Consider the following 57671-nt stretch of genomic DNA (forward strand, 5'->3'; position numbering starts at 1 on the left):
GCCGTCAAGATAGTCGGCCCATTCCTGAAGCATACGGCGGCGTTCGGGCAGGTATTCGGCCCGGTTTTAATCCTGTGTATCTGATCCGTGGGAGCATGGGCAAGCTGGCGTTCAATCCAGTCCCGGTTGTAGCTGAGTTCATTCAGCGGAGTGGAGGCCATAGCGCGAAAACCATGCGGGCACATTTCATCCTCTTCAAAATCCATGCGGCGTGTGGCCCTGCTGAGAGCGGTTTTTCCAAAGGGAATGTTTTGGAGTGGTAGCTGGGAAAGACGTACTGATTGCCGCCGGAATACGCCCGCAGTTTTTCCAGAACAGCCAATGCCTGCCTGCTGGGAGGGATAAGATGGTCGCGCCGCATTTTCGTGCGTTCCGCCTTGCCGGTAATGGCGTCCGTTCTTGCCGAAGTCAGTCTGGCCGTGGCGGGCGGTTTTTCCGGGGCAAACAGGAAAAAGGACGCAAGGAGTATGGGGACGGCAAGGGCAACTCCCAGAAGGCTGAACAGGATGAGGCGCCGCTTTTTTTCCGTGCTTGTCATATCGCTCATAGCGTGCCCTCATTGGGAAACTTGCAGGCGAATCGTCTGAATTTACCCGTTTCTGGAAAGCATCAACCGCGACGTAACCGGCACCTCATAACATTTGGTGTTGCCCGCCCCGTTGACCACGGCTGTCCAGGCTGGCCACATCAGCGTATGAGTCGTTCTCAGGTAGTGCTTGCCGTTGTGGTTCCAGCAAGCACGTCATCGGAACCCGGCTCCACGCGGACACGCACGGCTTTTTCCGGCGGAACGCGGTCAAGAAAGGCCAGCATGGAGGAATCCGCCGTTTCCTTGATGTCCCTGATGATGGGGAGGGCGGCTTTCGGGCCGTGATGGGCAAGCTGGAAAAGGACAAGCGCGTCCGCCTTGCGCCTGGGGGCGCGGACGGAATCCGATTCCAGTCGGATGACCAGAGGGATGTCCCGGTCTTGCAGCGTGACTACAAGGGTGGACGTGGCGTAACCCTGCGTGGGCATGACGTTGAGCAGGTTTCCGTCCGGCAGTTCCGGGTGCAATACCTGAAAGAAGGACGGCCCGCCGTTGGTCACAGAAGTGACAGGCCAGGGTTGGCCGGTCGAATCATGAAAAACCAGAGATGTGGCGATATTGGCCGTAGTGTGGACAGGCACGGGAGAGCGGCCCGGCTCCAGCGTCACGCGCACCGTGCGCGTGTTCAATGTCGGAGACACGGGCAGCAGGGCGCGGTCGCGCTCATCCGAACGCGAGCGATACCTGTATCTGGCCCTGATCCAGCGGCATCATCTGCCGCAGACTCTCTTCAAACAGGGCTTGCGCGTCCCGCGCTTTTTTGTCCGCCGTGTCCTGGGCGGCTTTCTTTTCCGTCTGTCCGAGAACTGTATTTTGTTTTTCGGGCGGCGTGGCAGGCGTTTCATCCGCAAACGCCGGTCGCCCGGCGAGGATGGTCAACGCCAGAAGGCAGCATATTTTCTTCACGATGAATCCCTTATGTGTAAGCGGTTATGGAAAAATCAGGCGCACTGAAGACGCTTTCCCTACGGAACGTCGCGCCCATGCCTTTCAGGATTTCTCCCACTGAACGACACGGATTTCCGGCTTCCTTTCGGTCATTCAGCGGCGTTTCCCGCATGTGCGTAATAACTTAGTTCTGCAAGAAGCCGTTGAGTTGCCGTTCGACGGCTTTTTTGTTTTTGGCTCTGTCATAGTGTGTAGTTGTTTATCTCCACAGCAGGTTGAAAAGACAGTCTTTTTCTCCAGTTTTCCCTTTGGCTGAATCCATAGCTGAGGCGTTTTTCTGGTTATTCCTTTGGAATTTCAAGAAATAAAGCATCAACCATTTTCTAGGGCACAGCCTTGTTTTTTGGGGCTTGGCGTTATTTCCTCAATGGAATGTCCTCTTGAGGCGAGTTGACGAATTGGCATCACGCATAACTGCAAGGGCAGCACCGGGGGAGGCTTCCGGAGTCTGTCCGGAGTACGGCGCGGCCAGTGGAGGCGCATGTATGCGTGGGAGGACGTCTGGAACCGGAGAAAGAAGGACGTGGCTGCATATGAAAAAAGCTCCTGCCGACCATGTGGGGCACATGGCTAGAGGAAGTTCTGTACGGAGAACAAAAAGGAACACATCAGAAAAAAGTGAAATTTTTTCGGAAAAATTTTTGTTCTCGATAGCTACTGTATATTTTTGGGGAAATGAAAGGCGACTGGAGAAAAATGGATAAAAAAACGGATAATGAACTGAAGTGAAAAGCCAGTAAACCCTGTCGGAGTTGGGTTCAGGAATTTTTCTATAATTATAATAAATTAAATAAAAATTGTTCGTATTAGTCGTATTGGTTGAATACGTGAGAGAGACACACACTCTCTCATTTTTCCGTTGATGGGCTTGATGGTTGGGGCATTTTATTGGTCATTCCTTTGGCATTTTTGAGAAATAAGGCGTCAACCATTTTCTATGGCACAGCCTTATTTTTAAAGGAATAGATAACGAACTGCTTGGATAAGGAGCGGATTGGCATTTGCGGGGGAATGGAAAATAACCCTTGCCGTCCCCTGAATAAGGAATGCGGCAAGGGGTTTGAAAAGGCCGCTCCCGTACCCCATGAAACGGAAAGCCTGCTTCGCATACTTGAGTTTGAACGCCGTGTACCTGCGAACCCACGCAAACGGAAGGCTTTTCGCTCGCCTTGTGGACGGCGGGATTGAAGGCATGTGTGCCCAGCACAAACCGGAAGCCTCCATCTGGGGAAAACACCAACCGTTTCCTATGAGATAGCCAAAAGAAAAGTAAACGCCCGCTTTCGTGGCAGCGGTTTTTTCCATGCCTCAGGCATGGGCAGTACAGGGCCGCCGTTTGCGCCGCCGTGTTACGATGCGCCTTCGGATTTCCCTCCGTTCGCCTTTGCCCGTAGTTTCTTCGCCTTGATGATCAATTCAGGGCGGTACTCGAAGTGCATGAGGTCGAAATGCTCCCACTTTCCGCCCCAGATGAACCCATTGTCCTCAAAGAGCGAAATGATGGCGGAGGGATAGGCCTTTTGCAGGGGGTGCGGGCGGAGTTTGCTCCATTGCCAATACGGGCCCTTGTCGGGATTGAGATCCACCGCGATCCCGAAACTGTGCGGGCTTAAACGGTTCGTTTTGGCGATGGCGCGCCAGAAGTAGCCGTAGATGGGCGAAAAATAGCTGTCCAGATCGGGATCGGTCGGCCGGAGTCTCCACGCCGCGTCGATGCGCCGGAACGCTTCGGCGGCGGGGGCGGCAAGGCACACCTTGATCTTGCCGCCGAACAGGGTACGGACGATCCCCCGTTCCACGGAGCGCTGATCCGCCCCGTACAAAGCCTTGAGCAGCGGATAACAGCGGATGCGCCCCGGCTCCTCATCGGGCGCAAGATCCGGGCGCTCAGGCTCCAGCGGGTAAGGCTGGCGCATGGCATCCTCAATGTCCGCGTTTTCCAGCAGTTCCGCGTGGCTTTTCCTTTTCCCGTCATCATAGAGGAGGCGTCCGCCGCTCTTGGTGAGGAACCACACCAGCCCATTACCGTCGGTTTCCGTGCCCGTGATGAATCCGGGGTAGGCTTCTTGGAGGCATTCGAGATCCAATTCGAGATCGTCGGCACGGGCAGGGATGGCCCAGAGCAGGCAGCAGAGGCAGAAGATCAGTTTGCGCATCGGTCGTTCCTTGGCGAGGTTGGGTTCTGGCAGGGGCCGCTCCATACGGATGATGCAGGCCCTGAATTGCGAAGTCATGGCCCTGTATTCTTGGGGGCCTTCTATTTGGGTGATGCTGGCCTTCCTTGTCGGGACTTCCCTGTTCAGTCACTAGGGTGTATCATTATTTTTCATGTAACTATTTGAAATTATTAAGAACAATTTTTTTGTAACTTGAAAAGCAGTTAAATAATTTCAATAGATTATATCTGATTGAAGGCACGGCCTAGGGCCGTTCCATATAGGGGATGCGGGCCCCCTGCCGCCACGGAGGGCGCTGTTCCAGACTGGCAGTGGGAACGGCATGGCTGCGGGCCCCCGCCCGTGCAGGACTGCCGCACTGAAATTCAAAACAACTCAGGATCCTTGAGGGTGGGTGCCCGATCAGGGTCTAAACTCCCCACCGGGGGCAACGGAAAATAGCCCACGTATCTGATTTGCGCCCGGCCAGAGGGTTCCTCTTTGGCTTTGGGAGTGCCGCCGGGAGCGGTTCTACTGCGGAATGCCGGAAATGTCGAAACCCGGCTCTCTTTTGGTCAAGGTTCTGCCATAGCAAAATGTTGATCCTCCATCTGATGGATGCTGAAGAAAGCGTTTTCCGGCGTTGGGCCCGCCGCAACTGCCTTCAAAGACAACGAAATCAATACGCCTAGGTCGTGTCGTCAATCAGATATAATCTGTTGAAACTATTTAACTGCTTTTTAAGTCGTAAAAATATTTTTAATAATTAAAAATAGTTACGTATAAAATGACGACACGGCCTAAAATGGCATCAATCAAATGCCATGACAGGGCCTTTGTCAAAAGTGCTGGCTGTCCGGCATGTGGGGCGGTACTGGCTGTCGGAAGCATTGGGCTGCTTGCCCGTTCCGCTTTCCGGCATATGCGGGACGGTGCTGGCCGGATGGCCCCCCCTTTTCTTGCAGCATACCGTATTCCGGCATGTGAGGGACGGCACAGATGCTTCCCCTCTGCCGCAGAGAGGGAGTCCCCAACGTCCGGTACGTATGGGATAGTGTCAGGGCGTTTGTAAAGACCTGCCCCGTTCCCACAGTCGTCCGGCACGTATGGGAGTGCGGCCCATCCTGCGCGGCTATGCCTCGCGGCCTATGCCGCCGTCAGGCATGTACGGGGCGGTGCGGCGGAACATCTTTTGATGCCCGGAGCGTGCCGTTGCCCTTGGGGGGGCTCGAATGCGCTCCGGCGCGCCCGGCAAGGCCGCTTTCGGACGCGCGCTTTCTGTTGACACCCGTGGTTATTCTTTCTAGAGCGTTGGAAAATGCTGTTCGGAGGTCATTATGAAAACACGCAGAGCTTTTATCCAGGCGGGCGCAGCGGCCCTGTGCGGCCTTGCGGCGGCTCCGGCCCTCGCCAAGCCCCGGAAAATCAAGGAGGCCGGCTGGACAGAGACCTTCGACGTCATCGTCATCGGCAGCGGCCTTGCCGCGTTCGTGGCGGGCCTGTCGGCGCTTGAGAGCGGGGCCAAGCGCGTGGTTCTGCTCGAAAAAATGGGCATGATCGGCGGTTCCACGGCCATCAGCAACGGAACCATCTCCGTGCCCGGCAGCCCGCTCCAAAAGGCGAAAGGCATTGAAGATTCCCCTGATGCCATGCTCAAGGATCTGCTCAAGGCCGGGAAAGGCTTCTGCCATGCCGAGCTGACGAAAACCCTTGTGGACAACGGTGTCGAGGCATTCGATTTTATCGTCAAGCACGGTGCGAAATTCAAGGATACCGTGATGATGCCCGGCGGTATGACCGCCAGGCGCCTGCTTCAGCCCGACTACAACGGCGCGACGGGCCTGCTGGCCCCCCTGCGCGAAAGCTACCTCAAGATGGGCGGCCGGATCATCCTGTGCTGCAAGGCCGACCGGCTGCTGTTCAGTCGCGGCGGACGGGTAGAAGGTGTTGCGGCGCGTACGGATTACCATTTTAATACGCAGCTCGAATCGGACGATCTTGAGAACAAGGGTGGAAAGCCCGTGCGTTACCGGGCGAAACGGGGCGTAATCTGCTGTACGGGCGGCTTTGAGGCGGATCGCGCCTTCCGGTCGCAGGAACTGCCGCAGTTCGAGGGCGCGTTCACGACCGAGCATCCCGGCGCGACGGCCTCCGGGTATCGTATGCTAGCCGCGGCCGGGGCCCGCATGATCAACGGCACGCTGTACCGCCCGGCCTTCCCGTGTACGGATGAGCAGCCACTGGGCATGATGATCGATCCCGCCACGGGCAGGCGGTTCGTGAGCGAAAGCGCGGATCGTGTGGCTGTCTTCCACGCCGCGAGCGAGGTATTGGCCTCCAACGGGCGGCGGATGCCCTTGTCCATCCTTGACGGCGATGCCTATGAACTGGTGGAGAACAAGCACCGCATGGAAAAGAACGCCGGTGCGGGCTATGTGACCAAGCATGACAGCCTTGAAGCTTTGGCGGAACATTACAAGATCCCGCTGGACGCGCTCAAGGCGACCGTTGAGGAATACAACGCGATGGCGGAGAAGGGCGAAGATACGGTTTTCAGGGCTGACTTCTCCAAGACCAAGAACAACAGGGTGGACAAGCCGCCGTATTATGCGGTGATGGTGAAGCCGAACCTGACCTACAGCCTTGCGGGGGCGCTCATCACGCCCAAGGCTGAAGTGGTGGGGGTGCTCGACGACGAGCCCATTCCCGGCCTTTACGCGGCGGGCGAGGCTGCCTCTGGCGTCCACGGGGCCATGCGTCTCGGCGGCTGCGCCATTCTCGACTGCTGCGTGTTCGGCATGATCGCCGGGCGCAACGTCATGGCGAAAAAGGCGTAGCGGGCTGGGGAAGGCGGCAGAAAGCATGGGGAGGGCTTCTCTGATGAAAGATTCCTCCCACCCCTCTCTCCAAAGGTTTTTGAACGTATTGAACCCTGTCCGTGGCTTTGGGGCATCTTTCAAGGATAGGGTATGGAGCGGGAGAAGGCGGGGGGGCTCCTCGCCTTTCCGCATTGTGGGCTGGAAAAAGTGGCCCTGTCATGGGGATGTGGCTGTTTTATCTCCACAATATGCTGGGAATACGGCCTTTTTCTCCAATTTTCTGTTTTCTCCAGTCTTTTCGCTGGCGGGTTTCATGGCTGAGGCTTTTTCTTGTGCATTCCGTTGGGACTTCAAGAAACAAGAACCGGTTCCTATGGCACAGCCTTAAAACAAGGCATCAGCCATTTCCTATGACACAGCCCAAAAAGTTCGAGCCAAGGCGTGAAGTGCGTTGGCGAGGTTTGGGCACATGCGGGATTTCGAGGGACAGGGTTCTCCGGGAAGGGGAGGGACGGGGGAAATCCTTGAGGCGTATTTCAACCTTGCGCCTTACGGCGGGAACATTGAAGGTGTGGGCGCGGCGGCGCGTATTTATTTCCGCACCACCCCCGGACGCCTTACCCGGACTGAAAGCCTTGCCCTTGCCGTCGTGCCGCAGAATCCGGTCAGGCGTTCTCCGCTGAACGGCCCGGATTTCGAGGCCGCCCGCGCCCGGATGCGGATGATTGCCGATGCCGAAGACGATCCGGGCGGTGGGCTGGGATTGGCTTCTTCTTCTTTTGGCGCGTCGGGTTCCGGCTTAGGGAGGGCGCTGCCGCCGCTCAGGGTATATGGCCCGGCCCGGCTGCCGTTCGGGGCACCGCACGTTTCGAGCGAGACGCTTCCGTTGTCGCGGGGCGGGGAGCCTGTGCGCACCTGTATCGACAGCGGGTTGCAGCGGCTTATGGAGAGGGCCGTTGCCGGATTCGCGGCACGGGGGAGGCGATACGGCCTGAACAATGCGGCGGCGCTGCTCATCCATTGGCCGAGCATGGAGATCCGGGGGCTCGTGGGGTCGGCCGGTTTTTCTGACGCCGCCATATCCGGGCAGGTGGACGGAACTTGCGCCCGGCGTTCGCCCGGCTCGACGCTCAAGCCCTTCATTTACGGCATGGCGCTGGATCAGGGGCTGATCCATCCGCAAACGCTGCTTCCCGATTCGCCGCGCAGTTTTGGCGGCTATGACCCGGAGAATTTCGACCGGGTGTTCCGCGGCCCCTTGCCAGCCCATGAAGCTCTGCGCGCCAGCCGCAACCTGCCCGCGATCCTGTTGGCCTCGCAGCTCCGCCCGGATTTTTACGGTTTTCTGCTGCGCGTCGGGGTGGAGCTTCCGTTCAACGCGGATCATTACGGCCTCAGCCTCGTGCTTGGCGGCGCGGAGGTTTCCATGCGTGAGCTTGGCGGCCTGTATGCCATGCTGGCGAACAAGGGCGTGTGGCGGCGCCCCCGTCTCTATGAAGGGGAACCGGCCGGTTCCGCCGTGCCTTTGCTGTCGCCCGAAGCCGCCATCGTGACCCTGCGCATGTTGGAGGATGACGCCCATTTCGTCAGGTCGAAACAAGGGCCCGTCCCGCTGCGCTTCAAGACCGGAACTTCCAACGGGTTCCGCGACGCATGGACGGCGGGCGTGGCCGGCCCCTACGTGCTGGTGGTCTGGGTGGGGAATTTTGACAATACGCCGAATCCGCTGCTTGTGGGCGGCGATGTGGCGGCTCCTTTGTTTGCGGACATCGCGCAGGCGTTGGCTTCCGACGCGGGGCCGTTCAGCGATCTTGTTCCCGCCCAACAGGAAGGCTTGAACATTACCCGCGAAACCGTATGTACGGCGACCGGGGATCTCGATGTCTCCCTGTGCGGGGACACCACCGAAACGTGGTATATTCCCGGACGTTCCCCCACGCGCTCATCTGGCGTATTCCGCACCATCCTCATTGATGCGGAAACCGGGCTGCGCGCCTGCCGTCCGGTTCCGGGACGTACGGAAGAACATGTATGGGAATTCTGGTCTTCCGATTTGCAGGCGCTGTTCCTGCGGGCGGGCGTGGTGAAGCCGCCGCCACCGCCTTTCAGCCCGGAGTGCGGCCCGGAAACCGGCGTACAGGCCGGGCGCCCTCCCCGGATCATCACCCCAAAGGACGGAGTCATATATCAGCGGCGGCTGTCCGATCCGGAGCGGAGCGGCATCGCGCTCGTTGCGGGCACGGATGCGGACGCCAGCGCCGTGTTTTGGTTCGTGAAGGATCGGTTCATCGGGCGCGGCGTGCCCGGCGAGCCGCTGGTCTGGCATCCCGGCGACGGGGTGCAGATGCTGCGTGTTGTGGACAACCTCGGACGGGCGGCTATGCAGAAGGTCGTGGTCAGGACGCTGCCGTAGGGAAAACCCATAAGGGCCTTGCCGCAGGATGTGGTCGTTTCATTCTGATAACTTATTGAATACACATATTTTTTAATCCCCCCCTTCTCCAAGACTGTACCATAGAAAATGGCTGATGCTTTTTTTCTTGAAATTCCAAAAGGATATCCAGCCAAGTGTCTTAGCCATGAAGCCCGCCAAGGGGGAAAACTGGAAAGAAGGCCGTATTTTCACCACACTGTGGAGATGAAACAGCCACCTACTTATAACAGCGCCTTCTTCAATCGTTGGCGGATTCTATGCCTGAAGCATATCCTGACTCTTTTTTTGGGGGTTCAAGAAAGAAAACATCAATCATTTCCTATGATGCTGCCTTGTTGAAAGGCTGTGTTTAAGTTTACGGTTGCTGATTTTTTCAATGAAAATCAATAGATAAAAGCTCGTTCCACGTCTGGTGATGTGGGCCTCCTCATTTTTTGTTCATTACATGAAATCCAGTCTTGAAGAATTGTTGCGAGACCTCCAGATAATCTCCAAAGAGCTCTTCTTTTTCAGTTGGAATCTTGTATCAACCACAAACTTAAACACAGCCTTTTGAAATGGCTGTGTCATAGAAAATGGTTGATGCCTTTTTCCTTGAAGTAGCAAGGGAATAACCAACAAAATGCCTCAGCCATGGACTCCACCAAGGGGAAAGCTGGAGAAAAGGCCATATGTTCACCGTGCTGTGGAGATGAAACAACTACATACTATAACAGAGCCTTTGAAATTTTTAAAACATACTGTAACAATGTATTTTTTAATAAAATTGGCTGTGTCATAGAAAACGGTTGATGCTTTATCTCTTGAAATTCAAAAGGGATAACCAATAAAATCCCCCAGTCATGGAGCCCGCCAGCGGAAAATTGGAGAAAAAGCATATATTTTTCAGTATATTGCCGAGATAAAACAACCATGTGCCATGACAGAGCCTTTTCTTTTATACTTGACGCCCTCTCTTAAGTTATGGAGCGGACTCCCCCAGAATCAGGGGAGATACGCTCTTCTGTGGAGATTCACCATAAAGCCCGCTTTGCCCTCGCCAAAGGTATCTGTCTGCCCTGCGTCATTTTTGCGGCCCAAGCGAAGCGAGCCGTCTGCTGAAGCGGCGGAACGAAGCCCCTTGGCCCCACAGAAGCAGGGTGAACACCACTATTTTCGGCCCTGTGCCCTTGCATATCCTTACCAGAAAAATGGATAAGGATCTGTAGTCAACCTATTGCCAACATTGAATTAGATAGGCTCTGTTAGAGTATGTGGTTGTTTTATCTCCACAGTGCGGTGAAAAATACAACCTTTTTCCAGTTTTCCCCTTAGCGGGATCCACTGCCAAGGCATTTTTTCGGTTACCCCTTTAGAGTTTCAAGGAAAAAGCATCAACTATTTTCTATAACACAACAATAAAATTACACAAAAAGGGCGTCTGATCTGAGCGTCCGCCCTTGCCATCGTGAGGAACCATATCTTCGGCGCGGCCTTTCACGCCGTCAACAGGGGTTCAAATCCGCTTGGGGACGCCAAATTTAGGTACAAAGAAGAATGCCAAGGTCCAAAAGACCTTGGCATTCTTTGTTTTTTCTTTCCAGTATGGTTTCCCGAAGTCCAGCCTCGTCCGCTTGCATCCAAACATTTTATGGGTATATCCGTAGGTAGAAATGTGGTACGACATTTCTGATACCTACATGAATAACCGCGCGGAATCAAAAATATTTTTATCCATGGGGGTATCTCTTCGTCCAACGACAGCCAAGGAGTGCCCATGCCTCTTACCGATACCCACATCCGCAGTCTGAAACCCGACGTGAAGCCCCGCAAGTATTTTGACGGCGGCGGTCTGTTTCTTTTCGTTCCCGCCAACGGAAGCAAGCTCTGGAGAATGGCCTACCGTTTTGACGGCAAGAGCAAGCTGCTCAGTTTCGGGGAATATCCCACCGTATCACTCAAGGACGCCAGAGAACGCCGCGAAGAGGCGAAGCGTATGTTGTCCAGGGGAATCGACCCCTCAGACCATAAACGGCAGATACGACAGGCCAGAGCCATCGCGGAACGCGACAGCTTCCAGAATATCGCCAGAGAATGGCATGAAACCCGTATGGCGGAGTTTTCCGAAAAGCATCAGGGAACTGTCATGTACCGGCTGGAGACCTACATTTTTCCGGCCATCGGCAAGACGCATATCGCCAAACTTGAGACACGGGACGTTATGGAGGTCGTCAAGCCTCTGGAACAGAGGGGAAACTACGAGACTTCCCGGAGAGTATTGCAAATCATCAGTCAGGTGTTCCGCTATGCGGTCATCACGGGCCGGGCGAAACACAATGTCGCAGCCGATCTGCGGGGAGCCTTACGACCGCGAAAAACTGTTCACCGGGCGGCAGTGCTGGAACCGGAGAAAGTCGGTCAGCTTCTGCGGGATATCGACGCCTACGAGGGTTATTTTCCTCTGATCTGCGCTTTGAAGCTGGCTCCGCTGGTCTTCACCCGTCCCACGGAATTGCGGGCCGCTCAATGGAAAGAGTTTGACCTTGAGGCCGGGGAATGGCGTATCCCTGCGGAACGCATGAAAATGCGCCGCCAGCATCTTGTGCCCCTGTCCCGACAGGCAATATCCATTCTTCGGGAACTTAAGAAATACTCCGGGGAGGGAAAATTCCTCTTTCCCTCCATCCGCACGGAGGTGCGGCCCATTTCTGATGCGACCATGCTCAATGCGCTCCGGCGCATGGGCTACCAGAAACACGAAATGAGCGTGCACGGCTTTCGCTCCATCGCTTCCACATTGCTCAATGAACTCGGCTATAACCGGGACTGGATAGAGCGGCAGCTTGCCCACGGGGAACAAGACGAAGTGCGGGCGGCATACAATTATGCGGAATATCTGCCTGAGCGTCGAAAGATGATGCAGGATTGGGCTGACTATCTGGACGGATTACGCAACACACAACATAAAAAAAGCAGGGAGGAGGCATGAAAGAGGACACCATGAGCGACCGTGATGCTCGTATCTCCATCGGAAAAATAGAAGGCGAGACACAGGTGACGAGCAACGAAACAGGCTGGAGCGAAGAAGAAAAGGACCGTATGAGACAATACGGCTATGACGACATGGATATCATTCGGGCGTGGTATAGCTGATAACGCCTGTTTTCGATAAACAGCGGTACGGAAGGTAGATGACAATTCCTGCCGCTGTTTTTTGTTGTCCATCTTTTGGCGACAGGGTATCCTTTCCTCCATGACAGACCGACAGAACATGACCATAGGCAGAGTGCGGCAGGCGTATGGACTGACCGCCAGAGAAGGCGAAATGCTTGTTCAGGCACTCTGGCCTGACGCCGTTCAGCCTCTGGGGCTATGGCACACGACCTATGAAAATTGCTGGCAGGCATTTGTTGCGGGCAGCCATGTCGCATATGGAACGCAGATGCCGGAATTTCCTTCAGTGCCAGACCCGGATGCGGGCATTCAGACATATTTGCTTGGCTTTGATGTGATGGAATTTTTCAGAAGGATATCGACAGTTGTTCCTCTTGACTCCCTGCGATATGGACTGGATGTTATTCTTGAGGAATCCTTTGAAGATACGGCGTCTGTCTTTCCCAAGGAACGAGAATTTCTGTTCAGCAGTCTAGAGAGACTGAAAACAGAAGACATCTTCGAGCAGTATTCACCGGACTCGCCTCTCTTTGAGAAGCCGATATTCTCCATTCCCGCCTCAAGTTATCACTTCATTGCGCATATCTTTACCGATACCATAATGGTGGACAGGGACGCCGCCATCAGGCAGCTCCGCCATTATCCCCTGCGCCGGGAAGTAAAAGGCATCACCCGCGCCCTTGTGGAATCCCTTTTACGGGCAGCTCCGCCGGAATCGTCCGTTGCCGACAAAGCGGCGGCAGTTCCCCTGTGTGAAAGGTCGCCACAGGATGGAAAACTCGTTTTTCGTATTCCCGGAGCCGTTTGGGAAGGAAGGCCGGATGCGGCTGTCCGTGACGCCATGAAAGAAAAGTATCCTCTTTCGGTCATCGCTTATGTTCTTCTGTACTGGTGTGGTCCTCAAAAATCCGAGACCAGTCACAAAACCCCGCAGGGCAGAAAGACACATGTGGGGCGCTTGCTTGCGGGCAAAGAGTACAGGGACGACAAATCCTATCGCAATTTGATGGATATGCTCCTCAAGGAAGCGGAGACATACACCATAATCAAGGCGTGACCAGCCTGTCGCTTTCCCATCTTTTTTAGATTTTCCCGTCATTTTCCCGTCCGATTCCCTCACGGGAATTGTTTGACGTGTGCCAGATTCTCCTGAAATCCAACCAGATTCAGGAGATTTTTTTTATGAAACAGCATCAAGCTCCCATCCCCGTCCACGGCCTTCTGCGTCTGCCTCAGGTTCTCAGCATGATTCCCATAAGCAAGAGCGCATGGTGGGAGGGGTGTCGCACCGGACGTTATCCCAAACCCGTGAAACTCGGTCCCAGAACTACGGTCTGGAGAGCAGAGGATATTGCCGCTTTCATCGAACGTCTTGGCAGGCAGGGGGAAGAGCATGAGTAATCCCCTGCAAACCTTTCGGGACATCCTGACCGACAAGGGATTGATTCCGGCCGAAATCATGGCGGACGGAAAACTGCATCGCTGTCCCACCCAGACCAAACCGCACAAACAGAACGGCGCATATATCGCGCATGTCGATATCCCTGCGACACTTTGGTGGTGCAACTGGGAAAACGGTGAACAGGGCACGTTCTGCACAGAAGAAAAGCAAACGCTTTCCGTGTCCGAACTTTCCGCATGGCGGGAACGTCAACACTCCATACAGCGGCAACGCGAAGCGGAATATGCCGAACGCCATGCTGAAGCAGCTCAACTGGCCAGACAGGAATGGAACTCGGCACGAAGGTGCGACGCCAACCATCCCTATCTGCACCGCAAGGGCATTACAGCTTTGGAAAGCATACGGCAGGCACGGGACGGCTCTCTGCTTATTCCTGTTATGGATGCCGCAAACAATCTGCAAAGTCTGCAACGCATCTATCCTGATGGAACAAAGCGTTTTCTCGTGGGCGGCAAGGTATCTGGAGGACAATTCATCATTCAGGGGCAGTCGGAAAAGCCCGTTGCCGTTTGTGAGGGGTTTGCCACCGGTACAAGTATCCATCTTGCCACAGGCTGGACGGTTTATGTGGCCTTTTCCGCAAACAATCTCGCGAGAGTGGCCAAGACCGTGAAAGAACGCTTTCCGGACAAGACCATCATCATTTGCGGCGACAATGACGAAGCCGGACTCAGGAAGGGGGAGGATGCAGCCGGCCTCGCAAACGCTCAACTTCTGTTTCCCCACTTCACCGACGACAACGGTACGGATTTTAATGACCTTCACCAGATTGAAGGCATTGAGGCCGTCCGCTCGCAACTGGAAACGGCGCTGACCAAACAGCAAGGTCTTATCGCTCTGGACATGGGCGAATTTCTTTCCATGTCCATACCTGAACGGGGGTATCTTTTATCGCCCGTTCTTCCGGTACAGGGCATAGGCATCCTGTACGCCCCGCGCGGCATAGGCAAGACATTCGCCGCGTTGAGCATCGCCGTTGCGGTGGCTTCCGGCGGAGCCGTGTTCAACTGGCGTGCGCCGATGCCCAAACGGACGCTGTATGTGGATGGGGAAATGCCCGCCACATCCATGCAGAACCGCCTTTCCGCTCTTGTCAACGGCATGTCCATTCCCCCTCATACGTTGAAAAACATGGCGCTCATCACACCGGATTTGCAGCCCTGTCCCATGCCGGATTTGTCCACCGCCGGTGGGCAGGCCATGATTGAGCCGTTTCTGAAAGACGTGGACATGGTTGTGCTGGACAACATCGCAACCCTGTGCCGCACCGGAAAGGAAAACGAGTCTCAGTCCTGGCAGACCATGCAGGCGTGGCTGCTGGAATTACGCCGCAGAGGGATGACCGTCCTGCTTATCCATCATGCCGGAAAATCCGGCGACCAGCGCGGCACCAGCGCCAGAGAAGACATTATGGACACGGTGATCAGTCTGCGCAGGCCCAGGGAATACAGCATGGCCGAAGGCGCACGGTTTGAAGTTCACCTGACCAAGGCGCGGGGCATATTGGGCGATGACGCCAAACCCTTTGAGGCCAACCTGATTACCGAAGGCAATGCCCTGCATTGGCGGGTTCGGGACATTGAAGATGTGGAACTGGAGGAATTGAAAAGGCTGCTCGGCGAGGGATACAGCATTCGTGACTGCGCCGAGGAAATGGGAAAATCAAAATCGTCTGTCCACAGATTGAAAAGAAAACTGGAAGGTCTCGCTTGACCATTTTCCAGGTGTCCCGCTGTACCGCTGCCTAAGCACCGGTACAGCGGGACACCTGCAATATTCATCGTATCTGTCATCCCATGAAGTCCAGCCAAATCCGAACAGATTTTCAATTCTTGTCCCGCGTAAACTGAAAAAGTGTCCCGCATTCCTGTCACAGAAAGAACGGGACATCCATTGATACAAGGAAGTATTGCCATGTCCTATCTCGTACTCCACATGGACAAATTCAAGAAGGAGGCCATACGCGGCATCCAGAGCCACAACCGACGGGAGCGGGAGAGCCACAGCAACCCCGATATTGACTACGACAGAAGCGCGGCGAACTACGAGCTGCACGAAGCCGCCTCGTCGAACTATGCCGAGGCCATTCAGAATCGCATTGACGACCTCCTGCTGGTCAAGGCTGTAAGAAAGGACGCCGTGCGCATGTGCGGGCTTATCGTCACCTCGGACAAGGCGTTTTTTGATGGCCTCACGCCGGAGGAAACAAGGCGTTTCTTTGAGGAGAGCAAAGCCTTTCTCACGGAGTTTGTGGGCGCGGAGAATGTCATTTCCGCAATGGTTCACATGGATGAAAAGACGCCGCACATGCACTTCCTTCATGTGCCGGTGACGCCGGACGTGAGGCTCAACGCCAATAAAATCTATACCCGTCAGAGTCTGCGGAAACTGCAATCCGGGCTTCCCGCCCATCTGCAAAGCCGGGGCTTCGCCATTGAGCGCGGCGTGGAACAGATGCCTGGTTCCGTGAAAAAGCATCTGGCTACCCGCGAGTTCAAGCAGCAACAGGAAGCATTGGAGAAACTGATTCAGGAATCCGAAGAGACCGCACGGAATTCCCGGCAGCTTATCAACGCATTGGAACAGCGTGAAGAAGAGTTGAGAAAGAGCATTGAAGAGTATGAGCGGCAGTCCGAGGAGGCGGAAAAAGTTCTTCGTGAAGATTCCTCTCTGCCGAAAGCCTCTCTTTTCAATTATCCGTCCGTGCTGAAAAAAGCCTCTTCCCTCATTGAAGAACTGAAAAAGGCGCTTGCCGTCAAACACCTTGTCCAGACAGAGAAGGAAATTCTGCAACGGGAAGTGGATACCCTTCGCGGAAAGCTGACGCGGCTTGAAGCGGGATACACGGCCCACAGAAAACAAAGCCATGAGGAAAAAGAGGAGCTGGAGAAGCAGTTGAAGAAAATGAAAAGGCTCATGGCAGGTTATCGGGAATTTCTGCTTCTGCCGGAAATCCGGCCGCTGCATATCGAGTTCGTGGAACGCAAGCGTGCCGAACAGCTTCAGCGGCAGCAGGAAGATGAGCGGCAGCGGCAGGAGCAGGCAACGCGGGACAGGGAGCGTCGGCAGGCGATGACCGCTCGCGGCATGAGGATGAGGTAAGGCGTCGGGGAGAAATCTTCGCACAGGCCGAAGATATAGCCCACTATGCTTCACTTGCGTGAAGCGTGGGCGACCGTCCCGCTCGACCGGAAAAACAAAACACCAATCCGGGGCATGGCCCCGGCGAACCACAGGAAAAGCACCATGACCATTACCGCGACTCAGTTGAAGGAAATCAGACAGGAATTCGCCACTCTCAAACCCGCTTCCGTCACACTGGAGGGGAACAGAGCCATGTCCGTCAAAGAAGCCGTCTTTGCTCTGGCCCCGACACTGGAACGGATGAGAAAGCGCGGCTTCGATACACAGGAGATTGTCGAACGCCTGCACGAAAAAGGCATTGATGTGAAGTCCCAAACTCTGACCAAGTATCTGACCGAAGCCAGACGGCAACGGGAAGGGCGAAAGTCAAAGAAGCAAGACACACCCCCGCATCCTCCGAAACGCGAACAACGCTCTAGCTTCATTGCTCCTGATATACCCGATGATGAACTATGAACATAAATCCACTGAGAGGAGAAAATCTTATGGCAGAAACTTACGGATATATTCGCGTATCCAGTACAGATCAGAACGAGAGCCGTCAACGCATCGCCCTTGAGCGGCAAGCCATCCCGTCAGACCGCATTTTCATGGATAAACTGTCGGGCAAGGATTTTCAGCGTCCACAATATCAGGCTATGCTAAAAAAGTTCAGGCAGGGTGACCAGCTATGTATTACAAGCATTGACAGGCTTGGCAGAAATTACGAGGAGATTCTGGAACAGTGGCGGGTAATTACCAAGGAAAAGCGCGTAGACATCTTTGTGCTGGATATGCCACTGCTGGACACACGGCGCGACAAAAACCTGCTCGGCACCTTCATTGCCGACCTTGTTTTGCAAGTACTTTCCTTTGTGGCTCAGAACGAACGGGAGAATATTCGCAGCAGACAGGCTCAGGGGATTGCGGCAGCCAAGCAAAGCGGCGTGCGGTTCGGGCACGCGCCACGACCGCTTCCCCCAAATTTTCCGGAAACATATACCTTATGGACAGAGGGTGCCATCTCGACATCGGAAGCGGCAAAACGTTCCGGCATGGCTCGTTCCACATTCCGCATTCGTGCGGAGTTATTCAAAAAAAATTGTCCATAATATGTCGATAAAGTGTACTTGGCCGCCACCCGTTTTTTTTACTTCTAGCACTCTTTTTTAGACGGTAAAAACAGCTTAGTCAACGTTATTGGACTGTCGCAGACAGCAGAAGTTCCCTTGGCGGCCAAGTACACTTAACTGCCACCTCCTCCGGGGTGGCAGGAAGTGGTGCGACTCGAAGATATTACAAGCGGAAGTCTTGTTCTTGGCATTGATCCACATGAGGCAGTCACCATTGTGGCAGTCCAGTGGTACGGCAACGCCGTTCTGAATCTTACCTACAAAAACAGCCGGGGCGATCTTGGCAATCGTATCCTCTATCGTGAAGATGAAGGGCAACTAGCGCTTCAGGACGCCTCCCTGCCGTGGAGTTTTGACGCCGACGGAGCAAAGCTCCGCCTCGCTTCGGAAGCATGGCGTATACACTACGCCCATCTCTTCGACCCGTATCTCGCCGTCCATACATCAGATGTGGAGCCTCTTCCGCATCAGATTTCCGCCGTTTATCAGGAAATGCTGGGCCGACTGCCCCTGCGTTACGTTCTTGCGGACGACCCAGGCGCGGGCAAAACCATCATGACCGGCCTCTTTGTCAAGGAACTCCTTGCACGCGGCGACCTCAGGCGCTGTCTTATCGTCAGCCCCGGCAGTCTTGCGGAACAGTGGCAGGACGAACTCTTCCAGAAATTCCATCTGCGCTTCGAGATCCTCACCAATGACCGTTTTGAATCCGCCGTTACGGGGAACGCCTTTAACGAAACGCCGCTGGCCATCGCCCGGCTCGACAAACTGGCCCGTAACGAAGCCATTCAGGAAAAACTGAAGGCTACGGACTGGGATCTTATCGTCTGCGACGAAGCCCACAAAATGTCAGCCACGGTCTGGGGCGGCGAAGTCAAAATGACGCGCCGCTTCCAGCTTGGCCGCCTGCTTTCCGGCATCACGCGACATATGCTTCTACTTACGGCAACCCCGCACAACGGCAAGGAAGAAGATTTTCAGCTCTTCCTCTCGCTGGTGGATCAGGATCGCTTCGGCGGCGTGGCCCGTACCGGCTCGCAGGCTATCGACATCTCCGATGTCATGCGCCGCCTTGTCAAAGAAGAACTGCTCAAGTTCGACGGTTCGCCCCTCTTCCCTGAACGCCACGCCGTCACGGTGAACTACAGCCTTTCCCCCGAAGAAGCCGAACTCTACGAGGCTGTGACCGCCTACGTTCAGAACGAATTCAATCGCGCCGACAATCTGAACAACGAACGCCGCACCACCGTGGGCTTCGCGCTCACCGTGCTCCAACGGCGTCTCGCGTCTTCTCCCGAGGCCATCTATCAGTCTCTGCACCGCCGCCGCGAAAGACTGGAAAACCGTCTCAGTGAAGAGCGGCTCGGCCAGCGTGCCCGCGACTGGAACGAACTGCGTAATCTGAACCTTACGGACGAATTCGACGATGACGACCTGACTTCCGCCGAGCTGGAAGACGCCGAAGAACGCGTAGCTGTCAAGGCAAGTGCCGCGACTACCATCACGGAACTGGAAGCGGAAATTGCCACGCTCAAAACGCTGGAAGCCAAGGCCAACGCCGTCCGCACCAGCGGCAGAGACCGCAAATGGGAAGAGCTTTCCTGCCTGCTGCAAGACGAAAAAGGAATGTTCGATGCAGAGGGATTCCGAGAAAAGCTGATCATTTTTACCGAACACCGCGACACGCTCCGTTACCTCACGGACAAGATACGCTCTCTGCTCGGCAATGACGACGCCGTGGTGGTCATCTATGGTGGAATGCTGCGCGACGAGCGCCGCAAAGTGGAAGAACGCTTCAAGCAAGATAAGGAAGTTCGTATTCTTATCGCTACGGATGCTGCAGGCGAAGGCCTCAACCTTCAGCGTGCCCATCTCATGGTGAACTACGACCTGCCGTGGAACCCCAACCGTCTTGAACAACGTTTCGGCCGTATCCACCGTATCGGCCAGACGAAAACCTGCTGGCTCTGGAACCTAGTGGCTTCCGAAACACGCGAAGGCGCGGTGTTTCAGCGGCTTTTTGAAAAGCTGGAGCAGGAAAAAGAGGCACTGGGTGGCAAGGTCTTCGACATTCTCGGTAAAGTCTCGTTCAACAACCGTCCCCTACGCGAACTGCTTATTGAAGCCGTGCGCCACGGCAGTGACCCCGACGTGCAAGCCCGACTCAATCACGACATGGATATTGCCTTCGACCCGCAAGCACTGCTTCAGCTGCTGAAGGAACGCGCCCTTACCGAAGACGTGATGAACATCCGCACGGTCAGTGTCATCCGCGAGGAAATGGAGCGCATGGAGGCCCGCCGCCTCCAGCCGTATTTCATCGAGGCATTCTTTAAAGAAGCGTTCCGCGAACTGGGCGGCCGCATGTCGGCCCGCGAGAAAGGTCGTTGGGAGATACTCTCCGTTCCCTTCGCCATCCGCAATCGAGACCGGCAGATAGGTCATATCGAGCCGGTGCTCAACCGCTACGAGCGCATTTGCTTCGACAAGGCCTATCGCAATCTGCCCGGCTCTGTACCTGCAGCACTCATCTGTCCCGGGCATCCTCTGCTTGAAGCCATGATCGACATCATCCGCGAACGATCTGGCGATCTGCTTAAACGCGGCGCCGTCCTTATCGACGACAGCGATCCCGGAGATTCCATGCGCCTCCTCTTCTACATTGAGCACGCTATTCAGGACGGCACTGCCCTGCCCGATGGTAGCCGCCGCGTCATCTCGCGCAATATCCATTTTGTGGAGATGGACGAACACGGCACAGCCGCAAACGCAGGCTATGCGCCGTACCTCGACTACCGCCCAGCCACACCTAAAGAGCTGGACGCCGTTCTTGCCCACGCCCACAAGCAGCCATGGCTGACGCGCGGCGTGGAAGATGCGGCCATCGGCTATGCCCTGGGCCATCTTATCCCCAAACATCTGAAAGACGTGCGCGAACGCCGCGAAATCATGATCGACAAGACGGAAAAGGCCGTGCGCGAACGTCTTACCGCCGAGATTCGCTACTGGGACTACCGCGCCGGAGAGCTGAAACAGCAGGAACAGGCCGGGAAAATCAGCAACAACCTGAACTCCCAAAAGGCCGCCCGCCGCGCCGAAGAACTGGCCGCCCGCCTGAAGCAGCGTACGGACGAGTTAGCGGCAGAACGCCTGATTTCGGCTCAGCCGCCCGTGGTCATCGGCGGCGCGCTGGTCATTCCTGCCGGACTGCTGGCTAAACTCACGGGTCGTCCGCTTCTTGATGCATGTTCTGGCCCCTGTGCGGATGCGCTTGCCCGCAAGGCTGTAGAGAAGGCTGCCATGCAGGCTGTGATGGACATCGAAAAAAGCCTCGGATTCGCCCCACGCGACGTGAGCGCCGACAAGTGCGGCTACGACATCGAATCCGCTGTGCCGGATGCCCTCGGTAAAGGAGAATCCAGCCTGCGCTTTATCGAGGTGAAAGGTCGCACCGCCGGAGCCACCAGCATCAACATGACCTTCAACGAGATACGCACAGCTTTGAACCAGCCGGAGCAGTTCATTCTGGCTATCGTTGCAGTGGACGGCCCGCACACCCGCACGATCTACCTGAAAAAGCCTTTCCACAATCCCCCGGATTTTTCGGTGGAAAGCTCGAAGTTCAACATTGCCGCTCTTATCGAGAATGCGGAAAAGATATACGAGGGATAGTAAGTAGTATGGCTCAGATAAAAAAACTCATTGAAGTCGCGCTTCCGCTGGACGCCATCAACGCCGAATCTGCTCGGGAAAAATCCATCCGCCACGGGCACCCTTCTACACTGCATCTGTGGTGGTCGCGTAAGCCTACGGCAACAGCCCGAGCAGTGCTTTGGGCTTCATTGGTAGATGACCCGTCTTCGCACCCGGAACTTTTTCCCACAGAAGAAGCGCAGGATGCAGAGCGTCAGCGCCTGCATGCCTTACTTGCCCGCCTGGTGAAATGGGAGAATTCCAACGACGAAGACCTGCTGAACGAAGCCCGCGCCGAAATAAGGAAATATATGGGCGAAAAACCGTTGACTTTCCTTGACCCCTTTGCGGGCGGAGGGTCCATTCCGCTTGAGGCGCAGAGGCTGGGGTTGGAAGCCCATGCCCACGACCTGAACCCCGTGGCAGTGATGATAAATAAGGCCATGATAGAGATTCCCCCGCGTTTTGCCGGGCAGTCTCCGGTGAATCCTGATGCCCGAACCAAGCTGGGTAGTGACCGTTCGTGGAGCGGAGCTAAGGGGCTTGCCGAAGACGTGCGTTATTACGGCGAATGGATGAAGCAGGAAGCTTTCCGTCGCATCGGTCATCTATACCCGAAAGTTCATATACCACCAGAACAAGGCGGCGGGGAGGCTACCGTTATCGCCTGGAAATGGGCCAGAACCGTAAAGTGCCCGAATCCGGCCTGCGGTTGCGAAATGCCGCTGGCAAGCTCCTTTGTACTATCGAAAAAGAAAGGAAAAGAAGCGTGGGTGGAGCCGCAATTTGAAGACGGAAAAGTAACATATGTCGTACATCTTGAAGGTAAAACGAAAATAGAAGGGACCGTTAACCGCCAAGGAGCGGTGTGTCCATGCTGTGGTACTGCCGTACCTTTCAGCTATATCCGGGAGCAGGGCAAGGCAGGGGCCATGTCAGCCCAGATGATGGCTGTGGTGGCGGAAGGAAAAAACGGGAGAATTTATCTGTCGCCGAATTTGATTCAGGAAGAGGCGGCGGCTGTGCTGAGGCCTAAAACATATCCGGATGGGGAACTTTTTGGAAAGGCCGCTGTCAGTGTTCCTCTGTATGGCATGAAAGGTTTTGCCGACCTTTTCACTCCCCGCCAGCTTACGGCCCTGACTACATTCAGTGATCTGGTGGCCGAAACGCAGGAAAAAGCCACACAGGATGCCCTAGCCTCAGGTATGCTAGACGACGGCAGGGGGCTGGATGAAGGCGGATGCGGCGCAACGGCCTACGGCCAGGCCGTGGGCGTGTACTTGGCGTTTATCGTAGACAAGTTGGCGGATTACCATTCTTCCATTTGTTCATGGAATGTTCCAAGGGATAATATAAGAAATACTTTTGTCCGCCAAGCTATTCCTATGACTTGGGATTATGCTGAGGCAAATCCTTTCTGTAATTCATCGGGTAGCTTTGGAAATATGCTGGAATGGGTCTTCAAAAGCTTATTGGAATTTCTGTCGACTATAACAGGAACGAGTATTCAGCGAGATGCACAGACGGACTGCGGTCTGCGGAACCTCGTCATTTCCTCTGATCCTCCGTATTACGACATTATGAGCTATGCTGACCTGTCCGATTTTTTCTATATCTGGATGCGGCGTTCGTTGAAGAGTACCTATCCTCGTCTTTTCCGCACCATGTTGGTGCCCAAGGGGGAAGAACTGGTGGCCACCCCCTATCGCTTTGAAGGGAGTAAGGAAAAGGCTCGAGATTTTTTTGAGGGCGGTATGGTTCAGGCTTGCCGACAGTTCTACCGCTATGCGAGGGAAGACGTGCCCGTTACCATTTATTATGCCTACAAACAGAGCGAAAGCGACGAAGACGATAATGCTTCGCAGGCTTCTACCGGCTGGGAAACCATGCTTTCCGCCATCATTAAAGCAGGCTTTGCCATTACCGGCACTTGGCCCATGCGTACAGAAAGAAATAATCGTTCCAACGCGCTGGAAACAAACGCTCTTGCTTCATCCATCGTGCTTGTCTGCCGTAAACGGCCGGAAGAGACCCCTTCCTGCTCACGACGTTCCTTTATTGCTGAGCTCAAGCGCGAACTCCGCGCAGCCCTGAAGAAGCTACAAACCAGCAACATCGCCCCAGTGGATATGGCGCAGGCCGCCATCGGTCCGGGTATGGGCGTGTATTCCCGCTACGCCAAGGTGATGGAGGCCGACGGCTCTGCCATGGGCGTCCGTACCGCTCTGCAGGTCATTAACGCCGAGCTCGACGCCTACTTTAGCGAACAGGACGGCGCGCTGGATGCCGAAAGCCGCTTCTGCGTCGATCTCTACACACAGTTCGCCTTCAATCATATGAAGTTCGGCGAGGCCGACGTGCTGGCTCGCGCCAAGAACACTTCTGTGGAGAAGCTGGCGTCCATGGGCCTCGTCTATGCCGAAAAGGGCGTCGTTCATCTGCTGGAACGCACCGAACTACCGGAACTCAAAGTCTCGCGCCTTACGGCGGATCGCTGTCTGTGGATGATCACGCAGTACCTTATTCAAAGCATGGATACTGGAGGCATCGAAGCATGCGCCCGGCTCGTGGTAGAATTTTCCGCCTCTGCCGAGCGTGCCCGCGACCTCGCCTACCGCCTCTTCTCCCTTGCCGAACGCAAAGGCTGGAACGCCGAGGCTTATGCCTATAATTCCTTTGTGGTCGCATGGCCCGACATCCAGCAGAAAGCCGCCGAACTGCGCGCCGCCCGTCGTACAGCCAAGCAGGGTTCTCTTATCTGACAAACGCCTGAGAGTGAGATATGTCTAACAATAACGAACTCGTTTTCAAAGGTTTCCGCCATCTCCTGAAGGCTTTTGCTCCCTATATCTGTGCAATACTCAAAATTGAGTACGGGACAGACTGGTGGCGTGTTGCGGTCATGGGCAAACTCTGGGATGAGCAGAAACGCGACCTCCCCGAAGACGGCCCTGAACAAAAGCTTGTCGACTCGCTGGACATCCAGCGTTGTCTTATCCTGTTTGACCTGTACTGGGGCGAAGTGTTCCGCAAACGCCTCTCCATTGACCACCGTACTTGGGCCAAGGAACTTGTGGGCGTGCGCAACAAGCTGGCCCACATCGGCGCGCAGGACTTCAACGACAGTGATACGTGGCGCGCACTCGATACCATGTCGCGCCTCTGCGAACAGATAGACCCGGAGCTCACGGAAGAGATACGCTCCCTACTCCGCGAGTCCCGCTACGGCTCTTCTGCTGGTTCCACCACGGTCACAGCGCAGGCTGTACAGGCCGCACCCAGCCCTGTCAAAGCAGAGGGGATGCTCACTGTGTCGCCGTCCGGGCTTCCCTGCTGGCGCGACGTTATCGAACCGCATCCCGACGTGGCGCAGGGCCGCTACCGCAATGCAGAGTTCGCCGCCGACCTAGCGCAGGTGTCACGTGGCGAAGGATCCTTTGAATACCGCGACCCAGTGGAATTTTTCGCCCGTACCTACGTTACCGAAGGCATGTCCGGCCTGCTGGTACAGGCTTTAAAGCGTGTTTCCGGCAAGGACGGCGAGCCCGTCATCCAGCTCAAAACGGCCTTCGGCGGAGGCAAGACCCATAGCATGCTCGCGCTGTATCATCTTCTGCGCGGCATGGTCTCGCTGGACAAGATTCCCACAGTGCGGCCCGTGCTGGAGCGGGCCGGACTCGCCAGCCTACCGAAAGTCCACGCCGCCGTACTGGTCGGCACGGCCCTCGACCCCAGCCGCAGTAAGCGTCCTCAGAATCTGCCCGGCATCACCATCAATACGCTGTGGGGCGAAATGGCCGCCCAGCTCGCGCTTTCCGTCGGCGACCCGAAACTGTACGACTTCGTGAAAGAGGCCGACAAGAAGGGCATCTCGCCCGGCTCGGAATCGCTCAAAAATCTTTTCGACGCCTGCGGCCCCTGCCTCATCCTTATGGACGAACTCGTGGCTTACGCCAAGCGCATCTATGGCGTGAACGGCCTGCCAGCCGGATCTTTCGATAATTTCATTACCTTTATTCAGGAAATAACAGAAGCCGCCCGCGCCAGCCGCAACAGTCTGGTGGTGGCCTCCATCCCGGAATCAGATATCGAGGTGGGTGGGGAAGCTGGTAAAACCGCTCTGGAAGCCATTGAGCATACCTTTGGGCGCATGGAAGCCATCTGGAAGCCCGTGGCTGCCAACGAAGGTTTTGAAGTGGTTCGCCGCAGGCTTTTTTTGGATTGCAAAAATCCTTCCGCACGCGAAATGGTATGCAGCCATTTCAGCGCCATGTACCGGGAAAATCCAACTGATTTTCCTCTGGAAGTCAGAGAAGTGGAGTACAGGAACCGCCTGCTGGCCTGTTATCCCATCCACCCGGAAGTATTTGACCGTTTGTATGAAGACTGGGCCACGCTGGAGCGTTTTCAGCGCACACGCGGCGTGCTGCGCCTGATGGCCGCCGTCATTCATGAATTGTGGATGGGCAGCGATGCGGGGCTGTTAATCATGCCCGGTTCCCTGCCTCTGGACGTGTCAGCCGTGCGCGACGAGCTGACGCGTCATCTGCCGGAAGGCTGGAACAGCCTTGTGGACAGAGAAGTAGACGGCAAGCGCTCCATTCCCTGGCAGCAAGATAAAAATGTTCTTCGCTACGGCAAGACTCTGGCCTCACGGCGAGTAGCCAGAACCATCATGTTGGGCAGCGCCCCTACAGTGAGGCAACAGAACGTGCGCGGCATAGAAGCCTCACGCATACGACTCGGTGTGGTGCAGCCCGGCGAGCAGATTGCCGTGTTCAATGATGCGCTCGGTTCTTTGCAAAACAGCCTTGCTTACCTGTACACGAACCCTTCAGGAGATCGGTTTTGGTATGATACCAGGCCGACGCTACGAAAGACGGTAGAGGATCGTGCGACACAGTTCTCGGCTTCTGAAGTGGAATATGAGATAGAACGCCGCATGAAAAAATTGCGACTGGAACCTCCATTTAAAGGTATACATATTTGCCCTGCTTCCTCATTGGACGTGCCTGACGACCAGACTGTCCGCTTGGTGATACTCAGCCCCAGCGAGACAGTGACGACTTCATCTCATGGCTGCACAGCCTTGGATATTGTTGAAAAATTTTGGGAAAGCCGGGGGAATTCTCCTCGAATTTTCCGTAATATGCTGGTCTTTCTTGCTCCTGACCAAACATCCATGTCGGCATTGGAACAGGAAACCCGTCGCTATCTGGCGTGGCAGTCCATTAAAAATGACAGTCAGGACTTAAACCTTGATGCTGCACAAAACAGAGAGACGGAAAACAGCCTCAAACGCAGTGATGAGACTGTTGAGCTACGATTGAACGAAACATGGTGTTGGCTTCTGACTCCGGCCATTACTCGCTCTGACATGAAAAATGTGGAATGGGAAAAAACAAGGCTCAGCGGCTCTTCAGAGGGAATTATAAGCCGGGCCGGCAAAAAGCTGCTGGAAAATGAAACTGTAATAGACAAGTGGGCTCCTGCGCTTTTGCTGATGGAGTTGGACAGCCTACTTTGGAAAGATGCAGACAGCCTGCAAATAAAAAAATTATGGGAGTATCTCTGCATCTACTGCTATCTGCCGCGTCTTTCCGATTACAGCGTACTTGAAAAGGCCATCCATGAAGGTGTGCAGGAAAAAGATTACTTTGCCTATGCAGCTGGCGTAAGTGAAGGGCGGTTTATAGATTTGAAATATGCCCAAAAGGCGTCTATAGATCGCAGTGGCTTCATAGTTCGTAAAAGTGCAGCAAAGAAGCAACTCGAACTGGAACATATACAAAATAATCCATCACCTTCTGGATTTGTTACTGATGCGGGAGTTTCGAATCCTCATCCTTCCGTGCAACGGGAAGGCGGGACACCTTTGACTACGGAGCGGACGGGCACAGAGCCCTCCACCTCTCCATCGCCCCTGTCTACGCCCAAAAGTATGCGATTTTTCCTCTCCGCACCCTTGGACGATACCCGCGTTAATCGAGACGTACAGCGTATCCTTGAAGAAGTTATTTCTCAGCTCGCAGCAGACAATGGGGTTACGTTGAGTCTGCGGCTTGAAGTGGAAGCTGGTGCCTCAAAAGGCTTCTCGCAAGAGACAATACGGGCAGTATCCGAGAATTGTCGGACATTGAAAATCAAGGAATTTGGCTTTGAGGAAGAAGAGTAGCTTTGCTTTTGAAATAATTACCTTCTTGGCCTTATTGTGAATTGTTGTAATCAAGCTAATGCTTTCAGCGTCCAACGGCGTCCCTAGAGGTTTTTTGAACTATTTTTATTTTTGAGGTACTTTTGTAGGTATTATCTTTTTGTATATATAAAAATATTTTTAATTTTAGTATGTTATAATTTAAAATTTATCCCCTTGGGGACGCCAAATGAAATCAAAGGGTTACATGAAAATGTAGCCCTTTTTTCGTATGTGGGGCAAATCTGCCCCACGCTCTGCCCCACAGATTTGGAAAATTTTTTGAAAACTATTATGATAGCCCCAAAAGGGGCGTTGAGGGAAAGAACTATAGAGTATCAGAGGGGAGCATGCTGAAAAAATTTGTCTGCTTAGCAAAATCGGCTCGCGAGGGTGGCTTCTGCATCGCAGGAAAAGAAATTCTTGCTAATGGCGGTATCGGCAACTGGTTTCGTCCAATAGGCAGCAGTGAAGAAGCTTTGCCCATTGCAGATTGCACATTCAATATCGGGAATGTTGTTGCTTGCGAGGTGAGTAATCACGCGCCTAGCCCTACGCAACCAGAAAATTATAAAGTTGCCTTAAGGCCAAACTGGCAAGTACACGGTGTCTTTCCAAAGCAAAATATTAATTTGTTAGTTGATTCCCCATTATCTCTCTGGAGTACCGGATTTAATTGTTCTTCTCGTCATGGGATGAATGATAGAGTATCTCTGAATACTCTTTATAGAGTAAATAATTCACTATATTTTATTAGAATCGCAGGTGGAACAGTTATAAAAAAGGATCAGAGTGATGAAGAACGTCAAAATACTAAAATTAGGCTTGCATTCTCATACAAAAATAAAGATTATTCACTTGTGGTAACAGATCCTGCTTTTACCGATTATTACTGGAACACTTTAAAACTTGGCGAATCAACAGAAATAGGTTCATGTTACCTTACTATTAGTTTAGGCAAGCCATTTAATAATTATTGTTATAAACTGGTTGCAGGTCATGTCTCTATTTAATTTATTCACGATCGGTTATTCAGGGTTTGCGATCGAAGATTTTATCGCTGTATTAAAAAAAAATTCTATTGGCGCACTTGTTGATATAAGGAGTTCCCCCTATAGTTCACATTTTAAAGACTATGATATTACAAATCTAAAATGTTTACTTAATAAAAACATGATATACTACTTATTTTTAGGCAATGAACTTGGAGCGCGACCTAACGACCATTCCTTATATACGAACAGAGTCGCGGATTTTAGTAAGATGGCAGAATCAGAACTTTTCATTGATGGCTGTGCACGAGTTAGAGAAGGTCTTAATAAGTTTTCCATATGCTTGATGTGTGCTGAAAAAGATCCGGCAACCTGTCATAGAGCAATTTTGGTTGCCAATAATTTTCGAAATATATATCCAGAGATCAAGATTTTTCATATTCATTCACAGTCAAAAATTGAGCCACAAGAAAAATTGGATAGACGAATAATGTCTATGTATAAACTGGAACAAGAAAATCTTTTAAAAGATGAGGCAGAAAGACAAAAGGAGGCTTATTTATTGCAGGAAAAAAAAATAGCCTATAACCTTGAAAGCGAATGAGGGAACAAATGTCCGTATTGTATACAGTCGGTTTTTCTGGAAAAGATGCAAAAACATTTTTTGAACTTTTAAAATTAAATAATGTTCAAACATTACTTGATATTCGTTTGAATAATGTATCACAGTTGTCTGGATATACTAAAAAAAATGATCTTGCTTATTTTTTAGACAAAATATGTGATATAAAATATAAACATCTACCAATACTTGCTCCAACTAAAGAAATTTTGGATGCTTATAAAGCGAAAAAAATATCTTGGAATGATTATGAAGCGAAATATATACATCTTATCAATGAAAGAAAAATTGAAAATGAGCTAAAAAATATAGATTTTAATAGGGCTTGTTTGCTATGTAGCGAAAAGTCTGCCGAACAATGTCATAGGCGGCTAGCAGCGAATACAATTAGAGATATGTTTATGGTTGAAAAGGTTATTCATTTATAAAAAAGGAGTAATGTTTATGATCACACAAGAACGTATGGTCCAATTTGAGTATCTTCTTTTACAGATATTGCATTTTGTAAAATTTGAACTATCAGTACGTGATGCTGGAATATGTGCTTTTTTTAGTACTGCAGATCAATACGAAAAAAGAGAACCAACCATTAGAGATATGGTAACGCGTTCTTGTAAGGCAAATATTGATATATTCTATAATTCAGTCAACGCTCTTTTTTCTGGTGACAATACGCTATTTAAAGTTAAATATTATACATATATGCCAATAAATTGGCATAAAAAGATGGATGAAACATGCAATAAATTTATAACATCCGGCATTAATCCACCAGCCGAATCTTCTGAGAAATATGTGCAGCTTATCAAAAGATTTACAAAGAGTTCCCAAGATGAAAAGCGTATGATTATTAGAGCGCTATCCGAAACTCAAAGCAAATCGTAATCGATATTGGCGGCTATGACTGCGGCTTTAGCTTTAGCGCAATGAAGGCGGCGGGGGCGTGTCTTTCTTTTGGTTTTTCTGGCCTTCCCGCTGTCGTCTGGCCTCGGTCAGATATTTGGTCAGGGTTTGAGGTTTCACTTCAATCCCTTTCTCGTGCAGGCGTTCGACGATCTCCTGTGTGTCAAAGCCGCGCTTTTTCATCCGCTCCAGCGTCGGGGCAAGGGTAAAAATGGCCTGCTTCACGGTCATGGCGCGGTTTCCATCCAGTGTGACGGCGGCGGGCTTGAGCTTGGCGAATTCCTGTCGGATTTCTTTAAGTTGGCTGGCTGTGATGGTCATGGTGTTTTCTCCTATGATTGACGGGGAATACCCCAGGATTTGGCTTTTGCCTTTGGCAGTCAAGCGGCACGCTTGCCCACTCCTTGCGCCAGCAAGGTATAGTGGGCTATATCTTGCTGCTGCGCCAAGATTTTCGTCAGATTCCTCAGCGCATCCTCATGCCACGCGGGCGGTTTGGTTTTTCGGCCTCTTGCGGAATTTGCCGTTCACGCTCCGCTGCTAATCTGGCCTGTTCCCGGTTACGGGCATTCATTTTCCTTTCGCCCTCTCGCTGAAGCTGAAATTCCTGAAAACGGATATAATTGCCGGAGAGCTGAATAAACTCTTGCATATCCGTCAGTTTCAGGTTTGCCTTGTCTTTTTCTCGTGCCATGTGCGCTTTGAGATCTTTATTTTCTGATTCCAGGGCCAGAATTCTGGACTGTGCCATCCGCACAGCTTCATGCGCCCTGTCGCGCTCATACAACAGGTTTTGCGCCTGCTGTTTTCGCATGTCCCGTTCTCGGGCTACTTCTTCCTTGTCGGAAAGGGCTTGTTGGTACGCATTCAGTTTTTCCTGGGCATGGACGAGCACTTCTTTAAAATTGAAGAAGTTCACGGCAGGCAGTTTGGGGCCATTTTTTAATTTGGCTTCGGCTTCAGAAATTGCCTTTTTCCTGCTTTCATTTTCTTCCTCAAGAGAGGTTTGTTGCGCTTCGGCAAGTTCAATCTGTTTTTGGAGGTCAAAAAGGATTGCCTCCAATCGGGCTGCATCCTGCCGCATGGCGGCTATCATTTCCTGCTGTTGCTTGAATTCCCTGGTATCCAGATGTTTTTTTGCCGAGCCTTTTTGCTGCTCCACGCCGCGCTCGATCCGGAAACCACATTTTTGCAGATGCTTCGGCAATTCATCCTGCAATTTTCTGAGCGCGGTTTTGGTATAAATATCCTTGGCACAAAGCCTGCCGTCCGACGTCACCGGCACATGGAGGAAGTGCATGTGCGGCGTTTTTTCGTCCATGTGCACCATTGCGGAGATGACGTTTTCCTTGCCGACAAAATCTGTGAGATAGGCTGTGGCTTCCTCGAAAAAGCGTCTGGTTTCATCGGCATTGAGTTTGTCAAAAAATTCTTTGTCCGAACTGACAACCAGGCCGCACATATGAACCGCATCTTTTCTGACAGCCTTAACCATGAGCAGGTCGTCAATGCGATTTTGAATGGTTTCGGCATAACTAGAGGAGCTATTGTCGCATAGGTCGTAGTTTCCCACGCTCCGGCTGTAATCAATGTCGGGGTTGGAATGGCTTTCGCGTTCGCGCCGGTTGTGCGACTGAATGCCGCGAATGGCGTCTTTCTTGAATTTGTCCATATGCAAGACGAGGAGTGACATTGTTTTCTCCGTTTTTTTTGGGGGGGGGCGACGTGGGCACAGGGGCGAGGCAAGGGATAACAAGAAAAAAGCGCGTCCACCTTTTTTTCGTGCCCACCTTTGATTTCTTACAGGTGGGCGTAACAAACAGATGTCGCATGGGCTTTTGCCCACCTGCCCACCATGCCCACGCAATTTTTGGATACGGTTATGACGGTTCATCATCACTGCTGCCTTCATCAGGCAAAACGAGAACGTAGGCCCTGATCCTGCCCATGCCGGGCAATTCGCGCTTTGTGGTATTCTTGCCGTCACTGAGTTGCAGCCATCCGGCCTTGCGAAGCACAGCCGCCGCGCGCCGGGGTGAAAAACCTTTGATAATCTCGGCTCTGAACGATTCCGGCAACACGATATATTCGGTGATGTCCCGGACGTTACGTCTAAAACCAACGCGGTTGGGGCATGTGGACATTTGTGTGTCCAAGTCCTGAAAACGGCTTGCTCCGTGCTGCTCGATGAACAGACGTACAGCGGCCAGAATGGCCGCGTTCTCTGAAGCGCCGATGCCGCCGCGCGCGGCCAGCCAGTCATGAAAACAGTGTTCGGCACAGCCTGGAGCGTCAAAGTCGGCGGGCAGAATCTCCATCTGCACGGCCAGACCTCCGGCCAGTCCGCAAAGCGCGAAGCGTTGGGCCACGCGCCGCACCTGTCCGTCCGCTCCGGCAGGCACAAGACGATTAACCGTGTTGGCAAGAGCCGGTTGCAGCTCGGACAAAACCGTGGTCATGGTGTCGGGTTCGGTCAGTTTGTGCAGAAAGGCGCGGCCCGCGTGGCCGTAATGAAGATCGGTCAACTCCTTGAGGCGGTTGACCACGGCTCCGGCATGAGGAAAACCGTGCAGTTCTGTGAGCATGGACGTATCCACGGGAAGCCCGACAAAGCGGACTTCCTGTCCACCTCTGGACTTCAGCCCGTTTTCGGCCAGCTTGTCGGCCAGGCCGAGTTCACCGCTGGAGAGAAAAAGCAGACGCCAGGAATGGGATTTGCGAAGATGGCCTTCGCGGCTGGAACGTCCCTTGCCCTGACCGTTGGCCAACATGTAGGCGCATTCGGCCAGAATCTTGCCGTTGACCTGTCCGACTTCATCCAGAATCAGCACATTGTCGTTGTGCAGGACTGCAATGTTCTCAAGGCCGTTGTCCGTGGCGCGCCAGCTTCGGACGTGTTCCGGCCCGCCCCAGACGGACGCGGCAATCTGGAGGGCCGTTGTCTTGCCGGAGGATGATCCTCCCTCAAAGCTGAAGCCGCCGCCTTCCAGACCGGCCAGACGCAGCAACGGCCCGGCGAAGGCCGCGCACAGGGCGAAGCTCAAACGGGAATTGCCGATGGAGAGTGTGGCTATCTCCTTCCAGCCATCCAAAGTTCCGGCGGTGCGGTACAGATCGCCGTGATGCGCGGATTGCAGCACCACGCTTTCGCCAGAGGTGTTGCCGTACACGGCATCCGGCAGGATGTAGGCGGCCTTGTCCCAGCCGGTACGGGGAACGCAACGAATGCGCCGGACAGGTCTGACAGCGGCCAGAAAATCCACCAGCTTTTTTCTGGCAACGGGATTACCGAACCAGCCGCCGGAAGCCAGGCTGCTGTACCAGTCCGCGCCCTGCCGAAAGAGCAGCTCAATGGGCATGGGCCAGGTATGCTTCTTGCCGTCCGGGTCAGCCCATTCCAGCATGAGGCCCCACTCGTTGCCCTCGCTGTCGCGGGTCATGCCTCTCACGGAGAGCGGAGGCCCGATGCGGACTTCGTTCATCTCGCCGTCCGGCTTGGTTTCCAGCTTGTACAGTCCGGCGCGTTTGCCATCGGGAACAAGAAAGAAGCCTTCCGGCATGGGACAATCGGTATCCTGCTTGCGGGCGGATGCAATGACAGCGCGGACAGCCTCAAGAGAACGCAGCCGGTGCAGATCGTTGAAATCCGTCGCCCTGCCGTCATGTGCCGGGCAGAGGGCCAGCTTGCCGCCCACAGCCTGCGCCGCGCTGGAAGCCGCTTCCCTGCCGGGATTCCACGGCGAGCCGTCGGGTTTGACGGTTTCGCAGTCGGTGTCCGCGCAAAGCAGGATTTCCCGATCCGGATACCGGGCACGGGCTAGTCGGGCGACGGCTTCCAGATTTCCGGCGTTGAAGGCGATCAGCACGGCGTGTCCGGTAGCCAGATGCAGGCTTGCCCCTGTGGCATAGCCTTCGGCAATGAGCAAGGGTCCGTCTTTGGTTCCGTTTTTGGCAGGAATGGAGAAGAAGCCGCCGGACGTTTTGCCGCCCCTGAGAAAGAACTTGTCCGTACCTTCGGCAGGCTTGTCCGGCAGGATGAATTGCAGGCTCTGGATTTTTCCGGACTGGTTCAGCAGGGGAACAATAAGTCGCCCGTCCTCCGTCTGCCGCAGGCCGATGGCCGGGACTTCCTTTCTTTGCAGGTAAGGATGGTTGTCCCCGACAGGACTGGCATGATTCCAGATACTGATTGCCAGCTTTGCGGCTGCCTGCCAGCGGCGGGCCTGTTCGGCTTCGTTGTGCGCTCTGATGGCCCGGATGCGTTCATGCAGGGCTTTGCGCTGGGCGGCGGTCAATTCCTTTTCCGGCCTGGCCGTCCACGTTCCCTCATCGCCGGTGCGCCAGTTCTTCCACCAGAGGGAGGCCGGAGCGTCCAGAAACGCCTTGTATGCGCCGTCCCTGCGCCGGGGCCTGTCCGTTGTGCCGCAACGGTGCAGGAGGCCGTCGGCCTGAACGGCCTCGACCTCCAGCCCCGCTGAACGCAGACACTCGGCAAAACTGTGCAGAATGTCGGCGTTCATGCCTCATCTCCAAAGTCGGCAGGCATAAACTGCAAGTCATGAAAAAGCTGGGGGATCATCGCTGGTTCCTGTAACGGCGGTCGCGTTTGGTGCTTTCCAGCGTTTCTATGGAGCGGGACGCGAAGAACTCGTCAAGGTCTGCCTTGTCATACAGCACGCGGGTGCCGAGTTTGGCGTAGCGCGGGCCTTTATGCTTGCAGCGCCAGACTTCAAGCGTATTGGGCTGAATGCCGAGATAGGCAGCAGCTTCCTGGGTGTTGAGCTTTTGCTTGGGAATCATGGTTGTATCCTTCTTTCGCGAGATTGTCCGCATGAGGCGGCGTTTGAAGGAAGGATACCGGCCTTGAAAGAGAAGAAAATTCCCGGCGCTGTGCCGGAGAAAGGAAAAAATCTCCGAGTTCTGTCAAAACTCGAAGATTTTTTATTTATTGAATTATCTCAAATGATTAAGAAATGGCGAGTTGTGTGAGGAATCGCAAAAAATGTTTCACAGAAGCAAGAGATTTGAGCGAAGTTTCAATGTTCCTTGTCGCGTCCTGGACTTGTTTGAGAGTACTCGCCCAAGGCAAGGCGAACTTCTTCCATTGCCCAACCTGCCAACTCAAAGGGGGTATTGCTTTTGGCTTTTTGGGGTGTATGAAGCGCATCCTGAACAGCGGGCTTGAGTTCCGGGAAGGCTTCGAGTTCCCGTAAAAATTCTTCCTGAATTTTGGTGCGGGTGTACTTGGTTCCAGGCTCGGCCTCGGCAACCAATCGGTTCACCAGAGGATAAATAACACGCCGGACAGGCCGTTTGGCGTTTTCCCGACTTTCCAGACTCTTTTCTCTGCCGGAAAGGGTTCGCTTTTTATTCTGATATTCGGCTTTTTCGGCAAGTAATATTTGATTTTGTTCCATGACATCATTCATTTTTGTCTGCTGTACCGAGAGTGCGCCCTGCAGGTTGGTAATGGTCTCTTCCAGATCGCGGATACGCGCTGTATAGGCAGAAAGAGCCTCCCGTCCATACTTTTCCAGAAGATATTCATAATCGGCAGCATCAAGACACAAACGTTGTTGACCGATATAGGTGCTGAAAATATTCGCATCGCTCAGAGTTGAGTTGTATGCGAAGGTATAGAGGCGTACAGGGATACTATATTGTTCCATTTCAAGAAATGGTTTGGAGGCAATAAAAATAGGAATTCCCTGCTTGCGAACGAAGTCTATTCTGTCTTCAGGAGTATGTATGCCAATATGCTGCATAGCCTGTTTGAATTCAATAACCTTGGGGAGAATAACCGGCCTTGACCATTGCAGTTTTGCAACCTGCCGGATAATGAGTAAACCTATGATTCCACAAAATGTTCCAATAAAAATGAGATCGAGGAAAAATTTTTCATCGCGTGCGTTAATGAGAATGGTAAATGCGTTGACAGCTTGTTCGGAAATAGAACCTTGTTTATTCGCTTCATGGATGATATTAAGAAAAGTTTTCTTGTCCAACCAGTCAAGAATAAATGCTGTTACAGAGATAGTTATGACATATGTACAAAATACAACACATTTTTGGGCTATACCACGCTGAAAAATGGTCAGCTTTGTTGATGAAGGTAGCATGAGCTATTCCTTTTTATCTGTATCCAGTTCTTTTTCAATTTCTTCAACACTGGGCAGGCTCGTCTTGAGTTCTTCAGGAATGGCCCGTGTTAGAGTATACTCTGACACGGCAAGAGGCGTTGTTATATTTCGTAAAGCATATTCAGCAAGCAACTTGTTCTTGTTTTTACACAGGATAAGGCCAATAGTCGGATTGTCCTGTTCATGGCGAAGTTCATTATCCACAGCAGAGCAATAAAAATTGAGTTTGCCGGCATATTCTGGCTTAAACGGGCCTGCCTTTAGTTCAATAACAACATAACAGCGTAATTTGAGATGGTAAAACAAAAGATCCAAAAAGAAATCTTCTCCGGCAACTTCAAGATGAATTTGTTTGCCTACATAGGAAAAACCCGAACCAAGTTCGAGCAAGAATTCAGTAATATGTTTGACCAGTTCCCGTTCAATTTCTCGTTCCTGCGCTTTTTCACCCACGGACAGGAAATCAAAAATATACGGATCTTTCAGAACCGCGTACGCCATATCCGATTGGGGGGCAGGCAACTGGTCTTGGAAATTGCTGATTTTAAGCGAAGTGGCTTGGCGTTCGTGCAAGCCGCTTTCTATCTGCATGGTTAAAATAGCACGGGACCAGCCATGCTCTATAGCTTGCAGGCCATACCAGAGGCGCTCGTTTTCCGCCTTGAGCTTGTTGATAAGCACCATGATATGGCCCCAGGGCAATTTCGCAGCAACTTGCTGCGAAATTGGACGTTCCCCAAAAATTTCAGCGGCTTGCTTCATATAAAGTAAATTGCGAGGGGAAAATCCTTTCATGTCGGGGAAGGCTGCCCGCAAGTCATCAGCCAGTTTGCTAATAACTCTGGCCCCCCATCCTTCCCGGCGCTGTTGTTCAAGAATTTTGCGACCTATGCTCAGATAAAGACCCACAAGTTCGCTATTGGCCGCAAGCGCGGCCCGCATCCGGGCGGCGTGAACCTGAGCTTTCAACTCTTCCAGAATCACGTCATAATTTGTCGGGATGGGAGTATTTTTTACCATGCTCTGCTCCGGAACCAATTTCGCAGCAGGCTGCTGCGAAATTGGTATGTCGGTTTCCATGCTGTTATTCTGAACGGTTTTTCTTGCTGATTGCCTTGGATGCTGGTTGTTCTGCTTCTACCGCATCCTTATCCCCTTGAGAAGGGGGCCGCACCGAGTCAAACAGCGCCCCGGCCACACCGGAAGCCTTTTTCAGCGCGTCATCATGCAAATGAGCGTAGCGTTGGGTCATCTGCGGGCTGGAATGGGTCAGCAATTTTTGCAGCTCGTACATGGAAACCTGCCCGGAGCTGGCCAGCCACGAGGCAAAGGAATGGCGCAGGCCATGCAGGGGGCGAAACGATTCGGGCAATCCGGCCTTCTCTTTCACACGCTTGAGCATATCCGTAATATTGCCCCTCGGCTTGTCGTCATACCGACCGGGGAAAACGTAGGGGCTTCTGGTCTGTGGCAGAGCGGTCAGAATAGCCCGTGCCTGGTCATTCATGGGTATAGTCTCTGTTTTGCCTTTCTTGGCGACCGAGCCTCGCAACGTGATGAATCCCCGCTCAAAATCAAGGTCTTCCCATTGCAGATTGAGAAGGGCGCTACGACGCATCCCGGTGAACAGCGCCAGACGCACAAGGGAAGCCAGCGTCTGATCCGGCTCTTCGTCCAACGCCTTCAGCAGATTTTGGACTTGTTCCGGGGTAAGATTCTCCGTGACCTTGTTGTCCACTGTGGGCATGGTGATGCGGAGAGTGCTGGGAATGGAATCAACATAGCCTTTCTGCAAGGCGAAATTCAGGATACGTTTGACCAATGTCAGAACATGCTTGACTGTTTGTGGCGATTTTCCCGCTTTTTCCAGTTTGGCGCGTAACTTGTCTATGTCGTGAATGGTCAGTTCGGGAATGCTTTTCGTCCCCAGAGAAGGAGCGATATGAAGGTTGAAGCGGATGCGATCATCCTTGATGGAGCGATTGGAACTTTTGGCTTCCTCGAACAGGCTCCACAGCCTGTCGAAACTGTATCGTGATTCTTCAGCCATCTTTGCGGCGCGAACAGCAGCGCGTTTTTCCTCATTGGAGGCGTCTTTGCCTTCCATGCGTAAACCACGGATGCTGGAGGCCTTGGCGGCGGTCATATTGTCGCGGTATTGTCCTCCGACTTTCTCCTCGATGAGCTTTCCCTGTTTACGGTATCGAACATAATAGACCTTTTCCATCCCATGCCCTGTGGAACGGGGGACTTCAACAAAATACACGCCTGCATAGCCTACGACCGCCTGTCTTTTTCTGCTTGCCATATTGCCCTTGACCTCTTTGGGTGTGCTATGCCCCCACATATACAGGATAGGATGGGCATTAATTCCTTGATAACGGCGAAAATAGCCGCTTTCATCTGCCCCACACTATGCCCCACAAACGGCATAAAGTCCAATCGAAGTCGGCGGCTTTTTAGAAAAGAAAAAGTGAAATAACTATGTGAAATATATATTCTAGTAAAAGTGGGGCAAGGTCTGTCAAAATGGCTGTCACGGCCTTTCACGCCGGGGTCCGGGGTGCGGCTCGCACCCCGGGCAGGGTCAAGGGGCGGCAGCCCCTTGCCGCCGGAGGCCCCCCCCGCTTATGCCGAGCCGCAGGGGATGCCGTACTTCTTGAGCTTGGCGTACAGGGTGGAACGCTTCATCCTGAGCAGGGCCTCCGCGCCGTTGGGCCCGCGCACGCGGCCTTTGGTACGTTCCATGATGTGGCGCAGATACCGCTCCTCAAGCTCGGAGAGCGTTGGGACATCCGCGACGGCCTCAAGGAAAGGGGACGGGCGATCGGCGGCTTGATGCGGGTCGGGAGAGGTTCCGAGCACGAAATCAAGCTGCCCGGAATTATTCAGGATGACCGCACGCTCAACCTCGTTTTTGAGTTCGCGCACGTTGCCGGGCCAGTCGTATGCGCACAGGCGGCGCAGTTGCTCAGGAGAGAGCGGCAGGGGATGCTTGTCGTGACGGCGGGCGAAATATTCGATGAAGGACTGCACGAGGCCGGGGATGTCCTGCCTGCGCCGGCGCAAGGGCGGGATGGTCAGGGGGACTACGGAGATGCGGTACAGCAGGTCTTCACGGAACCGCCCCTCCCGTACCTCTTTCCACAGATCGCGGTTGGTTGCGGCCACGAGCCGGAACCGGGAGAGGATTTCCCGCGTGCCACCCAGACGCATGAAGCGTTGATCCTGAAGAACCCGCAGGAGCTTGGTCTGGATGAGCGGCGGGATTTCGCCCACTTCGTCGATAAAGAGCGTACCCTGATCGGCAAGCTCGAAGAAGCCGATTTTCTGCCGGATGGCCCCGGTGAACGCGCCGCGCTCATAGCCGAAGAATTCGCTCTCGAAAAGGGATTCCGGCATACTCGCCGGATGCACCACCACAAACGGCCCGCTCCGCAGGCTGATCTGGTGGATGCTCCGGGCCATGATTTCCTTGCCTACGCCGGTTTCGCCGAGGATGAGCACGGGGGCGTCGGTTACGCCTACCCGTTGGGCCTGTTCGAGGGAGGCGCGCAGGCCCTCCCCAATGACCGGGAGCATGTCGCCGTCTTTCTGGCGGGTAATGGCAAGAAGGCGATCCTGCTGCTGGCTGGCTTCTTCGGTACGGACGAGCTCAAGCCGGAGGCCCGACCGGACTTCCGCCGCGAACAGGCGGGCCAGATCGTGGAGCAGGGCCGGGGAGAGGTGCTGGAACATGCCGCTGGTGAAGGCGCTGTCCATATAAAGAAGCCACGGATAGGGCTCGCCCACGTCGAGGGCGAGGCACAGCCGCTGATGTTCCCTGTGGGCGGATCCGGGCGTCTCTCTCTCTCTCGGTCACATATTGCCAATAGTAAGAGATAAATAATTATTAAATTCAATATATTATCGTTAAAAATTTTATCCTGGAAACCTATTTTGGATAAGTTTTGGATAAGCATCTTGCCTTCTTTCGTCGTATCCTCTAACCTGCTCATATGAGTAGCGAAACTGAAAGAAAATACATAAAGACCAAGTTCGAGGGTGTCTTCTTCCGTCAGTCCGCCAAGCGCGATCCGCGCACCGGAGAGTACGACAAAATCTACTGCTTCTGGTACGCAGACCACGAGGGTAAGGGACACTGGAAAACCGTCGGCAGGCACAGCAAGGGCATCCGTCCGGCTACGGCCAGAAAGGAGCGGGCAAAGTTCCTTGCCGAGTTTGAGGTCACCGGCGTCAACCCCATTAATCGGGATAAAGTCACCATCGGGGACTTGGTGGATGCCTATCTTGAATGGGGCAGGAGCGAAGGGAAATACGTTGACCAGCACTACAGTCAATATAACGCCCACCTCAAGAACAAAATTCACGCTCTGCCCGTTGTCGAGCTGACCCCGAATCTGCTTTCCAGTCTCAAGGCGCAGCTCCTGAAGACGCCCACCGGGAATACAAAGCCCAAAAAAGCCGCAGGAAAGTCCAATATCAAGACGCGGAAACGGAAAACTCTGGCCGGACAGACCGTGAACAACATCTTCTCGTTCATGCGTTCCGCCATAAATCGTGCTGTCGCCACCGGCATGTGGAGCGGAGTCAACCCGTTGTCCACCAAGGGCGGTACATGGAAAATGGTCAAAGCCAACAATGAAAGATTGCGCTTCTTGACACGGGAAGAGGCCAAGGCCCTTCTGGACGACCTTGAAAAACGGCATCCGCAGTTGCATGACATGGCCCTGCTTTCCCTGCGAACCGGACTCCGGCCCACAGAAATTTTCAAGTTGCGCGGACAGGATGTGGATGCCAACGCCTGCGGCCTTTATATCATTCAGAAAGGAGGCAAGCGGGTTTTCGTTCGAGTACCGGAGGACATGATCAGGATGCTCCAGGCGTACAAACGCAAACCTGCGGAACCCATCTTCCAGCAGCCCCGCAAGAAAGCAGCGTTCACCAAGACGCCCGCCTGCTTCCAGACTGCCGTCAGAAAGCTCAATCTGGCCCCGAAGGACGGTGATAGTCTGTACGCCGTTACCCTGCATACCATGAGACATACCTTCGCATCCTGGTTGGCTCAGTCCGGCAAGGTCACGCTTATGGAGCTGCAAAAGCTCATGCGTCATAAGAACATCACCATGACGATGAGATACGCTCACCTTTTCCCAGGGCAGGAAAACGAAAAACTTTCGATTATAGAGGATATGCTGGCGGCCTGAGAACATCATCATTTTGATTCCGAAGTTTGGATACGTCCAGAGGCAATATACTCTTCCAGTACAGCGCGCTCATAGAAGACACGCCTGCCAAAGCTCGTATATGCCGGGCCAACGCTTTCTTGCCGCCAGTATGCGAGAGTTTTTTGGTGGATGCCAAATTCTCTTTCCACATCTTTGGGAGCAAGCAATCTTTTGTGATAATTATCAGGAATATTGGATGGTTGTCCACATCCTGCGGCACGAACGGCCTCAGTTATGAGTGGTAGTAGTTCTTCCGGTGTCGTTACGATGATAGTCTGTTTCTCTGTGAGCATATCAGTTTCCCGTGCAATGTGTAGTTTCAGAAGAAGAACTAGAGAAAAGGCCATAGTATTTTGCTATAAGTTCGTTCATGCTACGACAAGCATTTTCTTCTAGCATTTTTTCTCTATGGCGCAGTACGCCACTGAAACTTATGCAGAGTAGTTGTGATATTTCAGAAATAGTTTTACCATCTAAGACAAGTTTAAAAACCTCTTTTCCTCGTGATGTGAGCGTAAGTTCAGATATGTTTGTAGCCAACTCTGAAGCTATTGCCCGCATGAGTTCGATGCTTCCATGCACACCATATAATTTTCTGACAGTCGCCTGATGCCTATAAACTGTTGTGCGCTGAATAGATAACATGCGGGCAATCTCTTTTGGGACACTTACCTTGGATCATCAGCATGACGATTTGCCGCTGTCGAGTCGAAAGTCTTTTCATGGCTACAACCTCCGCAAAATCGGTATTCGGATATAAGCTGTAGCATGGCGGATTTTCGAGGGGCAGTGGTAAGATTATGTAAATTGAAAAATCCGTTTTCAACAAGCTCGTAAACAAGGGAATCTTTGAAATTGGGGAGTTTTCAGCAATGTCGAAAAATAGCCCTTTCAAAGCACCTTAAAAGGTGTATGAAAAGGCTGTTCTTAATGTTTAATCCATTGAATTTATGTATTATTTAAAAGATAGAAACGGTTATGCTCCATACGCTTGGTACAAGTAGCCCCATCGCTATGAATGCTTGTTTACGCCATGACCCGCCTCCCTCGCTAAAGGTTTTTGCGGCCAAAATTCCCGCGAATATGCTTCCCACCATGCAGAGCATCCCAATAAGAAGACCCACCGGCATTTTCAAGAGCAATACAGGCGGCAGGGGTTGTCCGTAGCCAATGGAAAAACCTGCCCACATGGATAGACTTCCATACAGTAGTAACAGGCAGAGTATAGAGGTTCCCCAGGGAAGGCATATTGGGATGAGGGTTTTTATGGAAAGGTGCTTTACCAGATTCGGCTCTTTTTCTTCTCGTGTGCTTCCAGGTTGGATGGTGGATTTTTTCGTAACCTTCGTAAGTTCCGTGATGGCCTCCATCGAAACCTCACGAATTTTTTCCGGTAGTTCTTCATAGTAAGTGCGCTGATATTCCAGTGCCACAATGATGCTCCACAAGGCGTCATTGGGGCCGATTTTCAAAATATCCTGTATCCGTTGCAGTCGTGTTTTTTCCGCGTTTTTGAGTTCGCGGCCAAGCAGCTTTTCCAAACGGGCAAGAGTTTCTCCTTCCATGTTATTCCTCCACACTGAGAGCTTTACGGAACATTTCCGCACAGGCAATTTTCCAGCGTCGTAACTCCGCCCGATCTCCAATAGGTAACTCGGTGAGTGCTTTTCTGATGGACATTCTGCCGGAATACAACTTGTCGGCTACCCGATCTCCCAAATCGGGAAAATCCAGAGTCTGCCCTTTGCGTTCAATAAGTTCTCTGGACTTTGAACTGTTGTACCTTTCAAATTTTTCAGGTTCACCAAAGTACAGATTTCGGCAGACATGAACCAAGGCATCGGGGAAGACATTCAGGAAGCCGCGTAACAATTCGATGGAGTCCCGCTGTCGGTTGATAATCCAGAATGTCAGAAGATTTCTGTCCAGTTCAGCCAGAGTTTCCCGTAGAGTAGCCCCATATTTGGCAAGGCCGATATTGCTTCTGGCCGCTGAATTTATCACCAGATAATGGTTGGGAAATTCGTCGGCGGCGTTGACAAGTTCTATCCAACCATCTGCGCTGTCCAAGTCCGCTTCTTTGCATATCAGTCTATCGTTTTCATGCGGCTGGTGCGCCTTGAAAACATCAGGGTTCGAGGTATCGGTTTCCAATAAAACTACCTGCTTTTCTTCATCAAGAAGGTAGTCGATTAAGGCAAAAGCAAGTTTGCTTTTTCCGACCCCGCCTTTACTGCCGCCGACATAGAAAATTGACGCATTCATGCTCATAACTCCTCATCCGGTAAATCCGGCACGATAAAAGATTGTTTTGCCGGAGCCGTTTTTTGCGCGGACGCCTGAGACTTTTTTTGACGAGGAGCGTCCGCAGTTTCACGGAAATAGCGTTTGATAAGATACGCGGGAATAATGATTCCCTCGTTTTTCAGAAGCTGGCTGAGTTCTTTTGGACTGTACCCTTTATCAAGAGCTTTTCTGAAGTCACTCTCAAGAAATTCAGCGGCTTCAGGTCTGGTTTTTCCATCTTCCTTCTCTGGCAAATCATGAAGCAGTTTTCTGGCTCTTGTGAGCTGTTCCGGCCGGATTTTTTTGCTTGAAGCCATGTTTCTGCCTCCTTGGGGGAAATTATAAGCAACATACACCAAGGATATATTTTTTCATAATTTTACCACTGCACGATACGGGTTCTTCGTGGCAGGATGGTAGTTGTGCTACGCCCAACTACCATCCTGCCAGAAGGCTGACGCCCTCTGGACTCCCGAAATGCTCGGCGCTTCGCTTCTCGCATTTCAAAGGCATAAGACATGAAAGGCAGAAAAAAGGAAGGCGACGGACGAACCGCCGCGCGGAAATGGGTGACCATCCGCGTCACCGAAAGGGAAAAAACGCGCCTCACGGAGCAGGCGGAAATCGCCGGATTATCTCTGTCGGAATACATGAGGCGGCGTTTTTTCGGAGGCAGAATTGCCGCCCATACGGATTTGAACACCATCGCGGAATTGAGGCGTATCGGCGGGTTGCTCAAGCACAATTTTGAGACGCTTCGGCAGGCCAAAGCTCCCCCGGATGTTTTTGAAAGGCAGGAGGAAGCCCTGCGAAATCTGACATGGGCCATCCAGAAAATTTCGCTGCGTTGTCATTATGATTGTCAAGAAAATCAAGAATACGAAGGCTGAAAAGCCCAAGGCGTGGCAGATAGGCGACCTCGTGGATTACATCCGTTACCCCCACAACAAAAACCCGCAGGAGAAAATCGAATACGCGGGCGGCAGAGGTTTTCTTTCAGCGACCCATACCGGTCAGAAGATGGAAATGATTGCCCTTGCGCGGGAGTCCGCGCACAGCAATATGCCGGTACAGCACTGGATGTTTTCCTGGCAGGAAAGTGAACAGCCCACCAGAGAACAGGTGGAGGAATTGGTGGATGTTTTTCTTGAAAGGATGGGCTTGACCGGACACCAGACTGTCTATGGGCTGCACTACGATACGGACAATTATCATCTCCATATTGCGGTCAATCGTATGAACCCGGATAGCGGAAAAGTTGTGCAGCCGCACAGAGGTTTCGATATCCGGGAAGCGCATAAAATCGTGGCGTTCATTGAACACAAACAGGGATGGGCCGGTGAAGAAAATTCTATGTACGCGGTATTGGAAGATGGCGAGCTGGTGCGAAGAAGAACTGCCCGTGAGATAAAGCCGAAGCAGGCCGCGCTGGATTTTGAACATGCCACCGGCGAAAAATCCGCCCAGCGCATTGCGCAGGAACGCGGGCACGACATTATAAAAAACGCGCGGTCGTGGGCTGAACTGCATGAAAAACTGGCGGGAGTCGGTTTGCGTTTCGAGAAAAAAGGTTCCGGGGCCGTCATCTTTGTGAGTGAAATCGCTGTGAAGGCGTCCTCTGTAGATCGTGCGTTCAGCATGGGAAAGCTGTGCAAAAAGTTGGGCGACTTTGAAGAAGGAACCTACCCCGATGTTCTGGAAAAGGCTGCCCCGGAGCCGGTGAGTTCCGTCAATCTCGAAGAATGGAAAGCCTATCAGAAAGAGTTCGCCGGAGTGCCGAAAAAAGCCGGAGCAGGGGAGAGTATCGGGCTTGTCCACATGAAGGAGCGGCACAGGTTCGAGCGAAAAAGGGCGCTCTCCCGTCTGGCCCGTTACGGTCTACCTGTTTTGAATATCGCCCGGCATTGTCTGATGGCGCAGCAGAGAGCGGAACGGCGTTCTCTGCGTTCAGGCCGGAAAAAGGCGCGTGGCGGCAAGCCGCGTTTTGAAACCTGGTTGCGAACGCAGGGACTGTTCCAACAGGCCGACCGCTGGCGACACCGCGCGGCATGGGAACAGGCGAGACACACCCCGCCGTCTGTCCAAAGGCCGGAAAAAGGAGCGGAAGTCATGCGGGAAATCACAGAATTCAGGAAATATGCCGTTGCCGTGAACGCGGATCGCTATCGCGTAACCTGCATAAAAATGGATGAGGACGGCAGTAAGAAGACTTTCATTCTGGACAAGAAAGGCGGCATGACAAGAGGCTTTTCCTCGGAAGAACTGGAGGCCCACATGCCGGAAATGCTGCGTTTCCAGAAGAGGGGTGAAAATATCTACTACACGCCGTTATCGGATGACCGGCATCACATCCTTATCGACGACATGACCCGCGAGAGTTTGAAGAGGTTACAGGAGGACGGCTTTCGCCCCGCCGTGGTGTTGGAAAGCTCGCCGGGCAATTATCAATGCCTCTTGACCATTCCCAAGCTGGGCACGGAGTTTGACCGGGACGTGGGCAACCGCATCACGGAACGCCTGAATCGGGAGTACGGCGACAAAAAGCTCTGCGGCTGCATCCACCCCCACCGTGCGCCGGGCTTTGAGAACCGCAAGCCCAAACATCGGCGGGAAGATGGCGGCTATCCCCAGGTGAAGCTGTTGTTTGCGGAGCGCCGGGAGTGCGGCAAGGCGCTGGCTCTGGCCAGAAGGATTGATCATGAGTACGCGGAGGCCGCCAAGAAGCGCCAGGCCGAGCGTCGGACATTCCCAATGCCGGGCGTGAGGCCCGGCGACCCGGAAGCCGCTTATTATACGCATCTGGAAAATATCCGCAGGCATCTGACCATTGAGGACTATTCTCGCGTGGACGCCATGATTGCCTTGCGGATGCGCTCCAACGGTCATAGTCGGGAGAGTGTGGAAGAAACCATCCGTATTTGTGCCCCGACCATTCGGGATTCCCCGACCGGGCGTAACTGGCAGCGGTACGCCGAGCGCACGGCGGATTACGCCTTCGGCCCGGCAGGAGACAGGGATTTGGAGCGAAACGCACAGCATCGGAAATTATGGAGGAAGATTGAAGGGATAAAGGAAAAAGAACGGATAAGAGGGAGGTTACGATAAACCGACTGATTTTGAATTTATGTATTGATAAGATATGAAGCCGGACAGAACCCCAGCATGTCGGGCTTCTATCCGGCTTTGTGATACGGCAGGAAAACCGCTTTTCAGAGGATTGCCCGCTAGATTACGACCTCTGCCCGTCCCGTTTCATTCTGGCAAGATCAAGAGACTCCTTTCCGCTCATATGTTCAATCGTCAATTCAAGTATGCAGAGGGATTGCCAGTCCCTTGCGATTTCGTCATGCAATCGTTGTTCGCTGTTTTTAGGCGCATATTTTTTTGCAATCCTGCGTATAGCAACACGTTTTTGCTCGTCGTCTTCGATGATACGTACTTTTCCAAAGACAATGACGCTCCGAAAAGATGTTGCGTATGCCTCAGGCAGAATAGTTTCCTTACTTACGACGCAGAATGAAACATTGCTATTTTTTTTTATGGTGTTTATTTTATGTCCTGTTTTCGCGCAGTGAAAATAGACTTTTGAGTTCTCATAGTAGTAATTAAGGGGGACAATATAGGGATAGCCTTCATCGCCAAAAGTCGCCAACACTCCTGAAAGTTCTTTATCAAGAATCTGTGTACATTCCTGTTCGGAAAGTTGCTGTTTTTTTCTGCGCAATTCACAGAACATGCATAGCCTCCACATGTACGTATCATAGAATGAATCTGTAATATACTTTGTTATATTGATATATTACAGCAAAGTTGTTTTACAAAGCTCAGCTTGATATTTTGAGACCGATGATTCCCAAAATAATAAGCGCGATGCAGGAAATACGCAGGGCGGATACCGGCTCTGCAAATAGAATGATGCCCAACAGGGCGGCCCCGACGGAACCGATACCTGTCCATACGGCATAGGCTGTTCCCAAGGGGAGCGTTTTCATGGAGTGCGCAAGAAGAAAGAAGCTCAATCCAAAAAGAGCAATGGTGATGATTGACGGGAAGATACGGGTAAAGCCATGTGAATATTTAAGACCTATGGCCCATCCGATTTCAAGGAGTCCGGCGACGAAAAGGTATGCCCAAGCCATAAATTCCTCTCGTTTGCTTTCGGGGTCGTCCCCATGAACATCAAACGAGAAGTCGTCCTCTCGTCAAAAAAATATTTCATATAATAATTATACATAGTTATTTTGTCAAGGGAACTGGTTCATTCACGGCATCGTGCCGCAGCGTTGCCTCACGAGACTTATGTTTTATAGCATGAGGAAATAACAGGTAAAACATGTGTTCGGCATCTTGCTCATCAAGCATTACTCGGATAGGATATTCACATGGGAAAAGAACGAATGCCGCATGATTCGGCGTATAAGCAGTTTTTCAGCAATCCCGAAATGGTGGAATCATTGTTGAGGGATTTTGTGTCTGCCGATTTCATCGCCGACCTGGATTTTTCGACGCTTGAACGCTGTTCGGGCAGTTATGTGACGGACGACCTGCGGGAACGCCATGACGATATTGTCTGGCGTGTCGGCTGGAAAAAGGGTTCCTGGTGCTATGTGGCGTTGCTTCTGGAGTTCCAGAGCACGCCCGACCACTGGATGGCCCTGAGAACGCTGTCCTATACGACCCTGCTTCTGCTTGATCTCGTCAAGACGGGAAATGTACGTGAAAACGAAGGCTTGCCTCCGGTGTTCCCCATTGTTATATACAATGGAGGCAAGGCATGGAAAGCGCCTCAGGAAGTGGCGGCCTTGTTCGCTCCCATGCCGGAGAGTTTGAAGTATTATCGTCCTCAACATCGGCATTTTTTGCTGGACGAAAGCCGAGTGCCGGGAGAAGAACTGGATAAAAGCAAGGGCCTGGTCGCACAGCTCCTGAGACTGGAGCGGGCGCAGGAGCCTGAACAGGTTCGGCGGATAGTCAGGGAATTGATAGCCCGGCTTCATGGGCCTGAATACCTGTCTTTACGTCGGGCGTTTACAGTATGGTTGGGCCGTGTTGTCCTTAAACGCTCTGGAATAACAGAAGAAATTCCCGAATTTCAGGATTTGCGGGAGGTGGACGCCATGTTGGAAGAACGTGCAGCTCAGTGGAAAGATGAATATATTAGACAAGGTGTGATGATTGGGAAGGCTGAAGGAAAGGCTGAAGGCATAGGGTTGGCCTTGCGGGATTTGCTGGAGGCCCGTTTTGGCACGCTTCCCCAATCCGTGACTTCATATATTGCGAATTCATCTGATTCAAATGCCCTGCGGAAACTGACGCTTTCCGCATACCACGCGGAATCGTTGCAGGCGTTTATTGACCAGCTCAAAAAAGACGACACTAAACTGATGTAGTTGTATATCCAGTAACATATGATGCCGCTTGTACTTTTACGGGCGGCATTTTTCTTATTGTGATTCTGACTATCAAAAGGTTAAAAGACCTTCCTGAAACGAAGAGGTAACTGCACGATTGACGATACAACCTCTTTGAAGGGCGTCGGAAAATTGAGTGCGCAACTTGGCAGAGCCTGAAAAGGACAGCAAAACGGGCGACCTCAACAACTTGAAGCATGATAAAAGTCCCGGAGATCCTTCTCTGGGACTTTACATATGGTATGTGTACGAAGAAAAAGCCAACAAAAGGTTCCTATGACATACTTCTGTTCCGTTTATCTGTGAAAAATCTATAATTTATTGTAACCACTAATAATATCTGATATTTTAATTTGAGATAGAATATAATGGGGTAGTCCCCATAATGGGTTACAACTGACTCTCTGCCATGATATTTTTTGCATACATAAAAAAACACGGTGGCAATGATGCCGCATGTTATAGTATACTCTTTATCTATTTTTAAGATAAGGAGAAAACAGTGGATAACAGTTTGGAAAAACTCATGATGGGAGCTTGCGAAATTGCCTGTAGGTATCCATCTCTTTCTCTTGAGGATGCTGTGGGTGATGCACGTCAACTTGCTGAAATGATTAAACAGTACAATATTGAAAATACTCAGAAAGAGGAGAGCATCCTTACTGCGGCATGTTGGTTTATCGGTGCGGAGCCTGACCTTTCCCCTAAGGAGGCTATCGATAAAGCGTTGCATTTGTGGAATATCATAATGATGTAAAGGGTGGATATATAAAGACTGGAGAACCAATAGGTCTCCAGTCTTTTGTTTAAAAAATTAAGATAATGTTTTGTGAGTAAATATTTTAATGTTGCATAAATATAAAATAAATATGAACTACCACCTTACTTTCTCTGGTTTCCATAAAAACATTTTTGCCAGAATTTCCACAGTGGGCACCAAAATCTTTTCTTTCTACTGCAACTGCATTTTTTCTGCGGCAAAAGCTCTCTTACTTTGTGACATTCCATATCTGTTTCATCCAGTGCGGTTTGTATTGCTTCCTCTTCCCAGCAAGTGAGTGTTTCTGTTTTCATAATAAGGAGTCGGGCCTCTTCCAATATATTTATAGAATGTGTTAGAGATACAAGTATTTCTTCTCTCTTTTCATCGCACTCCTGTTTGATTTTGGCCATTGCCCAGTCCAGCAGTAGAGAGTTGCCTAGGGCAAGACATAAGCGTGGTAGCATCTCCAGCCCTGGAAAGTAGTTGTCATCCTCTTTGAGATAACGTCTGATGAGGGAGATTGACACATTGAGACGTTGAGCGATTTGTTCGGCGGTAAGGCCGCTTTCCTCTTTGGCTGTGCGGATTGCTTCTTTTGCTGTCATTGTTTTGTAATTCAACATATTGACGCTCCCCTATTATAAAAGGTTAAAGAATTACGCCCATTGAATGGGGTAAAATATCTTGAACCTTTAAAAGGGAAGGAAATGGATAGCAATAATTCAAATATATTAAGATTATAGTATAGTAAAATGTACCTCTTAAGAATAAAGTGAACGAATTGTATATCTGAAAAAACAAAGTAGAGTGCTTGTTACGTGTTCAATGGTGTTGGATTATGACATCCTGTAGTTTGTTTCCTTCACAGCAGGATATTTGTGTGTCGAGCGGGAAGAAAACTCTTTGGGAATTTTTTCCAGCGGCAGCATAAGAGTGGCAGGCATGGAAAGCGAATGCTAAGGGCACCCGAAAGCGCACGTCATGTTAGTTGAGCGGCCCCGCATGTTCCAATATGCTCCAGAGAGTGTTTATCTATTCACTCCCGCCAGGCTGATACCTTTCTGGAAATAGGGGTTATTGACAAAAGCGCTCGGAATCGCTATAGCGGATTCAATCAAATTACCATTTTTAAATTCGGTTGCTCCTGATGAGACATAAATCACGATTGTTCCACGGGATAAAATGTCATATTCACCATGCTTTGTTTATTCTAAGAGCGAGTTTAGGGACTGTAGCATTTTTCTTTATTATTCTATAAGGAGGAAACAATGAAAATTGTTACAAGCCTTGTTCTGTTCTTTTTATTGATGTATGGAACTTCTTTCGCAGGTTTCAATGGGCCGAGTGAATCCAGTATGCCTGTCGGCAATGTGCAACAGGCAATCTCCTCTGGTGAGACAACGACCTGTGTTTTAGAAGGGAAAATTATAAAGCATCTTGAAAGAAACAGATATGAGTTTTCTGACAATACAGGAACAATGGTGATTGATATTCCTCCACATGTTTTTGGACAAGTTGAAGTTACCCCAGAAAATACAGTCCGCATAACAGGTGAAATTGGAGGTAAAAAAAGACCTGAACATATGGATGTCCATTTGAGAGTGCGCTATATTGAGAAAATATCCTAAACTTACTGAATTAGTATAAAAAGTGCGGGTAATCATGACAATGGTTATCCGCATTTTTATTAAATAATGTTTGCGTTATCATTACCTTTCTACTGTATAATAGATATATCCATCGTAGTGAATTCCCAGATTACGTATTGGCTTGGGTTACCTTTGATCCTAAAAAGGGTTTATGGGCTTTTGTCGCGGTAAGTTCTGTGAGAACATGGCTCCCCCGTCATCGGCAGTAGGTGAATTTTCCATACAGCCCCGTCAGGCTATGCGCCGCTGAACATGGGCAATATAAACGATCTTTCCATGTCATAACCTGTTCTTATGCGGTGGAGGGTGTCGTCTTTTCCAAAGCAGCCTTTTGGCTCTTCCTCCCTCCTTATGCAGTGATTTCCTCGCACCATTGTTTTGACGAATTTTGGTCAGTCAACAAAGAGGCATTTTTTCTTGACTTGATGCGAGGAACGCGTAATATACACCTGTCAGCCATACTGGTATTTGGCTGTATTGTTCCTGCTGGTAGTGGAACTTGCGTATCGAAAGGCGTGTTGCGTCTTTTTTATATATGTAAGTAACCCATTGATATAGCAGGATTTTTTTATGCTCTCTCTCTCTCTCTCTCTCTCTCTCTCTCTCTCTCTCTCTCTCTCTCTCTCTCTGGGCTTGGCGGCGCTGCCGAGGATGCCTTCCAGCCATTCCATGCAGCTCCGCATCTGCTCGCTTTCCAGCTCCATCCGGGTGAGGTTCACCGAGGCTACGAACTCCGGCTTCCCGTCGGGCGAGGGCCGGAACAGCGCGGCGCGCTCGGACTGGAGTTCCTGCTGGGCGATGTCGAGCAGGTGCTGGAACAGTTCGTCGCTCCGGTAGGCGGTCGGCTCGCGGTTGAAGGCGGCATGGCAGCGGTCGAGCAGGGCGCGGCCCGGCGTGTCCAAGGCTTCCGGTTCCGGCGTGGGGGCGAGGGCGGGGAACGTTTCCCCGGTCGCGGCGATGGCGGCGTTGCGGTAGGAGGCGTTTTCATCAAGCGGGTGGCCGATGAGTTCGGTGACGCGCTTGCGCTGCCGGTGGGCCTCGCGGTGCTGGCCCAACGCTTCGAGCATGTTGGCGAGTTCGTGATGGGTAAGCACGAGCTCGCGGGGATCGCCGGTGGGTTCCAGTTCGCGCAGGCTGTCATGGAGGAGTGAGACGACTTCTTCGGCGGGCGCGCCCCGTCCCCGGAGGCGCAGGGCATGGGCGCGCAGGGCCGTGCCCCTGAGCTGGCGGCTGGGCTGGCGGAGGAAGATCTCAATCGTGGGTTCGAGCTCGTAACGGGGGATGGGCGGATAGCCCCGCTGCTCGAAGACGTAGAGGAGATCCAGCACGAGGGGATCGAGGAAAGGCGAATGGGGGACCCCGCGCGCGGCGGCGCGCAGGGTTTCGTTGCGGAGGACACGGTAGGCGGCGTCGGTGCGGCCTGAAAGGTGATGATAGACGGCGAGGGCGCGCACGGCGCTGGAAGCGATCTTATGGTTTTGTTCGGGGGAGACGCAGTTCAGCAGGTAGTCGATTTTGACAATCGCCTCGTCCAGCGCGCCCTTGCGGAGGAGCAGAAAGCACAGGTGGGCGATCCAGAGCATGGCGACGAGGCGTTCCCCGGCGAGCTCGGCGGTCTGCCGGGCGGATTCGATGATGCCGGTGGCGAGGGGGTATTCGCGCAGGTACATGGCGGCTTGGCTGGCGCAGAAGGACAGTGGCTCGAAAAACCGCTTGTACCACCAGTGATCCTGTGCGGGGCGGCGCGCGTAACAGAGCAGGGTTTCGCGGAAGTTCCCCTTGAGGAAGTTTTCGATGCCTTCAAAGACGGGGATGCGATCCTGCATGTCCTGTTCCTTGAAGTGGCGCATCTTTTCCGAACTGTAGAAAAAACGATCCGTGAGCGGCGGCTCTCCGCCTGAGAACAGTTGCAGATACTGCCGGAAAATCCAGATCATGGGCATGAAGCGTTCGCTGTTGTTGCGGGCCGCGACTTCGTAGGCGAGCGGGGAGAGCTCCGTGGCGAGCTGGAGGTAATGGTGTGAGAAGATGCACATGCTCTGGACTACGAGGACAAGCTCGGCATACCGCCAGCTTTTCTGGCCCGCGTCGTCCATATGCGCCCGGCCCCAGCGGAGCAGGAACTGCACCGCCATCTCGAAACAGGCGAGCACGGCGGGATCGTTGTCCTTGAGGCGGTCGTCGATGAAGCGGACTACGATTTCGCAGTCTTCCAGCGTGGCGTTCCCGCCGAGGATGCCCATGTGGTAGGGGACGCCCGCTTCCGGGCAGGAGGTGCACAGGGTTTCGGCCATGTCTTCCAGCAAGTCCGGCCCGATATGGGCGGCGGCCCATGCCGGGGCCCCGCCTCCGTCCGGCTCCCCTGCGGGGGCGGCGTACTTTCGGAGCGACAGCTCCCTCAGCGCGGAGCGGACGCGGATTTCGGGCAGCCCGGTGATGGCGGCGAGCTCCCGTTCGTGGAGCGGGCGTGCGGAAAGCTGGAGGGCGAGCAGAAGCGAAGCGTGAGGGACACTTGAGGCGATGGTGGGCATGGCGCGGATTCCTTGCGGGTGCGTCCCGTTTTTTAGACGCATCCTGATTTCTGGACGCTGTTCATCCCGTTTTCTAGACGAGTGATAGTTCGCATTTTGTCATGCTGTCAATAACTTCTTGAGAAGACGCTTGATTACATACATCTGAGCCTGTTGGCATCCCCCTTGCTCCTTTTAACACATATACCCGCCGAAGGGTACGTATTCCAATGTTTCAAGGAGGATGTCTTCATGCAATACGCCAGTGTGCTGTTGTTCAATGCCGTGATCCTGACTCTTGATGGAAGCGATGCCGTCGCTTCGGCCCTCGCGCTGGACGGCGACCGTATCCTTGCCGTCGGGGATCGGGACGGCCTGGCCCCGCTCATCGGCCCGGATACGGAATGCCGGGACATGGGGGGCGCCGCCGTGCTCCCCGGCTTTTACGATGCCCACGGGCATATCCTGATGGCTGCGCAGGTGCGCGGGCGCGTGAACCTCAATTCGCCGCCCCTTGGGGCCTGCCGGACGCTTGGGGACATCCTCGCCGCCATACGGGCCCGTGCGGCGGAAACGCCCGACGGCGAATGGGTGCTTGCCTGCGGCCTCGATGATACGCTGCTGGAGGAAAAACGGTTCCCCAGCCGTTGGGAACTGGATGAGGCGGCCCCGCATAATCCCGTGTTCGCACAGCATATTTCCGGGCATCTGTGCGTTCTGAACAGCGCGGCGCTGAAGCTGGCCGGGATTGGCCGCCATACGCCTGACCCCGCCGGGGGCGTCATCCGGCGCGATGCGGACGGCGAACCGGACGGCGTGCTTGAGGAAAGCCCGGTCTATGAAACCATCATGCCGCTGCTGCCCAAGCAGACGCGGGAGCAGCGGATCGGCGATCTTGCCGCCGCCACGCGGGATTACGCCGCGCGGGGCATCACCACGGCGGTGGATGCGGCCCTGTTTTCCTATGACGATGCGGAGATCCTGCGCGCCGCGCAGGAGCAGGGGCGCCTCGCTGTCCGGGTACACGTCAACCCCTTCGCGTCGCTTGATCCTGACGATCCCTGGCTGGCGTTCGACGGGAAGGATGTGACCCTCGGCGGGGCCAAGCTGCTCGCGGACGGCTCGCTGCAGGGCTATACCGGTTATCTCGCCAAACCCTATTACACCCCGTATCAGGGCGACCCCGAATGGCGGGGCTACCCCACGCACAGCCGCGAGAATTTGTTCGCGCTGATCGAAGCCGCGCATGGGCGGGGGCAGTTCCTCATCCATACCAACGGCGATGCCGCCACCGATGACGCCCTTGATGCGCTCGAAGCGGCGCAGGCCAAGCATCCCCGCAAGGACTGCCGCCATATCCTCATCCATGCCCAGACGATCCGCGAGGATCAGCTCGATCGCCTCGAAGCGGCGGGCTACACGCCTTCGTTCTTCACCGCACACGTCTATTACTGGGGCGACCGCCACCGGGATCTGTTCCTCGGCCCGGAACGCGCCGCCCGGATGGATCCCATGCGCTCGGCGCTGGATCGCGGCCTCGTGGTCACCGCGCACTGCGATTCCCCCATCGTGCCCGCCGATCCGCTGCTGTCCATCTGGGCCTGCGTCAACCGGCTGACCTCCTCCGGCCAGGTGCTTGGGGCGGATCAGCGCATTTCCGTGCTCGAAGCCTTGCGCGCCCACACCTTCAACCCGGCGTGGCAGAATTTCCAAGATAAGGACAAGGGCTCCATCGAGCCCGGAAAACTGGCCGATCTCGTGATCCTCGACGCCAATCCGCTGGAAGCCGACCCCGCCGCCCTGCGCGGCATCGGCGTTCTGGAAACGATTGTGGGCGGGAAAACCGTGTACTCCGCCCGTGCCTGATTGGCGCGCGGGCGTGCCCATCCGCCCGCATCGCCTTCCTTCAACCGCGGGTTCCGTCCCGCACGAACAAGAGGATCCGCCCATGTCCCAAGCCACCCAGAAGCCCTTGAGCGTGGCCTCCATCGAGGCCCCCGTGGAAGAAGCGGCCGTTTCCGTCAGCCGCCCCCGCTTCATATTCGCCTTTGTCGTCCTCTATGTGCTGTTCCTGCTTGACTTTTCGGCGCGCCTCGGCGTGACTTCAGTGTTCCCCGCCATGCAGGAGGCCCTCGGCCTGACCGATTCCCAGATCGGCGTGGCCGGTTCCGCCGTGCTCTGCGGCATGACCCTCTTTGTGCTGCCGCTTTCCTTTATTGCGGACAAGACATCCAAGAAAAAGGCCGTCACCCTCATGTCCGGCCTGTGGGGGACCGGCTGCCTGCTGTGCGGGCTCGTTTCAAACTTTTTCCTCATCCTGCTTGGGCGGTTCATGGTCGGCATGGGCAACGCGAGCTACGCCCCGGTGTCCGTATCCATGCTGACGAGCTGGACCAGGAAGTCCCGCTGGGGATCGGTGATCGGGCTGTATAATTCTTCCATGTCCGTGGGCCTCGCCCTTGGGACGGCTGTGGCGGGCATTCTGGCGCAGAGCATCGGCTGGCGCGCGCCGTTCATCGTGATGGGCGCGGCGACGCTGCTGTTCATGGTGCTTTCCACGGCCCTGCCCAAGGCTTCGGCCAAGCCCGAAAACGCCAAAAAGGACGATGTGAGCCTGAAGGAAGCCTTTGGCGTCACCTTGAAGAACAAGACGCTCGTCATGCTCGGCATCGGCGTCGGCTTCGCCAACATGGTCTATTCCAGCATGGTGGCGTGGATCCCCATGTTCCTCGTCCGCGAAATGGGCTGGACCAGCGCGGAAGTGGGGGCGTACATGAGCCCGGTATATCTGTTCACCGGCATAGTGATCACGCCTTTGTCCGGGATCATTTCCGACCGTCTCGGCCGTTGGAGCCGCAAAACCCGCGCATGGCTCGGCGTTCCCTGCTTCATCCTCTTGGCGGCCTGCTTCGGCTTCGGGTTTATGCTGAAGAGCTTCCCCCTCATCGCGCTCGGCGTCATCCTTTTCCTCATTCCGGTTACGGGCATCCATATCGCCACGCAGGAACTCGTCCCCGCCCGCTATAAGGCGTCGGCCTACGGAACCTACGTGACGTTCCTCCAAGGGCTCGGCTTTTTCGGGCCCATGCTCGTGGGCGGCCTGTCCGACGCGTTCGGCTTGAACGCCGCCATCGTATATGTGCAGTTCGTCTTTGTACTTGGCGCGTTCATGCTCTTGTGCGCGGGGTTTACGTATCAGGGGGACTTCGACCGCGCACGGGCGCTCGATAAGCGGTAATGCCGGGAAACGGGAAAAGGCTTTTCCGGCTTTTTCAGATCCGGGTTTGGATAACGGGCGGCATGGCAGGCGTCCATGCCGCCCCGTTCCGGGTGGGCGCTGCGGCGTCCCGGACAGGGGGCACGCATCCGGGCATGGCCCGATAACGGCAAGCGGGCGTAATCCGGCAAGGGCAAACGCCGCACAATCCCGGAACATCAGCGGCATTGCCCCCGGCGTGGAA

Annotated in this window: 49 protein-coding genes (1 of these 49 only partly in view); 25 read left to right on the forward strand and 24 right to left on the reverse strand. The window is 53.3% G+C overall.

Features of this window, described 5'->3' with window-relative positions:
* Positions 1–142: 142 nt before the first annotated feature.
* From AC6I1V_RS14790 to AC6I1V_RS14815, 6 genes are all read right to left on the reverse strand, one after another.
* The gene (locus tag AC6I1V_RS14790) at positions 143–547 is read right to left on the reverse strand and encodes a hypothetical protein (protein ID WP_497737156.1); all 405 of its coding nucleotides are present in this window, start codon (positions 545–547) and stop codon (positions 143–145) included.
* 42 nt (positions 548–589) lie between these two features.
* Positions 590–688: a hypothetical protein gene (locus AC6I1V_RS14795; protein ID WP_368044279.1), complete on the reverse strand. Its 99-nt coding sequence runs from the start codon at positions 686–688 to the stop codon at positions 590–592.
* Positions 689–705: 17 nt separating this feature from the next.
* Positions 706–1230, reverse strand: a complete 525-nt coding sequence (locus tag AC6I1V_RS14800) for a DotH/IcmK family type IV secretion protein (RefSeq protein ID WP_497737157.1) — start codon at positions 1228–1230, stop codon at positions 706–708.
* A 22-nt stretch (positions 1231–1252) separates the two neighbouring features.
* Positions 1253–1495 (reverse strand): hypothetical protein, encoded by a 243-nt coding sequence (locus AC6I1V_RS14805; RefSeq protein ID WP_497737158.1) that lies wholly within the window; start codon positions 1493–1495, stop codon positions 1253–1255.
* A 934-nt stretch (positions 1496–2429) separates the two neighbouring features.
* On the reverse strand, positions 2430–2774 hold the full coding sequence (locus AC6I1V_RS14810) for a hypothetical protein (RefSeq protein WP_483971903.1): 345 nt from the start codon (positions 2772–2774) through the stop codon (positions 2430–2432).
* A gap of 112 nt (positions 2775–2886) precedes the next feature.
* On the reverse strand, positions 2887–3771 hold the full coding sequence (locus tag AC6I1V_RS14815; RefSeq protein WP_479859537.1) for a M15 family metallopeptidase: 885 nt from the start codon (positions 3769–3771) through the stop codon (positions 2887–2889).
* Positions 3772–5030: 1259 nt separating this feature from the next.
* On the opposite strand from AC6I1V_RS14815, the gene AC6I1V_RS14820 reads away from it, so the two are divergent.
* From AC6I1V_RS14820 to AC6I1V_RS14900, 17 genes are all read left to right on the forward strand, one after another.
* Positions 5031–6530 (forward strand): FAD-dependent oxidoreductase, encoded by a 1500-nt coding sequence (locus AC6I1V_RS14820; protein ID WP_482333558.1) that lies wholly within the window; start codon positions 5031–5033, stop codon positions 6528–6530.
* Between the two features lie 451 nt (positions 6531–6981).
* Complete coding sequence (gene pbpC, locus AC6I1V_RS14825) at positions 6982–8925, forward strand: penicillin-binding protein 1C (RefSeq protein WP_486854941.1); 1944 nt, start codon at positions 6982–6984, stop codon at positions 8923–8925.
* 1777 nt (positions 8926–10702) lie between these two features.
* A complete protein-coding gene (locus tag AC6I1V_RS14830; protein WP_337381611.1) occupies positions 10703–11914 on the forward strand; it encodes a tyrosine-type recombinase/integrase in 1212 nt (403 codons plus the stop codon).
* The gene (locus AC6I1V_RS14835; protein WP_337381613.1) at positions 11911–12078 is read left to right on the forward strand and encodes a hypothetical protein; all 168 of its coding nucleotides are present in this window, start codon (positions 11911–11913) and stop codon (positions 12076–12078) included. The genes AC6I1V_RS14830 and AC6I1V_RS14835 overlap by 4 nt, the downstream gene beginning before the upstream one ends.
* Positions 12079–12250: 172 nt before the next feature.
* Positions 12251–13156 carry a hypothetical protein gene (locus AC6I1V_RS14840; RefSeq protein WP_497737159.1) on the forward strand — a complete coding sequence of 302 codons (906 nt, stop codon included), beginning with the start codon at positions 12251–12253 and terminating at the stop codon, positions 13154–13156.
* A gap of 125 nt (positions 13157–13281) precedes the next feature.
* The gene (locus tag AC6I1V_RS14845; protein WP_303866802.1) at positions 13282–13500 is read left to right on the forward strand and encodes a helix-turn-helix transcriptional regulator; all 219 of its coding nucleotides are present in this window, start codon (positions 13282–13284) and stop codon (positions 13498–13500) included.
* Complete coding sequence (locus AC6I1V_RS14850; protein ID WP_337381617.1) at positions 13493–15274, forward strand: AAA family ATPase; 1782 nt, start codon at positions 13493–13495, stop codon at positions 15272–15274. Before AC6I1V_RS14845 ends, AC6I1V_RS14850 begins: the two co-directional genes overlap by 8 nt.
* Before the next feature lie 201 nt (positions 15275–15475).
* Entirely contained in the window at positions 15476–16663 is a 1188-nt protein-coding gene (mobV, locus tag AC6I1V_RS14855) for a MobV family relaxase (RefSeq protein WP_337381618.1), read from the forward strand.
* A 45-nt stretch (positions 16664–16708) separates the two neighbouring features.
* Positions 16709–17161, forward strand: coding sequence for a protein MobC (locus AC6I1V_RS14860; protein ID WP_497737160.1), 453 nt, complete (start codon positions 16709–16711; stop codon positions 17159–17161).
* Positions 17162–17190: 29 nt separating this feature from the next.
* A complete protein-coding gene (locus tag AC6I1V_RS14865) occupies positions 17191–17796 on the forward strand; it encodes a recombinase family protein (RefSeq protein ID WP_497737161.1) in 606 nt (201 codons plus the stop codon).
* Positions 17797–17964: 168 nt separating this feature from the next.
* Complete coding sequence (locus AC6I1V_RS14870) at positions 17965–21489, forward strand: helicase-related protein (protein ID WP_497737162.1); 3525 nt, start codon at positions 17965–17967, stop codon at positions 21487–21489.
* Positions 21490–21497: 8 nt separating this feature from the next.
* Positions 21498–24275: a DUF1156 domain-containing protein gene (locus AC6I1V_RS14875; RefSeq protein ID WP_497737163.1), complete on the forward strand. Its 2778-nt coding sequence runs from the start codon at positions 21498–21500 to the stop codon at positions 24273–24275.
* Positions 24276–24295: 20 nt separating this feature from the next.
* Positions 24296–27688 (forward strand): DUF499 family protein, encoded by a 3393-nt coding sequence (locus AC6I1V_RS14880; protein ID WP_497737164.1) that lies wholly within the window; start codon positions 24296–24298, stop codon positions 27686–27688.
* A 368-nt stretch (positions 27689–28056) separates the two neighbouring features.
* A complete protein-coding gene (locus tag AC6I1V_RS14885; RefSeq protein WP_178643636.1) occupies positions 28057–28719 on the forward strand; it encodes a dual OB domain-containing protein in 663 nt (220 codons plus the stop codon).
* Positions 28706–29302, forward strand: a complete 597-nt coding sequence (locus tag AC6I1V_RS14890) for a DUF488 domain-containing protein (RefSeq protein WP_178643638.1) — start codon at positions 28706–28708, stop codon at positions 29300–29302. The genes AC6I1V_RS14885 and AC6I1V_RS14890 overlap by 14 nt, the downstream gene beginning before the upstream one ends.
* An 8-nt stretch (positions 29303–29310) precedes the next feature.
* The gene (locus AC6I1V_RS14895) at positions 29311–29748 is read left to right on the forward strand and encodes a DUF488 domain-containing protein (protein ID WP_178643640.1); all 438 of its coding nucleotides are present in this window, start codon (positions 29311–29313) and stop codon (positions 29746–29748) included.
* Positions 29749–29764: 16 nt separating this feature from the next.
* Positions 29765–30205, forward strand: coding sequence for a hypothetical protein (locus AC6I1V_RS14900; protein ID WP_178643642.1), 441 nt, complete (start codon positions 29765–29767; stop codon positions 30203–30205).
* A 33-nt stretch (positions 30206–30238) separates the two neighbouring features.
* Here AC6I1V_RS14900 and AC6I1V_RS14905 read toward each other — a convergent pair whose 3' ends face one another.
* From AC6I1V_RS14905 to AC6I1V_RS14940, 8 genes are all read right to left on the reverse strand, one after another.
* Entirely contained in the window at positions 30239–30544 is a 306-nt protein-coding gene (locus tag AC6I1V_RS14905; RefSeq protein ID WP_178643644.1) for a protein MobC, read from the reverse strand.
* A 145-nt stretch (positions 30545–30689) separates the two neighbouring features.
* Positions 30690–31916, reverse strand: a complete 1227-nt coding sequence (gene mobV, locus AC6I1V_RS14910; RefSeq protein WP_178643646.1) for a MobV family relaxase — start codon at positions 31914–31916, stop codon at positions 30690–30692.
* A gap of 187 nt (positions 31917–32103) precedes the next feature.
* Positions 32104–34743, reverse strand: a complete 2640-nt coding sequence (locus AC6I1V_RS14915) for a DUF927 domain-containing protein (RefSeq protein WP_178643647.1) — start codon at positions 34741–34743, stop codon at positions 32104–32106.
* Positions 34744–34798: 55 nt separating this feature from the next.
* Positions 34799–35023, reverse strand: coding sequence for a helix-turn-helix domain-containing protein (locus AC6I1V_RS14920; protein ID WP_279203711.1), 225 nt, complete (start codon positions 35021–35023; stop codon positions 34799–34801).
* 236 nt (positions 35024–35259) lie between these two features.
* A complete protein-coding gene (locus AC6I1V_RS14925; RefSeq protein WP_178643649.1) occupies positions 35260–36342 on the reverse strand; it encodes a hypothetical protein in 1083 nt (360 codons plus the stop codon).
* A gap of 3 nt (positions 36343–36345) precedes the next feature.
* Positions 36346–37443 (reverse strand): PDDEXK nuclease domain-containing protein, encoded by a 1098-nt coding sequence (locus AC6I1V_RS14930; RefSeq protein WP_279203713.1) that lies wholly within the window; start codon positions 37441–37443, stop codon positions 36346–36348.
* A 4-nt stretch (positions 37444–37447) separates the two neighbouring features.
* Entirely contained in the window at positions 37448–38590 is a 1143-nt protein-coding gene (locus AC6I1V_RS14935) for a tyrosine-type recombinase/integrase (protein ID WP_497737165.1), read from the reverse strand.
* A gap of 401 nt (positions 38591–38991) precedes the next feature.
* On the reverse strand, positions 38992–40125 hold the full coding sequence (locus AC6I1V_RS14940) for a sigma-54 interaction domain-containing protein (RefSeq protein WP_487475109.1): 1134 nt from the start codon (positions 40123–40125) through the stop codon (positions 38992–38994).
* 236 nt (positions 40126–40361) lie between these two features.
* Here AC6I1V_RS14940 and AC6I1V_RS14945 point away from each other — a divergent pair, with 236 nt between their 5' ends.
* Positions 40362–41570 carry a tyrosine-type recombinase/integrase gene (locus AC6I1V_RS14945; RefSeq protein ID WP_486854894.1) on the forward strand — a complete coding sequence of 403 codons (1209 nt, stop codon included), beginning with the start codon at positions 40362–40364 and terminating at the stop codon, positions 41568–41570.
* Positions 41571–41578: 8 nt separating this feature from the next.
* Here the strand turns inward: AC6I1V_RS14945 and AC6I1V_RS14950 are convergent, their stop codons facing one another.
* The 5 genes from AC6I1V_RS14950 to AC6I1V_RS14970 form a co-directional block, all read right to left on the reverse strand.
* Positions 41579–41884 (reverse strand): helix-turn-helix transcriptional regulator, encoded by a 306-nt coding sequence (locus tag AC6I1V_RS14950; protein ID WP_486851211.1) that lies wholly within the window; start codon positions 41882–41884, stop codon positions 41579–41581.
* A 1-nt stretch (position 41885) separates the two neighbouring features.
* Complete coding sequence (locus AC6I1V_RS14955; protein ID WP_486851212.1) at positions 41886–42236, reverse strand: LuxR C-terminal-related transcriptional regulator; 351 nt, start codon at positions 42234–42236, stop codon at positions 41886–41888.
* 314 nt (positions 42237–42550) lie between these two features.
* Positions 42551–43156 carry a hypothetical protein gene (locus AC6I1V_RS14960; RefSeq protein WP_486854895.1) on the reverse strand — a complete coding sequence of 202 codons (606 nt, stop codon included), beginning with the start codon at positions 43154–43156 and terminating at the stop codon, positions 42551–42553.
* 1 nt (position 43157) lies between these two features.
* Complete coding sequence (locus tag AC6I1V_RS14965; protein ID WP_486851214.1) at positions 43158–43856, reverse strand: nucleotide-binding protein; 699 nt, start codon at positions 43854–43856, stop codon at positions 43158–43160.
* Between the two features lie 2 nt (positions 43857–43858).
* Positions 43859–44194 carry a hypothetical protein gene (locus tag AC6I1V_RS14970; RefSeq protein WP_486851215.1) on the reverse strand — a complete coding sequence of 112 codons (336 nt, stop codon included), beginning with the start codon at positions 44192–44194 and terminating at the stop codon, positions 43859–43861.
* Between the two features lie 201 nt (positions 44195–44395).
* Here AC6I1V_RS14970 and AC6I1V_RS14975 point away from each other — a divergent pair, with 201 nt between their 5' ends.
* The gene (locus AC6I1V_RS14975; protein ID WP_486851216.1) at positions 44396–44767 is read left to right on the forward strand and encodes a plasmid mobilization protein; all 372 of its coding nucleotides are present in this window, start codon (positions 44396–44398) and stop codon (positions 44765–44767) included.
* Positions 44733–46982, forward strand: coding sequence for a RepB family DNA primase (locus tag AC6I1V_RS14980; RefSeq protein WP_486855014.1), 2250 nt, complete (start codon positions 44733–44735; stop codon positions 46980–46982). Before AC6I1V_RS14975 ends, AC6I1V_RS14980 begins: the two co-directional genes overlap by 35 nt.
* Before the next feature lie 124 nt (positions 46983–47106).
* Here the strand turns inward: AC6I1V_RS14980 and AC6I1V_RS14985 are convergent, their stop codons facing one another.
* Both AC6I1V_RS14985 and sugE read right to left on the reverse strand, forming a co-directional pair.
* Positions 47107–47613, reverse strand: a complete 507-nt coding sequence (locus AC6I1V_RS14985; RefSeq protein WP_497737166.1) for a pyridoxamine 5'-phosphate oxidase family protein — start codon at positions 47611–47613, stop codon at positions 47107–47109.
* 88 nt (positions 47614–47701) lie between these two features.
* Positions 47702–48016, reverse strand: coding sequence for a quaternary ammonium compound efflux SMR transporter SugE (sugE, locus tag AC6I1V_RS14990; RefSeq protein WP_486851160.1), 315 nt, complete (start codon positions 48014–48016; stop codon positions 47702–47704).
* A 243-nt stretch (positions 48017–48259) separates the two neighbouring features.
* Between sugE and AC6I1V_RS14995 the strand changes: the two genes are divergently transcribed.
* Together AC6I1V_RS14995 and AC6I1V_RS15000 are read left to right on the forward strand one after the other, a co-directional pair.
* Positions 48260–49267, forward strand: a complete 1008-nt coding sequence (locus tag AC6I1V_RS14995; protein ID WP_486854200.1) for an Rpn family recombination-promoting nuclease/putative transposase — start codon at positions 48260–48262, stop codon at positions 49265–49267.
* A gap of 523 nt (positions 49268–49790) precedes the next feature.
* Positions 49791–50045, forward strand: a complete 255-nt coding sequence (locus tag AC6I1V_RS15000; RefSeq protein ID WP_486854199.1) for a hypothetical protein — start codon at positions 49791–49793, stop codon at positions 50043–50045.
* A 125-nt stretch (positions 50046–50170) separates the two neighbouring features.
* Here the strand turns inward: AC6I1V_RS15000 and AC6I1V_RS15005 are convergent, their stop codons facing one another.
* Positions 50171–50674 carry a helix-turn-helix domain-containing protein gene (locus AC6I1V_RS15005; RefSeq protein WP_486854198.1) on the reverse strand — a complete coding sequence of 168 codons (504 nt, stop codon included), beginning with the start codon at positions 50672–50674 and terminating at the stop codon, positions 50171–50173.
* Between the two features lie 645 nt (positions 50675–51319).
* On the opposite strand from AC6I1V_RS15005, the gene AC6I1V_RS15010 reads away from it, so the two are divergent.
* On the forward strand, positions 51320–51679 hold the full coding sequence (locus AC6I1V_RS15010) for a YgiW/YdeI family stress tolerance OB fold protein (RefSeq protein WP_486854197.1): 360 nt from the start codon (positions 51320–51322) through the stop codon (positions 51677–51679).
* Between the two features lie 473 nt (positions 51680–52152).
* On the opposite strand, the gene AC6I1V_RS15015 is transcribed toward AC6I1V_RS15010, so the two are convergent.
* Positions 52153–54231 carry a hypothetical protein gene (locus AC6I1V_RS15015; protein WP_497737167.1) on the reverse strand — a complete coding sequence of 693 codons (2079 nt, stop codon included), beginning with the start codon at positions 54229–54231 and terminating at the stop codon, positions 52153–52155.
* Between the two features lie 231 nt (positions 54232–54462).
* Between AC6I1V_RS15015 and AC6I1V_RS15020 the strand changes: the two genes are divergently transcribed.
* Positions 54463–56076, forward strand: coding sequence for an amidohydrolase (locus tag AC6I1V_RS15020; RefSeq protein ID WP_486854195.1), 1614 nt, complete (start codon positions 54463–54465; stop codon positions 56074–56076).
* A gap of 82 nt (positions 56077–56158) precedes the next feature.
* Positions 56159–57448: an MFS transporter gene (locus AC6I1V_RS15025; protein WP_302554286.1), complete on the forward strand. Its 1290-nt coding sequence runs from the start codon at positions 56159–56161 to the stop codon at positions 57446–57448.
* A 34-nt stretch (positions 57449–57482) separates the two neighbouring features.
* On the opposite strand, the gene AC6I1V_RS15030 is transcribed toward AC6I1V_RS15025, so the two are convergent.
* Positions 57483–57671 carry the 3' portion of a hypothetical protein gene (locus AC6I1V_RS15030; protein WP_486854194.1) on the reverse strand. 123 nt of this gene lie beyond the right edge of the window, so only the last 189 of its 312 coding nucleotides appear in the window; the start codon falls outside the window, past its right edge; it ends in the stop codon at positions 57483–57485.

It is taken from the genome of Bilophila sp. T19-St14 (assembly GCF_059728385.1).

Excerpts from the sequence above, each read along its gene's own strand:
- AC6I1V_RS14885 (WP_178643636.1), top strand. The coding sequence starts at position 28,057 with ATGCTGAAAAAATTTGTCTGCTTAGCAAAATCGGCTCGCGAGGGTGGC.
- AC6I1V_RS15015 (WP_497737167.1), bottom strand. The coding sequence starts at position 54,231 with ATGCCCACCATCGCCTCAAGTGTCCCTCACGCTTCGCTTCTGCTCGCC.
- AC6I1V_RS14950 (WP_486851211.1), bottom strand. The coding sequence starts at position 41,884 with ATGCTCACAGAGAAACAGACTATCATCGTAACGACACCGGAAGAACTA.
- AC6I1V_RS14920 (WP_279203711.1), bottom strand. The coding sequence starts at position 35,023 with ATGATTCCCAAGCAAAAGCTCAACACCCAGGAAGCTGCTGCCTATCTC.
- AC6I1V_RS14980 (WP_486855014.1), top strand. The coding sequence starts at position 44,733 with ATGATTGTCAAGAAAATCAAGAATACGAAGGCTGAAAAGCCCAAGGCG.
- AC6I1V_RS14905 (WP_178643644.1), bottom strand. The coding sequence starts at position 30,544 with ATGACCATCACAGCCAGCCAACTTAAAGAAATCCGACAGGAATTCGCC.
- AC6I1V_RS14965 (WP_486851214.1), bottom strand. The coding sequence starts at position 43,856 with ATGAATGCGTCAATTTTCTATGTCGGCGGCAGTAAAGGCGGGGTCGGA.
- AC6I1V_RS14865 (WP_497737161.1), top strand. The coding sequence starts at position 17,191 with ATGGCAGAAACTTACGGATATATTCGCGTATCCAGTACAGATCAGAAC.
- AC6I1V_RS14850 (WP_337381617.1), top strand. The coding sequence starts at position 13,493 with ATGAGTAATCCCCTGCAAACCTTTCGGGACATCCTGACCGACAAGGGA.
- AC6I1V_RS14880 (WP_497737164.1), top strand. The coding sequence starts at position 24,296 with ATGTCTAACAATAACGAACTCGTTTTCAAAGGTTTCCGCCATCTCCTG.
- AC6I1V_RS14975 (WP_486851216.1), top strand. The coding sequence starts at position 44,396 with ATGAAAGGCAGAAAAAAGGAAGGCGACGGACGAACCGCCGCGCGGAAA.
- mobV (WP_178643646.1), bottom strand. The coding sequence starts at position 31,916 with ATGTCACTCCTCGTCTTGCATATGGACAAATTCAAGAAAGACGCCATT.
- AC6I1V_RS14960 (WP_486854895.1), bottom strand. The coding sequence starts at position 43,156 with ATGGAAGGAGAAACTCTTGCCCGTTTGGAAAAGCTGCTTGGCCGCGAA.
- AC6I1V_RS14900 (WP_178643642.1), top strand. The coding sequence starts at position 29,765 with ATGATCACACAAGAACGTATGGTCCAATTTGAGTATCTTCTTTTACAG.
- AC6I1V_RS14860 (WP_497737160.1), top strand. The coding sequence starts at position 16,709 with ATGCTTCACTTGCGTGAAGCGTGGGCGACCGTCCCGCTCGACCGGAAA.
- AC6I1V_RS15005 (WP_486854198.1), bottom strand. The coding sequence starts at position 50,674 with ATGTTGAATTACAAAACAATGACAGCAAAAGAAGCAATCCGCACAGCC.
- AC6I1V_RS14835 (WP_337381613.1), top strand. The coding sequence starts at position 11,911 with ATGAAAGAGGACACCATGAGCGACCGTGATGCTCGTATCTCCATCGGA.
- AC6I1V_RS14970 (WP_486851215.1), bottom strand. The coding sequence starts at position 44,194 with ATGGCTTCAAGCAAAAAAATCCGGCCGGAACAGCTCACAAGAGCCAGA.
- AC6I1V_RS14875 (WP_497737163.1), top strand. The coding sequence starts at position 21,498 with ATGGCTCAGATAAAAAAACTCATTGAAGTCGCGCTTCCGCTGGACGCC.
- AC6I1V_RS14795 (WP_368044279.1), bottom strand. The coding sequence starts at position 688 with ATGTGGCCAGCCTGGACAGCCGTGGTCAACGGGGCGGGCAACACCAAA.
- AC6I1V_RS14940 (WP_487475109.1), bottom strand. The coding sequence starts at position 40,125 with ATGGACAGCGCCTTCACCAGCGGCATGTTCCAGCACCTCTCCCCGGCC.
- mobV (WP_337381618.1), top strand. The coding sequence starts at position 15,476 with ATGTCCTATCTCGTACTCCACATGGACAAATTCAAGAAGGAGGCCATA.
- AC6I1V_RS14945 (WP_486854894.1), top strand. The coding sequence starts at position 40,362 with ATGAGTAGCGAAACTGAAAGAAAATACATAAAGACCAAGTTCGAGGGT.
- AC6I1V_RS14890 (WP_178643638.1), top strand. The coding sequence starts at position 28,706 with ATGTCTCTATTTAATTTATTCACGATCGGTTATTCAGGGTTTGCGATC.
- sugE (WP_486851160.1), bottom strand. The coding sequence starts at position 48,016 with ATGGCTTGGGCATACCTTTTCGTCGCCGGACTCCTTGAAATCGGATGG.
- AC6I1V_RS14895 (WP_178643640.1), top strand. The coding sequence starts at position 29,311 with ATGTCCGTATTGTATACAGTCGGTTTTTCTGGAAAAGATGCAAAAACA.
- AC6I1V_RS14935 (WP_497737165.1), bottom strand. The coding sequence starts at position 38,590 with ATGGAAAAGGTCTATTATGTTCGATACCGTAAACAGGGAAAGCTCATC.
- AC6I1V_RS15010 (WP_486854197.1), top strand. The coding sequence starts at position 51,320 with ATGAAAATTGTTACAAGCCTTGTTCTGTTCTTTTTATTGATGTATGGA.
- AC6I1V_RS14840 (WP_497737159.1), top strand. The coding sequence starts at position 12,251 with ATGCTTGTTCAGGCACTCTGGCCTGACGCCGTTCAGCCTCTGGGGCTA.
- AC6I1V_RS14995 (WP_486854200.1), top strand. The coding sequence starts at position 48,260 with ATGGGAAAAGAACGAATGCCGCATGATTCGGCGTATAAGCAGTTTTTC.
- pbpC (WP_486854941.1), top strand. The coding sequence starts at position 6,982 with ATGCGGGATTTCGAGGGACAGGGTTCTCCGGGAAGGGGAGGGACGGGG.
- AC6I1V_RS14925 (WP_178643649.1), bottom strand. The coding sequence starts at position 36,342 with ATGCTACCTTCATCAACAAAGCTGACCATTTTTCAGCGTGGTATAGCC.
- AC6I1V_RS14985 (WP_497737166.1), bottom strand. The coding sequence starts at position 47,613 with ATGTTCTGTGAATTGCGCAGAAAAAAACAGCAACTTTCCGAACAGGAA.
- AC6I1V_RS14830 (WP_337381611.1), top strand. The coding sequence starts at position 10,703 with ATGCCTCTTACCGATACCCACATCCGCAGTCTGAAACCCGACGTGAAG.
- AC6I1V_RS14820 (WP_482333558.1), top strand. The coding sequence starts at position 5,031 with ATGAAAACACGCAGAGCTTTTATCCAGGCGGGCGCAGCGGCCCTGTGC.
- AC6I1V_RS14930 (WP_279203713.1), bottom strand. The coding sequence starts at position 37,443 with ATGGAAACCGACATACCAATTTCGCAGCAGCCTGCTGCGAAATTGGTT.
- AC6I1V_RS14845 (WP_303866802.1), top strand. The coding sequence starts at position 13,282 with ATGAAACAGCATCAAGCTCCCATCCCCGTCCACGGCCTTCTGCGTCTG.
- AC6I1V_RS14815 (WP_479859537.1), bottom strand. The coding sequence starts at position 3,771 with ATGACTTCGCAATTCAGGGCCTGCATCATCCGTATGGAGCGGCCCCTG.
- AC6I1V_RS14955 (WP_486851212.1), bottom strand. The coding sequence starts at position 42,236 with ATGTTATCTATTCAGCGCACAACAGTTTATAGGCATCAGGCGACTGTC.
- AC6I1V_RS15020 (WP_486854195.1), top strand. The coding sequence starts at position 54,463 with ATGCAATACGCCAGTGTGCTGTTGTTCAATGCCGTGATCCTGACTCTT.
- AC6I1V_RS14790 (WP_497737156.1), bottom strand. The coding sequence starts at position 547 with ATGAGCGATATGACAAGCACGGAAAAAAAGCGGCGCCTCATCCTGTTC.
- AC6I1V_RS14915 (WP_178643647.1), bottom strand. The coding sequence starts at position 34,743 with ATGAACGCCGACATTCTGCACAGTTTTGCCGAGTGTCTGCGTTCAGCG.
- AC6I1V_RS15025 (WP_302554286.1), top strand. The coding sequence starts at position 56,159 with ATGTCCCAAGCCACCCAGAAGCCCTTGAGCGTGGCCTCCATCGAGGCC.